Source organism: Ruegeria sp. YTSA226, from assembly GCF_059609905.1.
The window spans coordinates 113,396-170,427 of record NZ_JBXWMQ010000005.1 but is presented as its reverse complement, the minus strand read 5'-3'; the positions used below and the strand labels follow the sequence as shown (position 1 = coordinate 170,427).

The 57,032-nt window shown below is 56.2% G+C and carries 52 protein-coding genes and 1 tRNA gene (2 of these 53 running past the window's edge); 19 read left to right on the top strand and 34 right to left on the bottom strand.

Going from position 1 to position 57,032, the window contains the following annotated elements:
• Window positions 1-1,178, bottom strand: partial view of an ABC transporter substrate-binding protein gene (locus tag AC2FFF_RS09835; RefSeq protein WP_142636319.1) — the 5' portion only. 406 nt of this gene lie to the left of the window's left edge; the window shows 1,178 of its 1,584 coding nt (coding positions 1-1,178); the start codon lies at window positions 1,176-1,178; its stop codon lies off the left edge, out of view.
• 368 nt (window positions 1,179-1,546) lie between these two features.
• Window positions 1,547-2,164 (bottom strand): TetR/AcrR family transcriptional regulator, encoded by a 618-nt coding sequence (locus AC2FFF_RS09830; protein ID WP_142636321.1) that lies wholly within the window; start codon window positions 2,162-2,164, stop codon window positions 1,547-1,549.
• 193 nt (window positions 2,165-2,357) lie between these two features.
• Between AC2FFF_RS09830 and AC2FFF_RS09825 the strand changes: the two genes are divergently transcribed.
• The 5 genes from AC2FFF_RS09825 (at window position 2,358) to AC2FFF_RS09805 (ending at window position 6,891) form a co-directional block, all read left to right on the top strand.
• Window positions 2,358-3,287 (top strand): AEC family transporter, encoded by a 930-nt coding sequence (locus AC2FFF_RS09825; protein ID WP_142636323.1) that lies wholly within the window; start codon window positions 2,358-2,360, stop codon window positions 3,285-3,287.
• Window positions 3,288-3,390: 103 nt separating this feature from the next.
• Entirely contained in the window at window positions 3,391-4,224 is an 834-nt protein-coding gene (fghA, locus tag AC2FFF_RS09820) for an S-formylglutathione hydrolase (protein WP_142636325.1), read from the top strand.
• 3 nt (window positions 4,225-4,227) lie between these two features.
• The gene (gene sthA / locus AC2FFF_RS09815; RefSeq protein WP_142636327.1) at window positions 4,228-5,676 is read left to right on the top strand and encodes a Si-specific NAD(P)(+) transhydrogenase; all 1,449 of its coding nucleotides are present in this window, start codon (window positions 4,228-4,230) and stop codon (window positions 5,674-5,676) included.
• Window positions 5,673-6,128, top strand: a complete 456-nt coding sequence (locus AC2FFF_RS09810; RefSeq protein WP_281972917.1) for a YaiI/YqxD family protein — start codon at window positions 5,673-5,675, stop codon at window positions 6,126-6,128. Before sthA ends, AC2FFF_RS09810 begins: the two co-directional genes overlap by 4 nt.
• A gap of 142 nt (window positions 6,129-6,270) precedes the next feature.
• Window positions 6,271-6,891 carry an HAD family hydrolase gene (locus tag AC2FFF_RS09805; protein WP_281972916.1) on the top strand — a complete coding sequence of 207 codons (621 nt, stop codon included), beginning with the start codon at window positions 6,271-6,273 and terminating at the stop codon, window positions 6,889-6,891.
• Between the two features lies 1 nt (window position 6,892).
• On the opposite strand, the gene AC2FFF_RS09800 is transcribed toward AC2FFF_RS09805, so the two are convergent.
• Window positions 6,893-8,131, bottom strand: a complete 1,239-nt coding sequence (locus AC2FFF_RS09800; protein ID WP_281972915.1) for an MFS transporter — start codon at window positions 8,129-8,131, stop codon at window positions 6,893-6,895.
• A 146-nt stretch (window positions 8,132-8,277) separates the two neighbouring features.
• Here AC2FFF_RS09800 and zapE point away from each other — a divergent pair, with 146 nt between their 5' ends.
• Window positions 8,278-9,336, top strand: a complete 1,059-nt coding sequence (gene zapE, locus AC2FFF_RS09795; protein WP_281972914.1) for a cell division protein ZapE — start codon at window positions 8,278-8,280, stop codon at window positions 9,334-9,336.
• 59 nt (window positions 9,337-9,395) lie between these two features.
• Here the strand turns inward: zapE and AC2FFF_RS09790 are convergent, their stop codons facing one another.
• Genes AC2FFF_RS09790 through AC2FFF_RS09775 form a run of 4 tightly spaced genes read right to left on the bottom strand, consistent with a single transcriptional unit; the run spans window position 9,396 to window position 15,631 of the window.
• The gene (locus AC2FFF_RS09790; protein ID WP_281972913.1) at window positions 9,396-10,670 is read right to left on the bottom strand and encodes a bifunctional folylpolyglutamate synthase/dihydrofolate synthase; all 1,275 of its coding nucleotides are present in this window, start codon (window positions 10,668-10,670) and stop codon (window positions 9,396-9,398) included.
• Window positions 10,667-11,584, bottom strand: a complete 918-nt coding sequence (accD, locus tag AC2FFF_RS09785; protein ID WP_142636339.1) for an acetyl-CoA carboxylase, carboxyltransferase subunit beta — start codon at window positions 11,582-11,584, stop codon at window positions 10,667-10,669. Before accD ends, AC2FFF_RS09790 begins: the two co-directional genes overlap by 4 nt.
• A gap of 59 nt (window positions 11,585-11,643) precedes the next feature.
• Window positions 11,644-12,540 (bottom strand): CPBP family intramembrane glutamic endopeptidase, encoded by an 897-nt coding sequence (locus tag AC2FFF_RS09780; RefSeq protein ID WP_142636342.1) that lies wholly within the window; start codon window positions 12,538-12,540, stop codon window positions 11,644-11,646.
• On the bottom strand, window positions 12,533-15,631 hold the full coding sequence (locus AC2FFF_RS09775; RefSeq protein ID WP_496696985.1) for an ABC transporter transmembrane domain-containing protein: 3,099 nt from the start codon (window positions 15,629-15,631) through the stop codon (window positions 12,533-12,535). The genes AC2FFF_RS09780 and AC2FFF_RS09775 overlap by 8 nt, the downstream gene beginning before the upstream one ends.
• 246 nt (window positions 15,632-15,877) lie before the next feature.
• Here AC2FFF_RS09775 and AC2FFF_RS09770 point away from each other — a divergent pair, with 246 nt between their 5' ends.
• Both AC2FFF_RS09770 and AC2FFF_RS09765 read left to right on the top strand, forming a co-directional pair.
• Window positions 15,878-16,639 carry a DUF6478 family protein gene (locus AC2FFF_RS09770; RefSeq protein WP_271948884.1) on the top strand — a complete coding sequence of 254 codons (762 nt, stop codon included), beginning with the start codon at window positions 15,878-15,880 and terminating at the stop codon, window positions 16,637-16,639.
• A 10-nt stretch (window positions 16,640-16,649) separates the two neighbouring features.
• A complete protein-coding gene (locus AC2FFF_RS09765; protein WP_271948886.1) occupies window positions 16,650-16,997 on the top strand; it encodes a hypothetical protein in 348 nt (115 codons plus the stop codon).
• A gap of 74 nt (window positions 16,998-17,071) precedes the next feature.
• Here the strand turns inward: AC2FFF_RS09765 and AC2FFF_RS09760 are convergent, their stop codons facing one another.
• Window positions 17,072-17,770 carry a helix-turn-helix transcriptional regulator gene (locus AC2FFF_RS09760; protein WP_271948888.1) on the bottom strand — a complete coding sequence of 233 codons (699 nt, stop codon included), beginning with the start codon at window positions 17,768-17,770 and terminating at the stop codon, window positions 17,072-17,074.
• Window positions 17,771-17,903: 133 nt separating this feature from the next.
• Here AC2FFF_RS09760 and AC2FFF_RS09755 point away from each other — a divergent pair, with 133 nt between their 5' ends.
• Window positions 17,904-18,260 (top strand): VOC family protein, encoded by a 357-nt coding sequence (locus AC2FFF_RS09755; RefSeq protein ID WP_142636355.1) that lies wholly within the window; start codon window positions 17,904-17,906, stop codon window positions 18,258-18,260.
• A gap of 125 nt (window positions 18,261-18,385) precedes the next feature.
• Here the strand turns inward: AC2FFF_RS09755 and AC2FFF_RS09750 are convergent, their stop codons facing one another.
• The 6 genes from AC2FFF_RS09750 to AC2FFF_RS09725 form a co-directional block, all read right to left on the bottom strand.
• Window positions 18,386-19,726: a S41 family peptidase gene (locus tag AC2FFF_RS09750; RefSeq protein ID WP_142636359.1), complete on the bottom strand. Its 1,341-nt coding sequence runs from the start codon at window positions 19,724-19,726 to the stop codon at window positions 18,386-18,388.
• 6 nt (window positions 19,727-19,732) lie between these two features.
• Window positions 19,733-20,863: a murein hydrolase activator EnvC family protein gene (locus AC2FFF_RS09745; protein WP_281972910.1), complete on the bottom strand. Its 1,131-nt coding sequence runs from the start codon at window positions 20,861-20,863 to the stop codon at window positions 19,733-19,735.
• Window positions 20,860-22,377 carry a 2,3-bisphosphoglycerate-independent phosphoglycerate mutase gene (gene gpmI, locus AC2FFF_RS09740; protein ID WP_281972909.1) on the bottom strand — a complete coding sequence of 506 codons (1,518 nt, stop codon included), beginning with the start codon at window positions 22,375-22,377 and terminating at the stop codon, window positions 20,860-20,862. Before gpmI ends, AC2FFF_RS09745 begins: the two co-directional genes overlap by 4 nt.
• A 103-nt stretch (window positions 22,378-22,480) precedes the next feature.
• Window positions 22,481-24,154: a sulfatase-like hydrolase/transferase gene (locus tag AC2FFF_RS09735; protein WP_281972908.1), complete on the bottom strand. Its 1,674-nt coding sequence runs from the start codon at window positions 24,152-24,154 to the stop codon at window positions 22,481-22,483.
• A gap of 66 nt (window positions 24,155-24,220) precedes the next feature.
• Window positions 24,221-24,457, bottom strand: coding sequence for a (Na+)-NQR maturation NqrM (nqrM, locus tag AC2FFF_RS09730; RefSeq protein WP_271948901.1), 237 nt, complete (start codon window positions 24,455-24,457; stop codon window positions 24,221-24,223).
• 14 nt (window positions 24,458-24,471) lie between these two features.
• Window positions 24,472-25,497 carry an FAD:protein FMN transferase gene (locus tag AC2FFF_RS09725; protein ID WP_281972907.1) on the bottom strand — a complete coding sequence of 342 codons (1,026 nt, stop codon included), beginning with the start codon at window positions 25,495-25,497 and terminating at the stop codon, window positions 24,472-24,474.
• Between the two features lie 363 nt (window positions 25,498-25,860).
• Here AC2FFF_RS09725 and AC2FFF_RS09720 point away from each other — a divergent pair, with 363 nt between their 5' ends.
• On the top strand, window positions 25,861-26,385 hold the full coding sequence (locus AC2FFF_RS09720) for a CBS domain-containing protein (protein ID WP_142636370.1): 525 nt from the start codon (window positions 25,861-25,863) through the stop codon (window positions 26,383-26,385).
• A gap of 3 nt (window positions 26,386-26,388) precedes the next feature.
• On the opposite strand, the gene AC2FFF_RS09715 is transcribed toward AC2FFF_RS09720, so the two are convergent.
• The gene (locus tag AC2FFF_RS09715; protein WP_281972906.1) at window positions 26,389-27,159 is read right to left on the bottom strand and encodes a metallophosphoesterase family protein; all 771 of its coding nucleotides are present in this window, start codon (window positions 27,157-27,159) and stop codon (window positions 26,389-26,391) included.
• Between the two features lie 159 nt (window positions 27,160-27,318).
• Here AC2FFF_RS09715 and AC2FFF_RS09710 point away from each other — a divergent pair, with 159 nt between their 5' ends.
• On the top strand, window positions 27,319-28,332 hold the full coding sequence (locus AC2FFF_RS09710; RefSeq protein WP_271948911.1) for a GDP-mannose 4,6-dehydratase: 1,014 nt from the start codon (window positions 27,319-27,321) through the stop codon (window positions 28,330-28,332).
• A 5-nt stretch (window positions 28,333-28,337) separates the two neighbouring features.
• Window positions 28,338-29,621: a Vi polysaccharide biosynthesis UDP-N-acetylglucosamine C-6 dehydrogenase TviB gene (gene tviB / locus AC2FFF_RS09705; protein WP_281972905.1), complete on the top strand. Its 1,284-nt coding sequence runs from the start codon at window positions 28,338-28,340 to the stop codon at window positions 29,619-29,621.
• Window positions 29,622-29,674: 53 nt separating this feature from the next.
• On the opposite strand, the gene nqrF is transcribed toward tviB, so the two are convergent.
• From nqrF to AC2FFF_RS09675, 6 genes are read right to left on the bottom strand one after another with little or no spacing between them, the layout of a single operon-like run.
• Entirely contained in the window at window positions 29,675-30,898 is a 1,224-nt protein-coding gene (gene nqrF / locus AC2FFF_RS09700; RefSeq protein WP_281972904.1) for an NADH:ubiquinone reductase (Na(+)-transporting) subunit F, read from the bottom strand.
• A gap of 10 nt (window positions 30,899-30,908) precedes the next feature.
• On the bottom strand, window positions 30,909-31,517 hold the full coding sequence (gene nqrE, locus AC2FFF_RS09695) for an NADH:ubiquinone reductase (Na(+)-transporting) subunit E (RefSeq protein WP_142636377.1): 609 nt from the start codon (window positions 31,515-31,517) through the stop codon (window positions 30,909-30,911).
• Window positions 31,517-32,170: an NADH:ubiquinone reductase (Na(+)-transporting) subunit D gene (locus AC2FFF_RS09690; protein ID WP_142636378.1), complete on the bottom strand. Its 654-nt coding sequence runs from the start codon at window positions 32,168-32,170 to the stop codon at window positions 31,517-31,519. Before AC2FFF_RS09690 ends, nqrE begins: the two co-directional genes overlap by 1 nt.
• Window positions 32,170-32,985, bottom strand: coding sequence for a Na(+)-translocating NADH-quinone reductase subunit C (locus AC2FFF_RS09685; protein ID WP_281972903.1), 816 nt, complete (start codon window positions 32,983-32,985; stop codon window positions 32,170-32,172). Before AC2FFF_RS09685 ends, AC2FFF_RS09690 begins: the two co-directional genes overlap by 1 nt.
• On the bottom strand, window positions 32,978-34,186 hold the full coding sequence (locus AC2FFF_RS09680; protein ID WP_281972902.1) for an NADH:ubiquinone reductase (Na(+)-transporting) subunit B: 1,209 nt from the start codon (window positions 34,184-34,186) through the stop codon (window positions 32,978-32,980). The genes AC2FFF_RS09685 and AC2FFF_RS09680 overlap by 8 nt, the downstream gene beginning before the upstream one ends.
• A gap of 5 nt (window positions 34,187-34,191) precedes the next feature.
• A complete protein-coding gene (locus tag AC2FFF_RS09675) occupies window positions 34,192-35,535 on the bottom strand; it encodes a Na(+)-translocating NADH-quinone reductase subunit A (RefSeq protein ID WP_142636384.1) in 1,344 nt (447 codons plus the stop codon).
• Window positions 35,536-35,811: 276 nt separating this feature from the next.
• Here AC2FFF_RS09675 and AC2FFF_RS09670 point away from each other — a divergent pair, with 276 nt between their 5' ends.
• Both AC2FFF_RS09670 and AC2FFF_RS09665 read left to right on the top strand, forming a co-directional pair.
• Complete coding sequence (locus AC2FFF_RS09670) at window positions 35,812-36,927, top strand: THUMP domain-containing class I SAM-dependent RNA methyltransferase (protein ID WP_281972901.1); 1,116 nt, start codon at window positions 35,812-35,814, stop codon at window positions 36,925-36,927.
• Window positions 36,928-37,042: 115 nt separating this feature from the next.
• Window positions 37,043-37,119 (top strand) — tRNA-Pro (locus tag AC2FFF_RS09665).
• 80 nt (window positions 37,120-37,199) lie between these two features.
• Here the strand turns inward: AC2FFF_RS09665 and AC2FFF_RS09660 are convergent.
• Window positions 37,200-37,460: a hypothetical protein gene (locus AC2FFF_RS09660; RefSeq protein WP_282027197.1), complete on the bottom strand. Its 261-nt coding sequence runs from the start codon at window positions 37,458-37,460 to the stop codon at window positions 37,200-37,202.
• Between the two features lie 634 nt (window positions 37,461-38,094).
• Between AC2FFF_RS09660 and AC2FFF_RS09655 the strand changes: the two genes are divergently transcribed.
• Both AC2FFF_RS09655 and AC2FFF_RS09650 read left to right on the top strand, forming a co-directional pair.
• Complete coding sequence (locus AC2FFF_RS09655; RefSeq protein ID WP_271948936.1) at window positions 38,095-39,174, top strand: extracellular solute-binding protein; 1,080 nt, start codon at window positions 38,095-38,097, stop codon at window positions 39,172-39,174.
• 29 nt (window positions 39,175-39,203) lie between these two features.
• The gene (locus tag AC2FFF_RS09650; protein ID WP_271948938.1) at window positions 39,204-40,805 is read left to right on the top strand and encodes a BCCT family transporter; all 1,602 of its coding nucleotides are present in this window, start codon (window positions 39,204-39,206) and stop codon (window positions 40,803-40,805) included.
• 382 nt (window positions 40,806-41,187) lie between these two features.
• Here AC2FFF_RS09650 and AC2FFF_RS09645 read toward each other — a convergent pair whose 3' ends face one another.
• The gene (locus AC2FFF_RS09645) at window positions 41,188-43,209 is read right to left on the bottom strand and encodes a DEAD/DEAH box helicase (protein ID WP_281972900.1); all 2,022 of its coding nucleotides are present in this window, start codon (window positions 43,207-43,209) and stop codon (window positions 41,188-41,190) included.
• Window positions 43,210-43,619: 410 nt separating this feature from the next.
• Entirely contained in the window at window positions 43,620-44,783 is a 1,164-nt protein-coding gene (locus AC2FFF_RS09640) for an ATP-binding protein (RefSeq protein ID WP_281972899.1), read from the bottom strand.
• A gap of 335 nt (window positions 44,784-45,118) precedes the next feature.
• Here AC2FFF_RS09640 and speD point away from each other — a divergent pair, with 335 nt between their 5' ends.
• Complete coding sequence (gene speD, locus AC2FFF_RS09635; protein WP_281972898.1) at window positions 45,119-45,520, top strand: adenosylmethionine decarboxylase; 402 nt, start codon at window positions 45,119-45,121, stop codon at window positions 45,518-45,520.
• Here speD and AC2FFF_RS09630 read toward each other — a convergent pair.
• From AC2FFF_RS09630 to AC2FFF_RS09610, 5 genes are read right to left on the bottom strand one after another with little or no spacing between them, the layout of a single operon-like run.
• Window positions 45,491-47,032, bottom strand: a complete 1,542-nt coding sequence (locus AC2FFF_RS09630; protein WP_281972897.1) for a polyamine aminopropyltransferase — start codon at window positions 47,030-47,032, stop codon at window positions 45,491-45,493. The two genes, speD and AC2FFF_RS09630, sit on opposite strands and share 30 nt — an antisense overlap.
• Window positions 47,029-47,253, bottom strand: coding sequence for a DUF350 domain-containing protein (locus AC2FFF_RS09625; RefSeq protein ID WP_142636390.1), 225 nt, complete (start codon window positions 47,251-47,253; stop codon window positions 47,029-47,031). The genes AC2FFF_RS09630 and AC2FFF_RS09625 overlap by 4 nt, the downstream gene beginning before the upstream one ends.
• Before the next feature lie 10 nt (window positions 47,254-47,263).
• The gene (locus AC2FFF_RS09620; RefSeq protein ID WP_185956671.1) at window positions 47,264-47,428 is read right to left on the bottom strand and encodes a hypothetical protein; all 165 of its coding nucleotides are present in this window, start codon (window positions 47,426-47,428) and stop codon (window positions 47,264-47,266) included.
• Window position 47,429: 1 nt separating this feature from the next.
• On the bottom strand, window positions 47,430-48,731 hold the full coding sequence (locus AC2FFF_RS09615; protein ID WP_142636391.1) for a DUF4178 domain-containing protein: 1,302 nt from the start codon (window positions 48,729-48,731) through the stop codon (window positions 47,430-47,432).
• Window positions 48,728-49,246, bottom strand: a complete 519-nt coding sequence (locus tag AC2FFF_RS09610; RefSeq protein WP_281972896.1) for a DUF4178 domain-containing protein — start codon at window positions 49,244-49,246, stop codon at window positions 48,728-48,730. The genes AC2FFF_RS09615 and AC2FFF_RS09610 overlap by 4 nt, the downstream gene beginning before the upstream one ends.
• Window positions 49,247-49,271: 25 nt before the next feature.
• On the opposite strand from AC2FFF_RS09610, the gene AC2FFF_RS09605 reads away from it, so the two are divergent.
• A complete protein-coding gene (locus AC2FFF_RS09605) occupies window positions 49,272-49,517 on the top strand; it encodes a hypothetical protein (protein WP_281972894.1) in 246 nt (81 codons plus the stop codon).
• On the opposite strand, the gene arcC is transcribed toward AC2FFF_RS09605, so the two are convergent.
• The 5 genes from arcC to AC2FFF_RS09580 are packed head-to-tail and all read right to left on the bottom strand — an operon-like array spanning window position 49,514 to window position 55,461.
• Window positions 49,514-50,446: a carbamate kinase gene (arcC, locus tag AC2FFF_RS09600; protein WP_281972893.1), complete on the bottom strand. Its 933-nt coding sequence runs from the start codon at window positions 50,444-50,446 to the stop codon at window positions 49,514-49,516. The two genes, AC2FFF_RS09605 and arcC, sit on opposite strands and share 4 nt — an antisense overlap.
• A 3-nt stretch (window positions 50,447-50,449) precedes the next feature.
• A complete protein-coding gene (gene argF, locus AC2FFF_RS09595; RefSeq protein ID WP_142636395.1) occupies window positions 50,450-51,451 on the bottom strand; it encodes an ornithine carbamoyltransferase in 1,002 nt (333 codons plus the stop codon).
• 30 nt (window positions 51,452-51,481) lie between these two features.
• Window positions 51,482-52,711: an arginine deiminase gene (locus AC2FFF_RS09590; protein WP_142636397.1), complete on the bottom strand. Its 1,230-nt coding sequence runs from the start codon at window positions 52,709-52,711 to the stop codon at window positions 51,482-51,484.
• Window positions 52,708-54,045, bottom strand: coding sequence for an amino acid permease (locus tag AC2FFF_RS09585; RefSeq protein ID WP_281972892.1), 1,338 nt, complete (start codon window positions 54,043-54,045; stop codon window positions 52,708-52,710). Before AC2FFF_RS09585 ends, AC2FFF_RS09590 begins: the two co-directional genes overlap by 4 nt.
• A gap of 9 nt (window positions 54,046-54,054) precedes the next feature.
• Window positions 54,055-55,461 carry a YfcC family protein gene (locus AC2FFF_RS09580; protein ID WP_142636401.1) on the bottom strand — a complete coding sequence of 469 codons (1,407 nt, stop codon included), beginning with the start codon at window positions 55,459-55,461 and terminating at the stop codon, window positions 54,055-54,057.
• A gap of 426 nt (window positions 55,462-55,887) precedes the next feature.
• Here AC2FFF_RS09580 and AC2FFF_RS09575 point away from each other — a divergent pair, with 426 nt between their 5' ends.
• Window positions 55,888-57,032 carry the 5' portion of a type I secretion system permease/ATPase gene (locus tag AC2FFF_RS09575; RefSeq protein WP_416383920.1) on the top strand. It continues 595 nt past the right edge of the window, so the window shows 1,145 of its 1,740 coding nt (coding positions 1-1,145); the start codon lies at window positions 55,888-55,890; the stop codon falls past the right edge of the window.

Here is a 57,032-nt window from a genome sequence, read left to right as displayed (position 1 = left end):
GCAAAATCCGCTTGGATCAGCTCGGCCATACGGCGTGCATTCGGGTTATAGGGACGCTGTACCGGCATCGCCCAAACCTTCATCGACAGGTCGGATACGCCTTCGGCTTCCAGCATCGCCTTGGCCGCTTCGGGATCATACGCGTCATCGGTGATGGCGTCGTTATAGCCCCACATGGTTGGCGGGATCGGGTTCTTGGCAACTTGGCCCGAGCCCTGGAACACGACGTCGATGATCGCATTCTTGTCGATCGCCATGTTCAGCGCCTTGCGGACCTTCGGATTGTCGAACGGTGCCATGGTGGTGTTGTAGGCGAGGTAGCCGACGTTCAGGCCTTCCTGCTCCAACATGTTGATATCCGCATCGTCCTGCATCGCCTGAATGTCGGCCGGGTTCGGATAAGGCATGATATGACATTCGCCCGCTTTCAGCTTTTGATAGCGAACCGATGCATCCGGCGTGATCGCGAAGATCAGGTTCTCCACATCCGCAGGGGCCTTCCAGTAGTCGGCATTCTGCGCATAGCGGATCACCGCGTCTTTCTGATAGGCTACAAACGAGAACGGACCAGTCCCGATCGGTGCTGTGTTCAGCTTCTCAGGCGTACCCGCGGCCATCATCGCATCCGCATATTCCGCAGACAGGATCGAGGCAAAGTCCATCGCCATGTTGGCCACAAAAGGCGCTTCAGGCTTGGACAGGGTGAACTTCACTGTGTAGTCGTCGACTTTTTCAATCGACTCGACCAGGTCCGGCATACCCATGCCCTGGAAATATTCCCAGGTACCACCAGATACCTGATTATAGGCATGGCCTTCATCCTTCTGGCGCATGAACGAGAAGATCACGTCATCAGCATTGAAATCACGCGTCGGCGTGAATTCGTCATTCGAATGGAATTTGACGCCCTGACGCAATTTGAAGGTATATTCCAGACCATCATCGCTGGCCTCAACGCTTTCCGCCAGACCGGGGATAACATTGGTAGTACCGGTCTCAAACTCGAGCAGACGGTTGTAAATCGGGTGTGACGAGGCATCAAAGGTTGTCCCTGCAGTAAATAGCGCCGGGTCAAAGCCTTCGGGTGATCCTTCCGAGCAATATACCAAAGTATTTGCTTGGGCCGCAGCACTGGACAACGCAATCGCTGCAGTTGCGGCCATCAATCTAAGTTTCATGAGTTTCTCCCAGAAATGTTTTTTCTTCAGATTTTCGCGTTGTTCTAATTTCTAGTCAGAACAATCTTTGATGACTGTCACCGCCGCGAAATCCCTGCCCAATGTATCCAAAATACAAAATCCATTGTCAACTGAGTTCACCGCCCAGCGATCAGGAAGTAAAAAAGAGGGCAGGTACAGCGTTATGATTTGCCTGGTCGAGCCTGTTTTCTAACTGATTTCGGTTCTTTGGCGATTAGAGCCAAGCAGTGGCGAAGCCACCGGGCAGGAGCGTCCGAACTCTTGAATGCCATCAATCCTAAATGCCGCGGGCTTCAGGGATCGACCTCCACATCCATATCTTGAATCGAGTCGATCCGACCCAAATGTCAGGCGCCGTAACGGGCCATGAACATGTCGACAGCCTGCAGCGCTACCTCTTCAATCTCAGCCTCTGAAAAGCTGCTTTGAATGCCGAATGTGGATCGGGGCCAAAGGCGGACCTTGCACAATTCCGAAAACTGTTCAGCGGCAAATTGAAGGTCCTCGATAACCAATTCGCCTTTGTTCACCGCTTTTTGCAGATATTCTGCAAGTTGCCGGGTGCCATTTTGCGGCCCCGCCTCATAGAAGGCGCGGCCAAGTTCGGGGAACCGATCTTGCTCGGCCACGCAGATGCGGAACACCTGCTGCGCAAAATCCGACACCAGAAATGCGGCCAGCTGGGTCGCAGCGATGGTCAGCACCTCGCGTGCGGGTTTTGTATCGTCAACCATCGAAACGACATTCTCGGCCATACGGCAGCACTCGTTCTGAGCGACCTCCATGAAAAGAAGACGCTTATCCGGGAAATAGCTGTACAAAGTCGCCTTGGAAACACCCGCCGCGCGCGCAATGTCATCTACACTAGCTCCTTCGAAACCATCTGCCATGAACACTGATCGGGCTCCTTGCAGGACCTGATCAAATTTTCGGCCTGTTCGCAAAATGGCAGTTGCTTCGGACATGCGCTCTCCTTCAGGGGTGAATTCGTCGAATCTATAAACTGATCAGTTCAGATACAACGATTCGCATAGGATTTCGGCCATGGGCAGGCGGGATTATGGTAATTTTTCCGTTAGGTCAGTCCGCGAAGGTCGTTCGGCGGGGCCTGATTGGCCAGGGGTTGCCGCCAGAGAAAACCGTGCTAACACTCTGGCCATGGCTGATATTTTTCTGCGTACGCTGCCGTTCTTTGCGATTATCGGCCTGGGGTATTGGGCTGGGCGCAGTCGGTTCTTTTCGGAAGAAGCCACGGCCTATCTGACGAAATTCGTGTTCTATTTCGCGCTTTCGGCAATGTTGTTCCGCTTTGCCGCCACCCTGCCCTTTGCCGAGATATTCGACGGCAGATTGGTCGCGGGCTATCTGCTGGGAACGCTTACGGTTTATGCTCTGGCCAGTCTGATCGCGTGGATGCGCGGCCTTGACATACCAACCTCGGCCGTCGAGGCCCAATGCGCTGCGATCGGCAATGTGGGCTTTCTGGGGCTGCCGATGCTTGCGCTTTTGTTCACCGAAGCAGCAATCGGCCCGGTCATGCTGGTATTGACTGTCGACCTTGTGGTGTTTTCCTCGCTGATCGTGATTTTGATCAATGCCGGACGCGATGGGCGGCTGACGCCGGCAACATTTAGGTTGATTGGCCTCGGTTTGCTCAAAAACCCGATGATCGTATCTATTTCAGCGGGGCTTTTGTGGTCAGCCTTCCAAATTCCCGTGCCCGTTCCACTGAACGATTTTCTGACAATCCTGGGCGGGGCAGCCACTCCGGGAGCCTTGTTTGCGATAGGGGCATCGCTCGCCAGCAAATCCGCCGAGCGTGTTCAGATAGCTGCCTGGCTGAGTTTTTGCAAGCTGATCATTCATCCGCTCTGCGTTGCTGTCTTCGTAATCTGGCTGATCCCGGCGGAAAGCTTCTCGGCTTCGGTTGCCATTGCAGCGGCAGCACTGCCGGTCGCTGGGAATGTCTATATGCTGGCGGCCTATTACGGGGTCGCACCCCATCGGGCTTCGGCCGCAATTCTCTTGTCTACCGTGGTCAGCATCCTGACACTGCCACTGGTGATTGCCATAGCCGGAACATTCTAAGCCACAGATAGGGAAAATACTCGCTGGCCGCAGGAACACAGACTTTACGCACGGACCGAGTAACGATAGCCATGGCGCGAACCTAACGTAAGGACGGAACCAAATGGAAACCCTTTCGGAAAACGCTTGTTTCGGAGGCGTCCAGGGCGTCTATCGCCACGCCTCGGCTGCCTGCCAATGCGACATGACTTTTGGACTGTTCCTGCCCGCCGAGGCAAAGGACGGCCCGGTTCCGGTTCTATGGTATCTGTCAGGTCTTACCTGTACCCATGAAAACGCCATGACCAAGGCCGGGGCGCAGGCCTGGGCCGCGGAACAGGGTATCGCCCTTGTTTTCCCTGACACATCCCCGCGCGGCGAAGGCGTCGCCGATCACGAGGACTACGATCTGGGCCAGGGCGCGGGGTTTTATGTGAATGCCACGCAATCACCCTGGGCACCGCACTTCAACATGTGGGACTATGTGGCCGAGGAATTGCCCGCTCTGCTGGTTGAAACCTTTGCAATCGACGCAGACCGCCAGGCCATTACCGGCCATTCCATGGGCGGCCATGGCGCCCTGACATTGGCAATGAACCTACCGGGTCGGTTCCGATCGGTTTCGGCATTTGCACCAATTTCAAACCCAACAAGCGCCGATTGGGGCCGCAAACAACTGAAGGCATATCTGGGCGATGACGCGGCCCAATGGGCCAAGCACGACGCATCGCTGATGATGAAGAACACCGGTTTCGACGGCCCTGTCCTGATCGACACCGGCGACAATGACCAGTTCATCGACCTGTTGCGCCCCGAGGCGCTGGCCCAGGCGATAGCCGAACGTCGCCAACAGGCAGTTTTCCGTCTGCAGCCCGGCTATGACCATTCTTACTTCTTTGTGTCGACCTTCATGGAAGACCACATCACTTTCCACGCCGAAGCACTGTATGGAGACTGAGGCATGAGCAAATACGACTATGACCTGATCATTGTCGGGTCCGGCCCTTCCGGTCGTTCGGCGGCGATTCAGGCAGGCAAGTTGAAACGCCGGGTGCTGGTTATCGACCGCAAGGATCGGTTGGGTGGGGTCTCGGTCCATACCGGGACCATCCCGTCAAAAACCCTCCGCGAGACAGTGCTGAACCTGTCTGGCTGGCGCGAGCGCAGCTTTTACGGGCGCTCGTACCGGGTAAAGGATCAGATCCGGGCCGAAGACCTCAAGGCTCGGCTGCACATGACGCTGGACCATGAGGTCGATGTGCTGGAACATCAGTTCAACCGGAACCACGTGGAAACCTTAAATGGTCTGGCAAGATTTGTCGGTCCCCACGAGATTGAGGTTGCAACCGACGCAGGCGAAACCACACGTCTGTCCGCCGCAAAGTTCCTGATCGCCACCGGAACCAAGACCTATCGTCCCGATTATGTGCCCTTCAACGGGAAGACCATCGTCGATGGCGATGATTTTCTGGAGATGGCCGAGATACCGCGCTCGCTATGCGTGATCGGGGCCGGTGTAATCGGTGTGGAATATGCCACGATGTTTTCCGCGCTTGATGTACGTGTCACCCTGATTGAACCCCGTGAGACGTTTCTGGATTTCATCGACAGCCGGCTGATCCACGACTTTACCCACCAAATCCGCGAAAACGGCGTGGATTTGCGGCTGGGCTCTGCCGTTGAAAAGATCGAAGATGGAGGTAGCCACGTAGAAGTGACGCTCGAGAATGGACGGCATGTCCGGGCCGAGATGTTGCTGTTTGCCGCCGGGCGGATGGGCGCGACCTCGGCCTTGAATCTGGATGCTGTCGGGCTGACAACCGATCACCGCAACCGGATTGAGGTCGATCGCAAGACCTATCAGACAGCGGTACCGCATATCTATGCGACCGGAGATGTAATCGGACATCCCTCGCTGGCATCAACCTCGCTGCAGCAGGGGCGCGTGGCGGCATGTCACGCGTTGGAGACCCCGACCCTGCCGGAAAGCCCCTGGTACCCTTACGGCATCTATTCGGTGCCCGAGATATCCACCTGCGGCATGTCCGAAGAAGAGTTACAGGAGCGCGATATCCCTTACGAGGTTGGCGTCGCGCGATTCCGCGAAACTTCTCGCGGGCATATCATGGGGTTGGAACATGGCATGTTGAAGATGCTGTTTTCGCTGAAAACCCGCCGGGTTCTTGGTGTGCAGATCGTAGGCGAAGGCGCGACTGAGCTGATCCATATCGCACAGGCTGTATTGAACCTGAAAGGCACAGTGGATTATTTCGTTCAAAACACATTCAACTACCCGACCTTGGCCGAGGCCTATAAGATCGCTGGTCTGGATGCGTTCAATCGGATGCCCATCCCTGAGGAGTTCAAGGTCAAGAAGAAGCCTGCCGAGAAACAGGCAAAGAAAGCGTGACAACCCTGTACATAGACGCAGATGCCTGTCCAGTGAAGGCCGAGGCCGAGCGTGTAGCGACCCGACATAAGATTCCGATGGCTCTGGTATCGAACGGTGGCCTGAGGCCTTCGGCCAATCCTCTGGTACAGGTTGTGATCGTGTCCGCAGGTGCGGATGAGGCCGATAAATGGATCGCAGAGCGTTGTGGTACAGGGGACGTGGTTGTGACCTCAGACATTCCTTTAGCCGCGAAATGTGTTGAAGCAGGTGCGCGTGTATTACGTCACAACGGCGAGGCCTTTACCGCCGCCAATATTGGTCAGCAACTGGCGATGCGCGACCTGATGGCAGACCTGCGTTCGGCAAACCCTCTGGGCGCAGGGGGCGGTGGCAAGCCTTTTGGCAAGGCCGATAGGTCCCGGTTTTTGGATGCGTTGGAACGGGAATTGCGGGCGGCACTAAGGGCGTGACCCTCCCGCCCGTCTCAGACGCATCAGAGATGCGTCCCCTCCGGTTGGGCCGGGCAGCGCTGCGCGCTGCAGTTCCTGTCTTGAAAAGCGCAGCAAGGATTGATTCAGTCAGCCCTAGCAGAGATTCTAAGAAGGATTATTCATGCCAATAGAAGCGGTGGTTTTCGACATCGGGAATGTCCTGATAGAATGGCAGCCAGAACGGTTCTACGATGCGGTTATTGGTGAAGACCGTCGCCGGGCCATGTTTGCCGAGGTTGACCTGCATGGAATGAATGATCTGGTTGATCAGGGGCATCACTTCACGGACACCATCTATGATTGGGCCGAGAAATATCCCGAATGGCGCGATGAAATCCGGATGTGGCACGACAAATGGATCGAATTGGCCACGCCAGAAATTCCCCACTCGGTACGGCTGCAACGTGCGTTGCGCGCCAGAGGCACCCCGGTCTTTGCGCTGACAAATTTCGGTGTGCAGAATTTTGACTATGCCACCACGGTCTATCCGTTCCTCAACGAGTTTGACCGGCTGTATGTTTCGGGTCGCATGCAGACCGTGAAACCGCATGTCCCTATTTACGAGATGGTCGAAGCCGATTGTGGTCTGGCGCCTGAGGCGTTGTTGTTCACCGACGACCGGATCGACAATATCGAAACGGCGCAGGCGCGAGGCTGGCAAACGCATCATTTTGAGGGCCCGCAAGGATGGGCCGACCGGTTGGTGGCTGAGGGGCTTTTGACCCGCGAAGACGCGCGATAGATCAGGCCGCGACGGGTTGTGTGCGGTTCTCGCGGATGGGCAGGTGAACGATGGCGCTGAAGGCGCCGATGGCCACGCCGATCCACCAGACAAAGGTGTAATCTCCGTACTGATCATACATGCGGCCGCCTAGCCAGACGCCAAGAAAACTGCCGACCTGATGGCTGAAGAAGATGATGCCGTAAAGCGTACCCATGTAGCGCAACCCGTACAAATGTGCGACAAGCCCCGAGGTCAGTGGAACCGTTGCCAGCCAGAGCGAACCCATGACCAATGAGAATACAACGACCGTGATTGGCGTGATCGGCAGGATAATGAAAGCCGCCGCTGTAAGCGTGCGGGCGGCATAAATAGAGGCCAGAAGGTATTTCTTGGGAAAGTGCATTCCGGCCCACCCCGCCAGCAATGTCCCTCCGATATTGGCCAACCCGATCAATGAAATCGACACAGCCCCTAAGGCGGAAGTTGTCGTTATACCAATGGAATGCAGTATTCCACCCGGCTGAATCGGGCCGCACATTTCGGTAACGAAAGCGGGAAAATGCGCTGTGATAAAGCCAAGCTGATAACCACAGCTGAAAAATCCCAGGAAAATCAGGGTATAAGACGGGTCCCGAAAGGCCTTGCCCAGAATCTGGCCCATGTTCTCTTCGATTTCGGCTTTGGTTGCGGCTTGGGGCGCGCGCATGAAGGGCAGAGTCAAGACCAGTGCCAGGATGGCAACGGCAAACACGATGAAAACCTGTTGCCAGGGCATAAAAGACAAAAGCCATTCCGCCGTTGGAGCACCCAAAACCTGGCCAAAGCTTCCTGCCGCTGTCACGACGGCCAGAGACATAGAGCGGTTATGATCAGAGGACGCCCGTCCAACTACGGCAAGCACGACACCAAACCCCGTGCCGGCAATCCCAAAGCCCACAAGCCAGGCGTACATCTGATGCTCGAACGGGGTAACGGACCACGCCGACAACACCATGCCCGCTGCATAGGTCAATGCCCCGAGCACAATCGCACGGCGATCCCCCACCTTCTCGGCGATGGCGGCAAAAATGGGTTGCCCAATTCCCCAAGCGAGATTCTGGATCGCAATCGCCATCGAAAAATCGGTGCGCAGCCAGCCGAATTCAGTCGCAATGGGGATCTGGAATACGCCAAAGGATGCCCGCACCGCAAAACTGACTGCGATAATGATGCAGCCGACGATCAAGATCGGGTTTAGCAGGCGCGCGTGTTGGGGCATTGAATCCTCGGGATGGCAGAGCCGCGACGGTACGCAAATTTGTACCGTGGTCAATTCAGGAGTTTTGACGCCGCGGATAAGCAAAATTGATGCATCTTCCAAATGCCTTCTTTTCAACGCCCTGAGGTGAAGGTATCCCTCGGGATATGTCAGATTTGATATCGATTTACGAGGCACGCATCGCCGATGACACTTTGACGCGGGACGATGCGCAAGAGGCTGTCCTTCCGCATTTCGAACGCATTCGCGCGGCCTTGGCTATTCCGGTCAAGCGTGGTTTCTTTCGCAAGGCACCCCCGCCGCCCCAGGGACTTTATCTGTGGGGCGGAGTTGGTCGTGGCAAGTCGATGTTGATGGATATGTTTGTCGACGCGCTTGGCGACATCCCCGCCCGTCGCGTCCATTTTCATGCTTTCATGCAGGAAATCCACGCGGGAATGCACAAAGCTCGTAAGGACGGAGTTGAGGATGCGCTTGCACCGGTCGCGGACTCGGTTGTTAAATCCGTAAAACTGCTGGCATTTGACGAGATGCAGATCACCGATATCACCGATGCGATGATCGTCGGGCGGCTGTTTGATCTTTTGCATGCTGGCGGGGTCGTGGTCATCACCACATCCAACCGGCACCCGGACGAATTGTACAAGAACGGCTTGAACCGCCAGCTCTTTTTGCCATTCATCGCGCATATCAAGGAACAGCTTCAGATATGGGAGCTGGTCTCGCCCACTGATTACCGACAGAACCGTCTTGAAGGTGCGCCAGTCTATTTCACGCCGATCGGCCCCGAGGCTCGACAGAATATCCGATCCGTCTGGAACGATCTCGCGGGCGGTGCGGCGGAACCGCTGGTGTTGCAGGTAAATGGCCGTGCTGTCGAATTGCCGGCCTTTCGGAACGGGATAGCCCGAGCAAGCTTCTATGATCTGTGCGGACGGATGCTGGGCCCTGCAGATTATCTGGCCGTTGCCGAGGCGGTCAAAGTTCTGGTTCTGGAGGACATCCCGCGCCTGTCCCGGAATAATTTCAATGAGGCCAAGCGTTTTGTGACGTTGATTGACGCCTTGTATGAGGCGCGGGTTCGCCTGATCTGTTCGGCGGCCGCAGAGCCCGAGATGTTGTATGTCGAGGGTGAAGGGACGTTCGAGTTCGAACGCACTGCCTCGCGACTGCGCGAGATGCAAGCCGAAGATTGGGGGGCATAGGGGCGCTGCCCAGTCACGTTTTGCGCGCCTTCACCAAGGTATTTCCGCCGGGTGAAGACCTATCCGTTTTCGCGTAGAATGTTGCCTGCCAAATAGAGTGATCCGCAAATCAGGATACGGGCCTGAGGGTCTTGGTCTGTGATTTTCTGCAGGGCCGCGGATACACTCTCTGCTGTGTCGGCTTTCATGCCAACCTGGTCAGCAGCCTGCGCCGTATCTTCAGCGCTAAGCGTCGCGGCCTCACCCGGTATCGACACTGCGGTCAGGCTTTGAGCCTGCGTGGCAAGCGGTGCAAGATAGCCAGTAACATCTTTGGTGTTGAGCATTCCGCAGATCAAATGTGTCGGAGATTGTGGTAATTTTCTCAGCACTTCAGCAAGCGCAATTCCCGCGGCGGCATTGTGCCCACCATCCAGCCACAGCTCGGCCTGTGCGGCCTGTTCAACAAGCGGGCCGGATTTCAGACGTTGCATCCGTGCTGGCCACTCGGCCTTGGTAACGGCGGCCTCATAGGCCTGATCACCAAGTTCAAGATGGCGCAATACCGCTATTGCCGCACCCGCATTCTGAATCTGATGTGCGCCAAGCAGGTTGGGCAGCGGCAGATCCCGCAGCCCGATTTCGTCCTGATACACAAGACGTCCGTTTTCCTCGGTCACATGCCAGTGCTGACCGTGTACCAGCAATGGGGCGCCCAAACGGGCCGCTGTATATTCGATGACCTCAAGCGCTTCGTCCTGCTGTGGGCCGACGATACAAGGGACGCCCGGCTTGATGATCCCGGCTTTTTCGGCTGCGATCTTGCCCAACGTGTCGCCTAGAAACTGTTCATGGTCGATGGAAACCGGCGTGATAACCGTCACGGCGGGTTCGTGCACTACGTTTGTTGCATCCAGGCGCCCGCCAAGGCCGACCTCAAGCAAGGTATAATCAGCCTGTTTGCGGGCAAAGGCCAGCAGGGCCGCACAGGTCGTAATCTCGAAATAGGTGATGTTCTCACCACCATTGGCGGCATAGCACTCATCAAGGACGTTTGTCAGTTCGGCTTCCGAAATCAACTCACCTGCCAGCCGAATACGCTCGTGAAACCGGGCAAGATGCGGAGAGGTATAGGCGTGAACCGTTTTCCCCGCCCCTTCCATACCGGCGCGGATCATAGCCTGCGTAGACCCCTTGCCATTTGTCCCTGCGATATGAACGACCGGAGGCAATTTGGTCTGAGGGTTTTCCAGCGCGGCAAGCAAACGCCACACCCGATCCAGCGTCAGGTCAATGATCTTGGGATGCAGCGCCATCATCCGATCAAGGATGACGTCTGACGATGGCGAAGTCATTCCTGATCCGCGTCTTTCTCTGGGGCTTCGGGGGTGGGCGCGGGCAAATCACCTTTGACCGCAGGAGGCTGATTCATCAGCATGCGGGTAATCGTGATCAATTCGTCACGCATTTCGGTACGCTTCGTTACCCGGTCCAGCATTCCGTGGTCCAGCAGGTATTCTGCGCGCTGAAATCCTTCGGGCAGCTTTTCCCGAATGGTCTGTTCGATCACGCGCGGGCCTGCAAAGCAGATTAGCGCATTGGGTTCCGAGATATGGACGTCGCCCAGCATCGCATAAGAAGCGGTCACGCCTCCGGTGGTAGGATGGGTGAGTACAACGATATAGGGCAGTTTTGCCTCTTTCAGCATCTCAACCGCCACGGTGGTTCGCGGCATCTGCATCAAGCTCAGGATGCCTTCCTGCATTCGCGCGCCACCCGCTGCCGAGAACAGGATCAGCGGGCGTTTCAACTTCACTGCCTCTTGCGCCGCCGCAATGATGGCATTGCCGACATACATACCCATCGAGCCGCCCATGAACGAGAAATCCTGGGCCGCTGCCACGATCGGCGTACGTCCGATATCACCTTTGGCGACCAGCATCGCCTCTTGCTCGCCAGTTTTCTTCTGCGCTGCTTTCATTCGGTCGGGGTATCTCTTCTGGTCCCGGAACTGCAGCGGATCATCTTTGGGAGCGGGAACATCGACCTCGGTAAATATACCACCGTCAAACAGGTGCCCGAACCGGTCGCGCGGAGTGATCGCCATATGATGATCACATTGGGTGCAGACATTCTGGTTTTCCGCCAATTCGCGGTGGAACAGCATCGTGCCGCATTCGTCACACTTGTGCCAAAGGTTTTCCGGGACTTCCCGGCGTGAGAAGATCGAATTAATCCGGGGACGGACGTAGTTTGTGATCCAGTTCATGTCGGAACCTTGCTAGTACGGCGTTGACGTCACATAAGACGCTACGGAAAGAATTGCAATCAGCGCCTGAGCGCAAGGCGCGCGATAAACCAGCTGACAATCATCACGGCAAAATCCACATATAACCATTGCCGCAATGTCAGAGTATCGGTCATATCAAAGGGCAGTACAAATAAGGCAAGACCGCTGAGGGTGTCAGGTAGCGAGACAAACAAGAGCGCTATGACATTGTTGAAAAAATGCAGCGCTATGGCCGGGCCCAGGGTTCCCGCCCGCGCGGTCAAATCCGCAGCCAAAAGTCCAAACAGACCAGTCCACAGCACCAGCAACTCTGCATTGCCGCCCGCCGCATCGGGCGAATAGTGCCCCACCGCGAATAGAAGCGACGGTACCCCCATCCAGATGATCGGAGAACGGAATCGCGCCGCCAGGCTTTGCTGCATATATCCGCGGAAAAGCAGCTCCTCCGCACTGATTTGGACAAACACAGCCAATAGCGACAGAGGCAGGAATACCAGCCAAACCGAAAAGGACAGGTTTTGAACAAGCGGCGCGTCCATAATGACGTGCGGCACGGTTACGATAACCACGCCAAGCACCATCAGGGCGCGCAGCACAAGCCAGAACTGTCTGGCCGCTTTGCCCCGAGTCCCTAAAATAGAACCCAGGGACCGTTTCTGAAACTGTCGCGCTGCGGTCCACACACCAAATGTGACAAACCCAAAGCTTGACAGCAGGATCACCATCGAGATCGGGGTCGAGCCGTTCATCAACCCGCTGGCCCATTCCTGCGGTCCGGCCACGGTTACGACTGCAAACAGGATCAGATTGAAGACGGTTGCAACGACTACGATTGTTGCCAGGCCGGCCAGCAGGCGCCACAGCTGTGGTTTGTCGCGTGCGTCGGCGACCAGTTGCTCATGCGGGGCGTAAGAGGGCGCGCGGATTTCAGACATTCTGGTGGGAACTTTCGGTCTGGTCCTCATCATCGAAGAACAAGGTCGATGCTTTGGTGGCGTTGATCTTTTCCGAAATGGTTGTCAGGTATCCGGCAACTGTTTCAAGCAACTGAACCGCAACGCTTGCATCGCTTTCGATCACCGCGCGCAGTTCCACTGCACCAATCCGCAGGAATGAACAGTTTTCGCCTGCCACAAGATCCAACTGTCTGGTCTCACCGGTGATAACAGACAGGTCACCGATCAGGCGCCCGGGTTCAATGACAGATATGGACCGGGTCGAACCGTCTTCTTCGTGCCACATAAGCTTCGCATGACCCGAAATGCACAGATAGGCCGCATCCGGCGCCTGCCCACGAGAGAAAATGACCTGACCAGCGGCAGCATCATACCACTGCGCCGAAAACGCCAGCAATCTCTGGTTGCGACCGTCGATATTGGCAAAAAGCGGAGTTGACGAGATAATCTTCAGCTTTCGGCTGAGGTCAGCGGTGGTGCCGGATTCTTGTTCGAGCTGCGTTTTCGAGACACCGTCAATGCGGCCATCCTTGATTTCAACAAACAGATCATAGGCCTCGGGATGGGCGAAACTGTCCTCCATGAAAATCATGATGGAATCGGGCAGCAGTTCGCGCAGTTTCAACCGGGTGCGTAAACGGCTCTCAGAGTCATGGCTGGCCAACGCTTTATCCAGGATTAGCAAATCCGGCCGTTTAATCCCGGCGCGCGAGAAGGCAATTCGTTCCTGAAAGACGGTTGTCAGATTGTTCCCACCCAGCCCTGCGGACAGATCATAGACGATGGCCGCTGCCTGTCTACGCAGACCTGCAGCATTGATCACTTCGGCAACCACATCCTCTATCTCGTCAGCATGAGCACCCGCCGTCACAGACACCCGCCCGAAAAGCGCATTTTCCATAACTGTCATACGCGCGATGTATGTGTCCGGTGTGACCGGTACAAATATCTCTTGCAGGCTTCCGCGTAGCCTCTCGCCCTGTTCAGTGCGGATTTTCAGAATCTTCTGTTTGTATTCATCCGGGAAATCAGGGCCAATCTGTTCGGCGGTCAGCAGGAACGGAACGGTCAGAAGAAAGGCGTGTTCGCGCTGCGACAGCTCGTCCACTCCTTTTGCCTTGCGCTTGTCTTCGATTGCCAGCAGCCGGTGGAACATATCCTTGCTCAAGCCCAGGCGCAGGAACAGCGGATGGTCGGTTCCGTCCCGCCCAAAAGCATGGCTAAGCGTTTCCAGAACAGCGCTTGAGATACTCAGCGCGTCGTCATCAAGCTCATGTGTACGCAGCATTTGCATGAACCGATTATCGCCGGCCAGAATGTCCGGCGAGATTTCTTGCGACGGTGCTGCATAAAGAAGGTTGCCACCCAAAGGCACAGTTGGGTTGAACCTGTCCGGATCGAACCGGTAGACAAAGCGGTCCAGATCTTTTTCCACCAACTTGTCATGGATGGGGCCACGGAGGTCGATGATATTTTGCACAAACTCGGGATGCTGATCCGGATTCAACTGGCTGCGCAGGGTGCGGCGGAACATGAATTCATCCGTTCCCATCGCCTCGACCAGCTTGAACCACCAATCCTGGATGTCGTCAGTGTTGTTGAGCCCGGCCAGACCGGGATCAATCCATTCATCTGACAGCGAATCCACCGAGTTCCCCGCTCGCGCGGCCTCGATCTGGCGGCGGCTAGGGGCCCTGGCGGCGTCGGCTTCATGCTGAGGGCGTGTTTTCAGGGGCATCATCAAGTTGTCCCCAATCGACCCATCAAACAGATATGGTCGAGAATAGGCATATCCGATCCGCGCCGCGATGACGGATTGGTGCAAAGATTGGATGTCATGCCCGGCAATCGTGACGTCGCCCTGAACCGGCAGCAATTCGCGGGTCAGCAGCTGAGCCAATGCCCCTCTTTCGGCCGCATTCGAGGATTTGATGGCCACGCGGGCCCCTTTGGGTATGACGAGGTCTATATCCTCGAGAACAGTTTTCCCATCGTTATCCCGAACGGTAATATTCTGCAGCTTGATCTCGCCAGTCAGATGCGGAATGGAATCAGGCTCGCCCTCAAACAGCTCTTCGGGCACCATGTTGTCGGGCGCGAAGCGTTCGGTCACGATTTCCCACCGCAACGACATGTCCTGAACCTGATTGTAATAGGTCAGCAGATCCTTCCAAGGTCCGCTAAGATCCTTATATGCTCCCAGTGCCGCCACCAGCGCGCCCACTGTTACCTCGCCCGTGATCGCCAGGTATCCGCCCACCGAATAAAACAGAAACGGGGTCATCTGAGTGATCAGATTGTTGAGAAACTTCATGAAGAACTTTTTGTTATAGATCTTGAATCGGATCTCGAACAAAGTTCCCAAACGATGGCTGAACTGGGCCAATCTGTGCCGCCAGCCTCCGTTGGTGCGCAGATCACTGATCCCGGCTGCGCTTTCGCCGATTTCTGAGCTCAAGCGCCTAACTTCCTGGATTCGGTCTTTGTTCAACAGGTTGATCTGGCGCTGCAATTTTGGAATCAACCAAGCCTGCAGCGGAATCAGCGCAATACTTGCAAGACCAAACCACACGCTTTGCATGAACAGAAACGTCACAATGGTCATCATCTGACCAAACTGGAATACAGGTTGTGCGATCGCATCTCCCATCAGGCCGCCCATCGGTTCAGCCTCGGACGTGATCATCGACACCAACTCGCCCTGACTGGTGGTGGCAAAATAGGATTTCGGGAACCGCAGAGTTCGGTGGATCAGCGTGTACCTCAGTCGGCGTAACATGCGTTCGGCCAACACACCTTTCATCGTGTTGATCCGCATTTTCATCAGACCGCTGGCGATGACCGTCGCCAGAAAGGCCAGACACAGAATCAACAAATACTGCACCTGCGTCACCGTAACTCCTAAGAAAGTTACCGAGCTGCCTGGTGCACCAATCGCATCGTTAATGATCTGCTTGGGCAGCTCCAATGATGCATAGAGGAAGGGAAAAGAAAACAATGTCAGCAGCAACAATACCAGTTGCTGTTTCTTGGAATGCTTCCAGATGAATGCGAATAGAGTGGGTTCCATGCCCCGTCTTTGCCTCGGAAATATTGCTATAGGGTTGTAACGGATGGTCCACTGCAATCAGGTGTCAGACGGTACGCACTGACCGGGTCGATTGCAAGAACGGCGCCCTCCGTAACAGGTCACAACTTTGCTGCCTAGCCAAAAGCGTGTTCACATTTTCGGTAATTTACCGACGCTATGATGCAAATCGGCTTTATCCTCGGGTGGATATCCGACAAAAGATGTGTGGAGCAATAGATTGGGATCATGGGCAAGCTACTGGATCGCTATATTCACCGCAAAGCACTTACGCGCTGGCAGCGGGACGCCCGGGCAGCGCCCGAAGCTGTGCTTTCTGAATTGCGGCTGCAGCGTGATGATGCACGTCGCTTGCGATCCGAGCTGGATGCGCTGATCCTTCAGGCCAACAGCCGCCTTACACGGCCTGTGGCGGGATCAACCCATTTCCCGAAACCGTTGGGCACCGACTGGAGCTGGAGGCCCGAGCTGTGGCGCTATCCTCAGCCCCGCCCCGGTGTCGCCTCGGCCCCGCGTAAGGCACGTATCAACGATGAGGCAACGCTGTTTCACGACTGTCCGCGCCAGGAAATCAGCACGCGCCAGATCCGGAACACGCGCAAGCATGATCTGTCACCGTTCAGCTTGGCGGTCGAGGTTTTCGGGTTCGAGGGATCATTTCTCTCTCTCTCTATCGAGCTTCCACAAGAGGCTGTGCAAGGGCTGACGCAGCAGCATCTGATCCGAGTCGATTGCCATATTGAGGCCGAACGCCCACAGGAATTGTTCGCGCGGCTCAATATTCGACACGGCCCAAACGCCGAACAGGTTCTGCGCAAACTTGATCCCACTGGTCCTTCAAACAGCGTGGATTTTGATCTTGCACATTTACCACTGAATGAACGCCGCATGGACAAAGTCTGGCTGGATATCATTCTGGATAATCCTCGGATGAACCGGATAGTGTTGCAGGACCTGACCGTCTGTCGTCACCATCGCGCCGATTTATGAGAACCCAGCCATGACTAATCTGATACTCACATCACTGGGCCTGGAAAATGGCACCTGGATGGGCCACCTGCAGGCCGATACGCAGCCCGAGATCAGCGTGTCCTACCGTGGTGACGCGCTGGATGAGGTTCACCTGTCACCAGCCGACACCGGATGGGAGCTTCGTGTACAGGTGCCTGATGTGGCCCTGTCTGACGGGGTCCACAGTTTTGTAATCTCAGATTCCGTTTCAGGGCTTAAACTGGGCGGGTTCTCGATCATTGCAGGAAACGCCGCCGCCGATGACCTGCGCGCCGAACTGGACCTGATGCGAGCAGAGCTTGATATGCTAAAACGAGTCTTTCGCCGGTCTCAGTAGGCGGTAGAAGGTCGGACGAAGTGCGTGCCTATAATTCAGGCGTCATTGTCCGCTTACTGTTGGCCATGACCCGATCACATCGAAGAATCATCAATTACCAATGAGGGTTGAAATTTTTCTTTCGGCAGGAGCTTGAAGCGCGTTTCGCCCATTGAGGCCCCAAGCATCCGGTCGCACCGAAATGTCCTTGGTTCGTTTCTCAGACGGTCGATCGCAACGACGTACCAAATGGGATACTTCAACAAGAGATACTGAGGCTCAATTTGCCGGTTGGAAATAACACCGTCTTCTCTTTGATATCGCAGCTCCAAGACCTTCTGATCGACGAAAGCCTGATGAACCGCTTGCACAATCCTTTTTGGTGGGGCGCTCGCGCTGGCTTGAACATAAGTCGAAGCCGTGACGCCTATGAGAATACGGGACTTGAGCTGGTTCACCTTTTTGCGTTTCTCGGGTGAAAACGAGGCCACAAGCTGCCGCCTTACCGATGCCAAGTTCGCAAGCAACATTGGTGATTTCATCTGCTCTGCGACAGCGATACTGATTAGCAGATCGACCGCCTCAGCGTATGTCAGGTTCATGCGACCAACGCCCCAGTTGCGGTCGAGGCGCACACCTCCTCCACGACCGCGATCAGCGTCTATCTGCATGCCTTGGTCCCGCATAAGCACAAGGTCGCGGGCTATCGTGCGCATACTGACACCATGCTGTTGCGCCAAGTCTCTAACCGTACAATGGGCATCTTGCTTGAGTTGAACCGCAAGCAATTCCAATCGCCTCAGTCTGTTGTGTGTATTAGCCCGTGCCATGAATCAAATAAGACATAAAATGGCACATTAGTCGATATAGCTTGGGTCACTGAAACCAATGCCTGACGCAGGCCACTCACTTGCAGGAGCTAAATCGATGAAAATGAATTACTTTGTTGTCGGAACGAATGACATGGCAGCTGCAAGAACCTTCTACGACACACTGTTTTCGCAATCGGGTCTCCAAAGCATGTCGCCTTCAGAAAGAATGACTTACTGGCTTGGAAAGGATTTTGCCTTCGCCGTGGCCAAACCCTTCGACACGTTGCCGGCCACCAACGGTAATGGAACGATGGTTGGATTTTGCGTTGGTGGCGAAGCAGAAGTCAGAAGGCTGCACGCTTTAGCCACAGATCTCGGGGGTGATTGTGAGGGGGCCCCCAACCAACGCGGGCCAAAGTTCTCTGCATACGTTCGAGACCTGGATGGAAACAAGATGTGTTTTTCTGACTAGCTTTTCACAGAGCGGACGTTGGTTGGGAGACAACATAGGTGGCATCGGGCTCTAATCAGCCACCTTACCTCGATCGGCAGCGGCCCCATCAGGAAAAGGGCCGCCTGTCAGGCGGCCCGGTTTCTTTATTGCGATGGCCCGTCCGGGTTGAAGGCTGACAGCCCCTTGAGGATGTCGATGGCATAGGCCAGCTGGTAATCCTCTTCCCGCAATTCGGCGGTGGCTTCGGCCTTGGCCCTATCTTCTTCGATCTGGCGGATTTCATCCTCGCTCAGGCTGTCATTGTTCAGACTGCCACGCAGATCGGCCTCAGAACGGGTGTTCCCATTGGCCTCTTCTTCCTCGGTCTCCGGGGCTGGGCGGGGCTGTTCAACGATGATGTCGGGGCTGACACCAAGCGCCTGAATAGACCGGCCCGACGGCGTGTAGTAGCGCGACGTGGTCAAACGCATCGCGCCATCGCTCCGCAGTGGCATGACAGTCTGGACCGAGCCTTTGCCGAAACTTTTGGTTCCCACAACGATTGCTCGGCGATGATCCTGCAGCGCGCCGGCTACAATCTCGGATGCCGAGGCGGACCCGCCATTGATCAGCACGACAATCGGCTTTCCTTCTGCCAGATCACCCACTGTTGCGTTGAAACGCTCACCATCGCTTGGATCGCGGCCACGGGTTGATACGATCTCACCCTCGTTTAGGAATGCGTCCGAAACCTTGATTGCCTGTGTCAGCAGACCACCGGGATTGTTGCGCAGGTCCAGAACGACACCATTCACCTTGTCGATCCCTCCGGCCTCTTCGATCTGCTCGGCCAGACCTTCCTGCAAGTTGGGATAGGTTTGGTCGTTAAAGGTGGTCACACGCAGAACCACACTGGTCCCTTCGGTGCGCGCGCGTACTGCCGTCAGTTTGATTGTGTCGCGGATGATAGGCACGTCAAAAGGTTCCTGTTCACCCTCGCGGACAACGGTGATCACGATTTCCGAGCCCACCGGCCCGCGCATCAGATCGACCGCTTTGTCCAGGGTCAGGCCCAGTATGCTTTCGCCATCGACATGGGTGATGAAATCTCCGGCTTCGATCCCGGCCTCATCCGCAGGCGTATCGTCGATCGGCGAGACAACTTTGACAAAGCCCTCTTCCTGCGTGACTTCGATACCCAGACCGCCAAACTCGCCACGGGTCTGGACCCGCATTTGTTCGGCATCATCCGGCGACAGATAGCTGGAATGCGGATCCAGCGAGGTCAGCATACCGTCAATGGCCGCCTCAATCAGGTCTTCGGGCTCAACCTCTTCGACATATTGCGCGCGGATGCGTTCGAAAATATCGCCAAACAGATCCAGCTGTTCATAGACACTGGCCTTGTTTTCGGCTTCTTGGGCAAGCAACGGACCGGCGATCTGCGTCGTTACAATCAGGCCTGCAATAGTTCCAGCCAAACCGGCCATCACAAATTTCTTCATACTCGTTTATCCATCCTTGTCGGTCCGAAACCACGATTCCGGGTCCACGGGGCTGTTATCCTGTCTTACCTCTATATAGAGCGTTTCTGACCGGTCAGTTCCAGTGCCATCACTGCTTGTTGACAAAATTGCGCCGATTTCCTTCGATTCTGCAGGCATCAATCCGACTGGCGTCCCCCGGGGAATCACCTGACCGGCTTCTCCGTAGACCTCTTGTAGCCCGGAAAAGACAAATAGAAGCCCCGGTTGCGGCTCGAGGATCACCAGATTCCCCAACTCCAGTAGTGGCCCGCGATACCGTATCGTGGCCGCCGTTGGCGAGGTGACTATTGCGCGCGGTCGGGTGCCCAATACGATACCAGGGCGTTTGACACCGGCCGCATCGGTTTCATTTGCCCGGTGCAGGATGATGCCCTGCGTCGGCAGCGCAATTTGACCCTTGATACTTGATATATCCGCATCCGTTTCGGCGATTTGCCCTTCGGAGATCTGGGAAAGCCCGCTGGCAAAACCGTCAAGCGTTTCAGTCGATGAGATCAGGATCGCTGTGCGGATCGGGTCCTCGACAAAGCGGCGCGGCAAATCCGTTCGGTCTGCGATGGCGGTGCTGAGCTGGGTGCGGGCATTCTGAACGCCGGTCAAGCCCTCGACCAAGGTTTCCGAGGCGCTTTGCTGCAACAATCGCAGCGTGCGCACTTCTTGAAGATCACGCGCAAGAGACTGCGCTTTTGCGTTCAGACCCGGCGTAACCTCGGACAGCATCATACCGGCCCGGGCCGAGCCCAACGGCCCTGACGGGTGTAGCATCAGAACCGGAGGCGCCGTAGTTTCGATCGTTTGCAATACGCCCAACAGCTGTGCCACGTCCTTTTCTCGACTGCGCAATTCGGCTGTTAGCTGGGCTTCGCGTGTTGCCGCCCGTCGTAGGCCATCGCGCATGGCCGACAGACCCGCCTCATACGCCTGTATGGTTTCGGTCAGGGCACGGACCCGGTCGCGGGCGCTTTCGGCCTCGGTCAACGATACTGATGCCTGCTCAAGCATCTGCGCTGCATTCAATGCAGCGGTCGCGGGGTCGGTCTGGGCAACCGCCCTGGATGCAAAGAAAATCGCCAGAAGCAGCGCACGAAGCGTCATGAAAGCAGGCTCTTTCCAGTCATTTCAGGGGGCTGATCCAACACCATCAGTTTCAGCAGTGTGGGCGCCAGATCGGACAGGCGACCATCCCGCAAGGATACCCCTGCTGGTCCCCCGACTAACGCCACGGGCACGGGGTTCAGCGTATGGGCTGTATGCGGCCCGCCGGTTTCGGGATCGACCATCATCTCGCAATTTCCATGATCGGCCGTTACAATCATTGCGCCCCCCACTTTTTCCAACGCGGCGACCACTTGCGCCAGCCCTTGATCCACAGCCTCACAGGCGCGGATTGCCGCTTGCAGGTCGCCGGTATGCCCAACCATATCCGGATTGGCATAGTTGGTTATGATCAGATCATAGCCCGCCCCGATGGCTTCGACGAATTTTGCGGTTACTTCGGCCGATGACATCTCGGGTTGCAGGTCGTAGGTCGCCACTTTGGGCGATTTAGGCATAAAGCGGTCTTCGTTCGCCTCAGGCACTTCCTTGCCGCCATTGAGGAAGAAGGTCACATGCGGGTACTTCTCAGTCTCGGCCAGTCGGAACTGGCTGAGCCCATTTATTGCCACCCATTCGCCCAGTGTATTGATGATGTCACGTTTGGGGAAAACAGTGGTCATATAAGCGCTGTGCCCGTCGGAATATTCGACCATGCCCAGCAGGGCTGAAAGCTGTGGGCGCGGGCCGGTGTCGAAATCATCAAAGCCGGGTTCGCCAATCGCCCGCAGAATCTCGCGGGCCCGGTCGGCGCGGAAGTTGAGGCAGAAGAACCCGTCTCCGTCTTTGATGCCGTGATAGCCGTCGAGGACGGTCGGAACGATGAACTCGTCCGTTTCCGACTGCTGATAGGCCTGATCCACGGCATTGCGCGCCGAAACAGCGCTGCGCCCTTTCCCCTTGATCATTGCACCATAGGCTTCGCTAACACGTTCCCATCGGTTGTCGCGGTCCATGGCAAAATAGCGCCCGCAGACCGAGGCAACACGGGCGCCGTCGGGCAAGCGCTCCTCAAGCTCTGTGATATAGGTCAGCGCTGATTTCGGGGCCACATCCCGGCCATCCGTAACCGCGTGCAAGGCAACGGGCACACCAGAATCCGTTACCGCCTTTGCCGCAGCAATGATATGGTTCAGGTGGCCATGCACTCCCCCGTCCGAGACCACCCCCAACAGATGTGCGGTGCCACCTGCAGCCTTTACCTTACCGATAAAGTTCTGCAGCGCGGAGTTGGCAAAGAAAGAACCGTCCTCAATCGCCAGATCAATCTGGCCCAAATCCATCGCAACAACGCGGCCAGCCCCAATATTTGTGTGACCGACTTCGGAATTGCCCATCTGACCACTTGGTAGACCAACATCCGGACCATGGGTGATCAGCTTGGCGTGTGGGCCCTTGGCCATGATCGCATCAAATGTTGGCGTGTCGGCAAGGTAAGGCGCATTGGCCTCGGTGTCCTCGGACAGGCCCCAGCCATCAAGAATACACAGGACGACGGGTTTCGGGGCGGTCATTTCGGCTCTCCGGGTTTGCTGCTCTTGGTTGGTCTTGTATCGCCTGCCCCGCGCAGGGTGAACCGCCTTTTGCCCTGATCAGTCAGAATTCATGTTACAAAGGCTATTCCTTGCCGGTATGGTCCTGATAGGGGCGCGCTTTGCGGCCTCTGTATTTCACGGTCAAATCCAGTGGTGCGTCGTTTTCGTCATAGATTCCAATAACCACCCCTCTGCCCCGACTATTGGTGCGCATATCGATCAGTTGCTGTTCGGAACGTGTTGTGCGCTGCGACGGGCGACGCGCCCAAGTGAACAGATGGTCATACATCTTGGCGATGATATCCGCGTGTTCAGCACTGTTGCCAAGGTCGGTTAGTTCATTCGGGTCGTTTTCAAGATCGAACAGCAGTGGCCGATGCCCGCCTTCGCAATGGATCAGCTTCCATTTCTTGTTGGCCACCATGAACATCACTGCATCCCGAACCGAGGCATTCAGCTTTTCCGCCATGGGCGAGGCGGAATAGTCATACTCACTGATTGCCACTTCCCGAGGTGTCTCGACCTGATGGCCACGCAAGATCGGCAACAAGGAGTGACCTTCCAGAATGTGACCCGACGCTTCGCCTCCGGCTATGTCCAAAAATGTTGGGGCGAGGTCGATGGACTCGACCAGCGCGTCGCTGACAGTGCCACGGGTTGCCTCAGCCTCGGGGGATGGGTCATAGATGATCAACGGCACCTTGACCGATGCGTCCTGGAAAAAGGTCTTCTCACCCATCCAGTGATCGCCCAGAAAATCCCCGTGGTCCGAGGTTAACACGATCATCGTGTCCTCCATCCGACCCGTCTTTTCCAGCCATGCGAACAGCCGGCCCATTTGGTCGTCGGCCTGCTTGATCAGACCCATATAAGCGGGGATCACGGCGTCGCGCACATCCTGCCGCGAGAACGCCTCGCCAACCTTGGTGTCCATGAATGCCCGGAGCACCGGATGGGCATTCCGGCGTTCCGCCTCAGACCGGACCACGGGCAGGATATGTTCCGGTCCGTACATTGAGGCATAGGGTTCCGGCACGACATAGGGCCAATGCGGTTTGATAAAGCTCAGGTGGCAGCACCAGGGGCCGTCATGGGTTTCCATGAATTCGATCCCGCGCCCGGTCAGATAGGGCGTTTCGCTGTCTTCCTCGGCAATATTCGCCGGCTGGGTAGAGTTCTTGAGAAACCAGCCCGACAGAACGTTGCCCTCAGCATCGAGACCAGAATTGGCGAAGTCATGCCAGGGGTTGTCGCTGTCATATCCTTTGGCCGATAGATATTTGTTGTATTCCTTGGCTCCGTCCGGGTCATAATACCCATCCGGCCCTTCGGGCAGCATTCCGTCATCACGCTCGAACACGTCGAACCCGCATTCGGCCACGCGCGCACCAATCAGACTGTCCGGTTCCAGCCCCAGCCGCGCCATGCCTTCAGCATCCGCGCGCATATGGGTTTTGCCCACCAGCCAACAGTCCATCCCGGCCTTGCGCAGATGATCACCCATGGTCATCTCACCCACTTTCAGCGGGATACCGTTCCAAGAAGCCCCATGCGAATGCACATAGCGCCCGGTATAGGTCGACATACGGGAGGAACCGCAAATAGGAGACTGAATATAGGCCCTGTCGAACCGCACACCACGCGCAGCCAAGCGGTCTATGTTGGGGGTGTGCAGATGCGGATGCCCGTAACAGCTCAGATAGTCCCAGCGCAGCTGGTCGAACATGATGAACAGGATGTTTCTTGCTTTGGCCAAATCTGCGCCCCCGTTATTCAGGGACCTGCTTAGCCAATTCCAACCGCCAAACGAAGCGCTAAGTTATTAGGCTTGCCGTTCCATCTGCTCAAGCATCTTTTGGGCGCGTTTGCACTGAAGCTTGTCGCGCAAGGGGCTGTTAGGGTCCACGTCCTTTTGGCAGACCACACATTTATCCGCACCCGAGATCGCATTCAGGCCACCGCAGCTGCCCTTGATGGTCTTACCCATCAACATTACACCCAGCGACATGCCAACCATGATGATCAGCAGCAGAATGAAGGCCAGAATAAAAGTGCTCATCTCAGCTCAACCCGTCAGTTGGTGCCCAACGCCTCTTTGAACGCTGTGCTGTGTACCGTGATATAGGCATCCTCACCGCCTGTCACATCCCGCGAGATGAAATACACGGCAAGTTTATGCGTCTCGGCAAGTTTCAAACCCTTTTCCTGACCCAAGGCCAACATCGCTGTCGCCCAAGCATCTGCCATCATAGCATTTTCGGCCAGTACCGTGACTGAAGTGGTCCGATGCGTGATCGGGCGGCCAGTAGTTGGGTCAATGATATGCGAATACCGCACACCATCTTGTTCAAAGAAATTCTTGTAGTCGCCCGAGGTCGCCATGCCCAAATCATCAAGCTGTACGATCAACTGCAGATTCTGCGCATCGGCCTGGGGTTTTTCGATCCCGATCCGCCAAGTCTCACCCTTGTCGTTATCGCCTCTTGTGACCAGATCGCCACCGATCTCGACCATATAGTCTTCAATCCCAGCCGTGCGCAGCGTTTCGGCCACGGCGTCGATGCCATACCCCTTGGCAATGGCGGACAGGTTAATGCCGACTCCGGCATCGGCCTTCGCCAAAGTTCCGGCATCGCGATCCAGTTGCAGCAATCTGGCCTGTCCGACCTTGCCCAAAGCCGCCTGGATGTCAGCATCTGCGGGCACCGGATCTTCCGGTTTGCGCGGACCAAAGCCCCACAGCTCGATCAGCGGGCCGAGAGTCACGTCGAATGTACCCCCGGATTTCTCGTGCACATCATTCGCGGCATCAAGCACCAGCGCAAATTCATCCGAAACGGCTACAGGTTCAGTGCTGCCCGAGTCCGAGAAGGTCGAAACCTCGGAATTCGGGTCCCAGTTCGACATCTTTGCGTTAACTTCGGCCAGCGTCTGTTCGACCGCACCCGCCAGCGCTTCTTCATCAACATCGACACCGATGGCCGTGATGTTGAAGGTCGTCCCCATCGTTTCGCCTGACAGGCGTACCACCTCGGGCTCTTTGTCGAACAAGCAGCCGGAAATAAGTGTGGCGACAGCCAGGACTGGCAAGAAACGCATATGGGTCCCTCCTGAGGAAAAGCGTGCCCGGCATATGACAGCGGCCCCAATCAGAGTCAAACCTGCATCAGGCTTTCAGCGGCAGGAAGCCTAGCGCCAACAAACCGATTCCGGCGGGCACCCCGAACAGCCATGCTTTCTTCTGCCATCCTGGAGCCTGCTGTTTCCAGGTCATGCGAAAATTATGGCCACAAACGACAACCGCAAAAAATATCAGCACGGCAACAGGGGGGGTCAGATAAAAGTTGGACAACGGGCCGGATTTCCTTGGTTTTTGGCAGATTTCCCCGGATTGGGCATTTGTACCCTATACAGGTCATATGGCTGCGGTAAGGTGAAAAGCAAAGCAAGAGGAGATTGCCCATGGCCCCAAGCTCTTACCAGCCACCGACACGCGGCGACAAGGCCGCGGCTGCCTCGCATAGCCAGTCGGTTGAATCGAACCTTTCTCATACACAGACAACAGTCGAAAAGCTGCTTGTTGGCAAAGGGGACGCGGTTTTTTCCGTGCGCCCGAAAGACACAATTCATTCGGTGGTGAATATCCTCAAGGAAAAGCGGATCGGCGCTGTGGTGGTGACAGATCAGAATGGTACGCTTCAGGGTATCCTGTCCGAGCGTGATATTGTGCGCCGTATGGCCGATACTCCGGGCCAGACCCTGCCCCAATCTGTCGAAGATCTGATGACCCGCAGCGTACAGACCTGCGCGCCCGAGGATCTGTTGAACGATGTGCTGAAAACCATGACGGAGGGGCGCTTTCGCCACATGCCCGTCCTCAGCGATGGCCATCTTCGTGGCGTGATCACGATCGGTGATGTCGTGCATTTCCGCCTCAAAGAGCTGGAGTATGAAGCCCTTCGCATGAAGCAGATGATCGTCGGTTGACAGCTATTCCGGCTGCTCGTCGGTTGCGATGAACCGGACCTCGCCGGCGCGAACATTAGTGGCGGTCAGCCTGCCACTGAAGAAGGCGCCGGTGTCGATCGAAACAACACCATTCTCAGCGCGGGGCTCTGACGTGATCGTATGACCATGGACAACCCACTGACCATCTTCGCGCATTTGCCGTGAAAAATTTGGGTGGCCCCACAGGCAAACCTGGCGTGTTTGGTCGTCCAAAGCCTTGCCCGGGTCCAGACCTGCGTGCACCACGGTAACGTTTCCGCTGGTCCAGGTCAGGGGACGGTCGTGCAGCCAAGACAGCAAATCATCGCCCATTGCGCGTCGCAATCTGTCAGCCACCGAGACAGCATCCGCACCAACCGTGTCTTCATCCACACCGGTAATTCCAAATGAGGCGAGCGTTTGTAGGCCACCGTTTTGCAGCCAAAGCCTGCCGACCCGTTTTGGGTCATCGGTGAACCGCAACAGCATCTCCTCGTGATTACCCAGCAGGCAAATGAAATCATTGCCTCGGACCCGGCTAAGGTGCCGTAACTGGTGCAGCACCTGGGCGCTGTAATTGCCACGATCAATGTAGTCCCCGACAAAGATTGTGGGGCAATCTGGATCCAGCCTTGCCAGCAAAGTCTGCAACAGATCCAATCGCCCGTGGATATCCCCAACGGCATAAAACCTCTGGTCAGGCGCGATGTCAGAAACTGAATTCTGTGCCGCCTGAGGTTTTTTCCACCTGGTTTTGATCCAATCCCACACCATCGCAATTTCCTACCCTGACTGGCGGGCAACAACAATCCGCAAGTGAATTCGGGTTCCGGATTGCCCCAATGGCGCGGTTTGTGGGAAAATCCCCTTGACCTTGAGGGGCTGAAAGTATCCCTGATGTTTCAAACGGTTTTGGTTTGGGTTGAGGGTTAAATGAAGCGCGTATTAGTCACAGGCACAGCAGGGTTCATCGGTTTTCACCTGGCAAAACTACTACTGGCCGAGGGGTTTCAGGTTCACGGCTACGATGGGATGACGGATTATTACGACGTCTCGCTCAAGCAGCGCCGCCATCAGATGCTCTTGCAATCCCCTGGGTTTTCCGCAACCGAGGATCTTTTGGAAAACTACGACCAGCTTGCAAAGGTCGCTGAGGAGTTCCAGCCCGAAGTGATCGTGCATCTCGCGGCGCAGGCTGGTGTCCGCTATAGCCTTGAGGACCCGCGCAGCTATATCAATTCCAACGTGGTCGGCACGTTCAACGTCATGGAAATCGCGCGCGAGCATAAGGTAGACCACCTTCTGATGGCTTCGACATCCTCGGTTTATGGCGCCAACGAGGTCATGCCCTTTACTGAGGTCGAAAAGGCCGACACACCGCTGACGATTTACGCCGCAACCAAAAAGGCAAACGAGGCGATGGGCCATTCCTATGCTCATTTGTGGAACCTGCCCACGACCATGTTTCGGTTCTTCACCGTGTATGGAACCTGGGGGCGACCCGATCTTGCGCTCTACAAATTTGTGGACGCCATCCTGGATGACCGCCCGATCGATATCTATAACCACGGCGACATGTATCGGGATTTCACCAATGTCGAAGACCTTGTCCGCGGTATCCGACTGCTGATCGACGTCCCTCCGGTGCGGCCGGACAGCGCAGATGAGATTGAAGAAGGTGACAGCCTGTCGCCGGCGGCGCCCTGGCGCGTGGTGAATATCGGCAATGGCGACAAAGTGCGGCTGATGGATTTTATCGAAGCCATTGAGGAAGCTATCGGCAAGAAAGCCATCCGCAATTACATGCCTATGCAGATGGGTGATGTTCCTGCCACTTGGGCGAATAGTGATCTGCTGCAAAAGCTGACCGGCTATCGTCCGCAGACAAATTTCAAAGATGGAATCGCCCAGTTTGTCGAATGGTTCCGCGACTATCATGGTAAGTGACGCATATGCTTGAAACCGACCCCAATTCCCGAAAGATTGCTGTGATCGGGCTGGGTTATGTCGGCCTGCCCCTGGCCGTGGCCTTCGGCAAAATTGGCAAGGTGATCGGATTTGACATCAATGCGGCGCGGGTCGAGGCACTACGCGCTGGCGTAGATGCAACGCATGAGGTTGAGCCACATGACCTGAGCGCGGCGGGCGGCCTGAAATTCACAACCAACCCCTCGGAGATTGCCGATTGCGATACCTATGTCGTAACCGTCCCCACGCCGATCACCGCAGGTAAGCAGCCTGATTTAGCCCCCCTTCTGGCTGCGTCGGAAACAGTTGGCCACGTATTGAAATCCGGTGATTTGGTGATCTACGAATCCACCGTCTATCCCGGCGCAACCGAAGAAGATTGCGTTCCGGTGCTGGAACGCGCCTCGGGCCTGACTTTCAACACGGATTTCTTTGCAGGCTACAGCCCCGAGCGGATCAACCCCGGTGACAAGACCCACCGTATCGCGGACATCTGCAAAGTCACCGCTGGTTCAACCCCGCAGGTCGCTGATCTAGTTGACGCGCTCTATGCCCGGATCATCACCGCTGGAACCTACAAGGCCGAAAGCATCCGCGTGGCTGAGGCCGCGAAGGTGATCGAAAACACCCAGCGCGACCTGAATATCGCTCTGGTGAACGAGTTGGCGATGATCTTCGGTCGCATGGGCATCGATACCGAGGCTGTGCTGCGCGCAGCCGAAACCAAATGGAACTTCCTGCCCTTCCGCCCCGGTCTGGTCGGCGGGCATTGCATCGGCGTGGATCCTTACTACCTGACGCACAAGGCCGAGGCCGTGGGCCATCACCCGCAGATCATCCTTGCAGGGCGGCGCCTGAATGACAGGATGGGCAGCTATGTGGTGTCGCAACTGGTCAAACGTATGACCCGTTGCGGTATCAATGTTGGCGCCGCCCGTGTTCTGGTGATGGGCCTGACGTTCAAGGAAAACTGCCCCGACCTGCGCAACACCCGTGTCGTCGACATTATCGAAGAATTGCAAAGCTATGGCATCAGCGTCGATGTCCACGACCCTCATGCCGACCCCAAAGCCGCGCAAGAAGAATACGACCTGGCCCTGATCGACCAACCTGAGCCAGGGCTCTATGACGGGGTCGTCCTGGCCGTCGCGCATGCGGAATATCGGGCACTCGATCCTTTGCAGTTTCGAGCCTATGGCAAAGAAAACAGCGTAGTCTTCGACATCAAATCCTGCCTGCCACGCGAGGCAAGCGACCTGCGCCTGTAATCGAACCAAAAGACCTAAAATGAAACCGGCGCCACAGGGCGCCGGATAACTGATTACCCGCCGAAATCGTCGAGCATGATATCTTCGCGGTCCACACCCAGATCCAGCAGCATGTTGATGACCGACTGGTTCATGATCGGCGGTCCGCACATGTAGAACTCGCAATCCTCGGGTGCCGGGTGGTTCTTGAGGTATTCGTCGAACAGCACGTTATGGATAAAGCCGGTATAGCCTTTCCAGTCATCCTCGGGCTGGGCATCCGACAGGGCGACATGCCATTCGAAATTGTCGAACTCTTCCGCGAGACTGTCGAAATCCTCGACAAAGAACATCTCTTTCTTGGACCGGGCACCGTACCAGAAGGTGATCTTACGGTCGCGATTCTCAAGCCGTTTGAGCTGGTCGAAAATATGGCTGCGCATGGGCGCCATACCAGCACCACCACCGATGAACACCATCTCTCTTCCGGTCTCGCGGGCGAAGAATTCACCGAATGGACCCGAGATCGTGACCTTGTCACCCGGTTTCAGGTTGAAGATATACGACGACATCTGGCCCGCCGGTATCCCTTCGGAACCCGGAGGCGGTGAGGCAACCCGGACGTTCAGCATGATCATGCCCTTTTCGTCCGGATAGTTGGCCATGGAATAGGCGCGTTCGATGGGTTCGGCAACGACCGAGTCGTATTGCCACAGATTGAAGCGATCCCAATCTTCGCGATATTCCTCCTCGACATCGAAATCAGTGTATTTCAGCGCATGGGCGGGGGCTTCGATCTGGATATAGCCACCAGCGCGGAAATTCACATCCTCACCTTCGGGCAGGTCCAGCGTCAGCGCTTTGATAAAGGTGGCAACGTTTTCGTTCGACCTAACCGTGCATTCCCATTTCTTGACGCCAAAGACCTCTTCGGGGACCTCGATATCCATGTCTTGTTTAACTGCAACCTGACAAGACAGACGGTCGCCACAAGCGGCCTCGCGCTTGGTGATATGGCTTTCTTCGGTCGGCAGGATCGAGCCACCGCCGGAATGGACGCGTACGCGGCATTGTGCGCAGGTCCCGCCGCCGCCACAGGCCGATGGCACGAACAGTTTCTCAGCTGCCAGGGTTTGCAACAGCTTGCCGCCGGCGGGCACGGACACGGTTTTCTCACCATTGATGGTGATGTTGACATTGCCCGTCGACACCAACCGCGACCGGGCGGCCATGATAAGGGCGACAAGCGCCAGAACGATCAGCGTGAAAAGAACGACGCCTAGGCTAAAGGTTTCCATTGCCGCCCCCTTACAATTTCACGCCCGAGAAGGACATGAAGGCCATCGCCATCAGACCCGCGGTGATAAAGGTGATCCCCAGACCCTGCAGGCCATCAGGAATGTCCGAATATTTCAGCTTTTCGCGCACCCCCGCCATAGCGGTAATCGCCAGCGCCCAGCCAAAGCCGGAGGACAGACCATAGGTCGTGGCCTCGGCAAAGTTATAATCCCGCTCGACCATGAACAGCGAGCCACCCAGGATGGCGCAGTTCACCGTGATCAGCGGCAGAAAAATACCCAGCGCGTTGTAGAGCGGGGGGAAATACTTGTCCAAGACCATCTCGAGGATCTGAACCATCGCGGCTATCACGCCGATATACGAGATCAGGCCAAGGAAGGTCAGGTCCACATCCGGGAACCCGGCCCAGGCCAGCGCGCCCGGCTTCAGCAGATAGGTCAGCAACAGGTTGTTGGCGGGAACGGTGATCGCCTGCACGACCATGACCGAGATCCCAAGACCCAGCGCGGTCGAGATCTTCTTGGACACGGCGATGAAGGTACACATGCCAAGAAAGAAGCTGAGCGCAAGGTTTTCGACAAAGATGGCCTTTACGGCCAGTGAGATAAGCCCTTCCATCAGTGCGCCTCTACCTGCTGGATTTTGTATTCACGTTCTTCGACCTGGTTCGGCTTCCATGTACGGAAGGCCCAGATGATCAGGCCGATGATGAAGAACGCCGAAGGTGGCAACAGCAGCATACCGTTGGGTACGTACCAGCCGCCATTGTTCACAGTCTGCAAGATGGTGACACCGAACAGCGACCCGGCCCCCAACAGCTCGCGGATAAAGCCGACTAGCAGCAGGATCAGCCCATAGCCCATGCCGTTGCCAACACCGTCGATAAAAGATGCTATCGGGGGGTTCTTCATCGCAAATGCCTCGGCACGGCCCATCACGATACAGTTTGTGATAATCAGCCCAACGAAAACCGACAGGGTTTTCGAAATCTGGAAGGCATAGGCCTTGAGAACCTGATCCACCAGGATCACCAGCGACGCGATGATCACCATCTGAACGATGATCCGGATTGAGCCGGGTATCTGGTTGCGCAACATCGAAATGAACATCGACGAGAAGGCGGTCACGAAGGTCACAGCCAGCGCCATTACAAAGGCCACCTGCAACGAAGAAGTCACGGCCAGCGCGGAACAGATGCCCAGGACCTGCAGCGTGATCGGGTTATTGTCGACAAGCGGGTCGACCAGCATCTCTTTCTTGGTCTGAGACATCAAAACTCTCCTGCTTGCAGTTTGGCCAGGAACCGGGCGTAGCCCGCGTCACCCATCCAGAATTTCACCAGGTTATCGACACCAACCGAGGTCAGAGTGGCCCCAGCAAGCGCGTCGACATAGAAATCGGGACCGGCGGCGGGCTGCGACTTGGCGACGGTAATCTGCAGCTCGCCTGCATCGTCGCGCAATTTCTTGCCATTCCACAGACCTTTCCATCGCGGGTTGTCCACCTCGGCGCCAAGGCCGGGGGTCTCACCATGCTGATAGAACTGCAGGCCGTAGATGTCGTTGCCGTTACTTTCTAGAGCGATAAAACCATAGAGCGTCGACCACAGGCCATAACCATGCAGCGGCAGGATCACTTTGTCTAAATCGCCCGCATCATCGCGCAACAGATAGATCACTCGGTACTTGGCCTGACGACCAATACCCGCCGGGTCAGTGTCCAATGCTACGCTGAGTTCAGGATCACTTGCAGCAGCCTGGTCATCAAAGGTTGCCGGTTCGAACTGATCGTCGACAAATTCGCCGGTGGCAAGCTCGAGCACATGCGGCTCGAACGCAGCGAAGGCTTCGGTCACATCTATGCCCGGCTCGAAGACACCAGCCACCTGCAAAACGTTAACCTGTTTGTCCTTCAGCGCGTTGGCTTCTTGCACCGGGCGCAGGCTGACCGCAGCGGCGGAGACCACCATCGAGGCAACAAGACAGACAGCAACGGCGACGAAGATCGTCTTGCCAACCGAATCCGGCGAGGCGGCCAGAAAGCGAGCCAATGCGCCCTTGGGTTCTTGAGGTTGCGGATCAGACATGGCGACGCGCCCTCCGTTTGATATTGGCCTGCACGACGAAATAGTCGATCAGCGGTGCAAAGACATTGCCGAACAGGATGGCCAGCATCATGCCTTCGGGGAAGGCCGGATTGATCACGCGTATCATCACAACCATCACTCCGATCAAGGCGCCATAGATATAGCGGCCCAGGTTGGTGTGGCTGGCGGAAACCGGTTCGGTCACCATGAAGGCCAGGCCAAATGCATACCCACCCAGAACCACATGCCAATACCACGGCATCGCGAACATCGGGTTGGTATCCGACCCGATCAGGTTCAGCAGCAGAGTAAATCCGATGGTCCCGGCCAGACAGCCAACGATCAGGCGGTAATTGGCAATCTTGGTCATCAGCAGGAAGGCCATACCAATCAAGCAGGCCAAGGTCGAGGTCTCGCCAAAGCTGCCCTGAATGGTGCCGTAAAAAGCGCTGGACCATGTGATCCCTTCGGCAGCAAGAGCCTGTACGCCCTCGGCCGCTGACACCGCCAGCGCGGTTGCACCCGAGAACCCGTCAACCGGGGTCCAGACCGAGTCCCCCGACATCTGCGCAGGATAAGCGAAGTACAAAAACGCACGACCAACCAGCGCGGGGTTAAGGAAGTTCTTGCCGGTGCCGCCAAATACCTCTTTGCCGATCACCACACCGAAGATAATGCCCAAAGCCACCTGCCACAAGGGTGTAGTGGCCGGCATAATCAGAGTGTAAAGCATTGATGTTACGAGGAAACCTTCGTTCACCTCATGACCGCGCACGGTGGCAAAGATGACCTCGAATATGCCGCCTGCGACCAGTGTGACGATGTAGATAGGCAGAAAATACATCAACCCGTGCATCACATTTGCAAAGACACTGCTGGGGTCCAGCGAGATACCAAACATCTGCAGCAGAGCGATGCGCCAACCGGCGGCAGAGTCCGGCCCGAGGCTGGCGATGGACGAGTTGGCCTGATAGCCGGTGTTCCACATCCCCCAAAGGATACAGGGAATGGTCGCGATCACGACATAGGTCATGATCCGCTTCATATCCACGTAAGACCGCGCATGCGGGGCCACAGAGGTCACGGTTTTCGGAGTGTAGATAAAGCTTTCGACCATCTCGTAGATGGGGAAATACTTTTCGTACTTGCCGCCCTTGGTAAAGTTCGGCTCGATCCGATCGAAGAAGCTGCGCAAACCCATTTGGATCAGCCCTCCTTTTCAATCTTGTTCAGGCAGTCGCGCAACGCCAGCCCGTATTCATATTTTGCCGGACAGGCAAAGCCGACAAGGCCCAGATCCTCTTCGTCCAACTCTAGCGCGCCCAGAGCTTGCGCAGTATCGGTGTCCATCACCAGTAGTGCCCGCAGCAGTTGCGTCGGCAGATAGTCCTGCGGCATCAGCTCTTCGAACGTACCCGTGGGCACCATGGCGCGGCGCCCCCCATTCAGATTCGAGCTGAGCGCGTACAGCTTTTTGGCGAAAGCAGAACCCAGCACCGGCTGAACCGCAAATTTCGAAGGCATCGGGCGGATCCAACCCATCGGAATCTGGTCGTGGTCCTCACGGATGATGGTCATCTGCCTTGCAAAACGCCCCAGATAAGCCGTTGGGCCATCCGCATGCTGACCAGATAGGATCGAGCCCGAAATGATCCGTGCCGTGCCCTCCACATCAATCTCATCCCTGGTCAGGTCTTCGGTCGACGCTCCCATCACCGTACGGATCAGGCGCGGCTGACGGGCACCCGGGCCAGTCAGGGCGATCACCAGATTAGGGTCCAGATGGCCCGTCTGCATCAGGCGGCCAATGGCGATGACATCCTGATACCCGATGGTCCAGACCTGCTTTTCGCCCGCAAGCGGTTCGAGGAAATGGATGTGGGTTCCGGCCAAACCCGCAGGATGCGGACCAGAGAATGCCGCCGCCTCTACGTCTGGCAGATCGCTACCCGGAACTGAAGCACCGTCCTGCTGGCACAAATAGGTTTTGCCCTCGGTCAGCTTGGATACGGCTACCAGACCATCCGCAAATGCTTTGCCCGCGTCATTGATGATGAGTTCTGCATCTCCGGCCAGTGGCTCGCTATCCATGGCGGTGACGAAAATCGCTGCTGGCTTGGTGCCCGGAACTGGTATCTTGGAATAGGGACGCGTACGGAAAGCGGTCCACAGCCCCGCGGCGCATAGCTTGGCGGTAACACCCTCGGCGCTGTCCGCATCACCAACACCCGAGAAATCGATACCCGTGTCGTTGGCATCCGCAACCTCGATCACAACGCTTTGCAAAACCCGGCGCGCACCACGGTTGATGGCAACGATCTTACCACTTAGCGGGGCGACCATCATCGCCTCGGGTGCGTCCTTGTGACAGAAAAGCGGAGTGCCACGTTGAACGTCATCCCCCTCCTGAACCAGCATTCGCGGTTTCAAGCCAAGGTAATCGCCCCCCAAAACCCCAACAGTCTTGAATTCTGGACCCGGATGGATGGTTTGTTCCGGTGCGCCTTGCACCGGCAGCTCCAACCCTTTTTTCAGTTTGAAAGTTTGCATGTCGCTACGGTCTTCCAAGCCTCTTTACCTGTGCCGGCTGAGCCAACACCTATCTAGTGTCAGACAATAACGCGAGAATTCCAAGCAGTCGTCGCAAAAGCGTCGAATTGCGACTGAAATCCGCGGCCGTCCCTCTGATTGTGGCCCCTTTACGCGGGGATGATACCAAAAGCAAACCTGTAACCGTCAAAATTCCCTCACGGTATTCACTTTCTTGTATCACTTTCGCTGAAATTGCCTGTCGCGCCCCGATCATGTCCAGTGTAAGCACCCTTGATGGAACAAACGAACGATCTGGAAATTTTTCTGGTAGCAACGCCCGGACTAGAGGCGCCGCTGCATGCCGAGGCCACCGAACAGGGATTCGCCGATGCTAAGGTCATTGCTGGTGGCGTGGTTTGTCGGGGCGGGTGGCCCGAAGTATGGCGTGCCAACCTTTTCCTTCGGGGCGCAAATAAAGTTCTGGTTCGGATTGGCAGCTTTCCCGCTGTCCATCTGGCACAACTGGACAAACGCGCCAGAAAATTTCCGTGGTCAGATTTCCTGCGCCCGGAAGTGCCGGCAAAAGTCGAGGCGACAAGCCGCAAATCGCGCATTTATCATGCGGGTGCCGCGCGCCAAAGGATCGAACGAGCGCTGGCCGAGACACTGGGGACTCCAATCTCGACAGATGCAGCCCTGCGCGTGCTTTTGCGGATTGAGAAAGATATCTGCACATTCTCGATCGACACCTCCGGAGAGCCCCTGCACAAGCGAGGTCACAAGACTTCCGTCGCCAAGGCCCCCATGCGCGAGACAATGGCGGCCATGTTCCTGCGCGAATGTGGCTATCACGGGACCGAACCGGTGCTGGATCCCATGTGCGGGTCGGGCACTTTCGTCATCGAGGCTGCCGAGATCTCATTGGGCCTGCTTCCCGGTCGCACGCGTAATTTTGCATTCGAAAGCCTAAGGAGTTTTGATCCCGACATCTGGTCCGACATGCGCGCTGGGTCAGAACCCCCTGCCCCCGAGGTTCAGTTCTTCGGCTCCGACAGGAATGCAGGCGCGATCGAGGCCGCAAAAGCCAACGCGGAACAAGCCGGTGTTTCGACCAATACAACATTTCATTGCCACTCCGTCAGCGATCTGAAGCCCCCGCAAGGTGCTGAGGGGTTAGTGATCGTAAACCCCCCTTATGGCGCCCGGATAGGCGATGAAAAACGGCTGCGATCCTTGTATGGGAGTTTCGGCAAGGTTCTGATGTCACGCTTCAAAGGCTGGCGCGTTGGCATCGTAACAAGCACCCCATCCCTGGCCCATGCCACGCGCCTTCCTTTGCTTCCGGCAGGGCCGGTAGTGGATCACGGCGGCACAAAAATCCGACTTTATCGCACTGACCGCCTGGTCTGACATGGGTCTAATCGCGGGGATTTTGAGCCTGTCCAAAGCCTGTTATTAATCACAAACCAGACCCAGAATCCCTCTTGCACATCCAAACCCTCAGGTATAAATCACCCGCCACGGTCGGAGTGTAGCTCAGCCTGGTAGAGCACTGTCTTCGGGAGGCAGGGGTCGGAGGTTCGAATCCTCTCACTCCGACCAATAAAGCAAGGTTTCAACTGCAAAGATTTTTTGCTGTTTGACCAATAAACCTACTTTTCCGCACAATTTGGTTCGAGGATTCACTGCATGAATCCAAGGTGATAGCTGTGTGGTATGAACTGCTTTACTCCCACGAAGTCAAAATGACGAACTGGTTGGCCTACAATGAAGCGTTGAAACGGCTCGGCGCAAGGAATGAGGCCCTGCGCGCCTCTAGAAACCTCTGTCGCGCCATCAGGTAAAATTGAGACAACGAGCATCGCTGGAGGCGCGTCGAGGGCAAGATAAATTGTATCAAATTGCTCGGCCGGTGCTTGGTGGTTTGCGACTTCAACCAGCAAGTCACAGAGTTACTGGCCCCTATCGACATCCTGAACGGTTACACAGCGAACGACATACAAATCACAAAGCGCGCAGGATATATTTGCCTACGCCCGTGGGCGGCGGCGATCATGCAGCTGTCATGAGAATGTTGATCAAGACTTCAAAGCTCCGCGATGTTGATATCCGTCGCGTGTGCGAAGTGGCACACCATGTCCTGGGCGTCGTCATTCCAGCGCCCGCGCACGCCCCTGAGGCTCTTTCGCCGAAGGTGAGATAGGCCCCAAGATCAGGTCCGTAATTAACTGTGGTCGATGAACAGGAACCGGTTTCTCTGTATCGCTGGCTTCTGGAAAACAACCTGTAACCGCAAGCCTTGTTTCTTGGTGGCTCTGCCAAATCTGTCGCTCTGTCTGGCGTAATAGTCGTATTTAGCTTTCGCAATTTTTGATTATTGCTGATCATCAGGGTGAATTTGATGTATTCTTGCTGAATGTGCTGGGAATTGACCAGGAGAACGACCCAAACAAAGCGCTTATACAAAATTAGAAGCGACTAGGGAGGAATTTGATGATGTACTATAGGCTAAAGGCGGTCAGGGGCTGTCGGATAATGATAGCTGCGCTGTTTTCTACTCTCTCTTTGAGTAATGCGATGGCGCAAAGTAACTCTGAGAGCGAAACCACAATCCCAGAGCCCGGGCCGTCCATCACCTTCACATCCTGGACCGGCCCTTACATGCGAAGTCAGATGCTTGGGTTTGTGCGCCCTTATGAGCAAGCCAAAAACGCTGATGTGCATGTTGCACATTACAATGGTGGCATCTCGGAAATCCGCGATCAGGTCGAAAGCGCAAATGTGATTTGGGATGTGGTCGACCTTACGCAAGCAGATTCACTTCGCGCCTGCGAAGAGGGCTTGCTGGAGAACATATCTGACATAGAACTGCCTGATGGCGTCGATGGCACACCATTTCGAGAGGATTTTGTCGAAGGTGCCCTGAATGATTGTGGCGTAGGAGTCATCGTATGGGGCACCGCATATGCGTATAACAATTCTCAATTCGCAGAAACGCCTCCATCAACCATTTCGGATTTCTTCGACACAGAAACCTATCCTGGGCCACGTGCCATCCGAAATGATCCGACAGTGATCATGGAATGGGCCCTTATGGCCGACGGCGTAGCCCGCGATGATGTGTATCCAACGCTCGAAACCGAAGAAGGTGTTGAGCGCGCGCTGAAAAAGATGGACGACATAAAAACCGGCCTGCAAATCTGGGAAACCGGGCGTGAACCCGTACGTCTGCTGAACTCTGGCGACATTGCGATGTCATCGATCTGGGCCACTACCGGTGCAACGGCCGCCCAGGAAGACGGTTCCGATTTTACGGTCAACATGGACGGCCGTGTGATTGAGCTGGATCTGTTCGGAATACCAAAAGGAAGCCAGAATAAAGAAGAAGCCATTGATTTTATTCGCTTTGCTAGCAGCTCAAATTCGCTGGCCGATATGGTCGGGTACCTGCCAAATGGTCCAACCCGAAAATCTTCGATGACACTCCTGTCAGACGACGTTTTGGAGCGCATCCCGAACGGTCCGGCGTATGAAGACAATCTTTACATTCTGTCGGACGCCGAGTGGTGGGCCACCAACCACGGGCGCCTGGAAGAGGCGTTCCAGTCCTGGCTCGCAACCTCCGCCCGTCAGGGCGCTGCGGGTTCAACACGGTAAGCCGAAACAACAGGTCTAAGAGGTGCAAAATGAGTGATCAATCAACACAGAAACCTGACAATCTTGTAGCAAAGAGCGGCTTGTTCAAAGGTATGAATCCGACGATGGGTATCGCTTCGATGGTGATGATATTGGGGTTTGTGTTTTTCACGATCCGTGATGTTGAAGCTTCAAGTGCGATCTTTGCGACAGGTAAAGACTTCATCATCGGTAGCCTGGACTGGTTCTATGTACTGGTCGTTAACGCGGCACTGTTTTTCGTAATTTGGCTTATGATCAGCCGGTTCGGACACGTGAAGCTGGGCAAGGATGATGACGAGCCAGATTTTTCAACGTTTTCATGGATTTGCATGCTGTTTAGTGCGGGCTTGGGATCTGGTCTGATCTATTGGGGTGTTGCAGAGCCAATGTTCCATATCCAAGGCAGCCCATTCCTTGAGCGGGCGGGAATTGAACCAGGTTCGGTTGACGCCGCGGTTTCTGCGGTAACGATCACGAATTTCCACTGGGGTTTCCACGGTTGGGCCCTTTATGTGCTGGTTGGCCTCTGCCTTGCATATTTCTCGTACCGCCATGGGCTTCCTCTGACTTTGCGCACCGCTCTTTATCCTGTGCTGAAGGAACGAATCTACGGTCCCTGGGGTCATCTCGTCGATCTGATTGGCGTATTTGGTACAATCTTTGGCCTCGCAACCTCATTGGGGTTGGGCGTCACACCAATAGCCGCCGGTCTTGAGGATCTTGGCTGGATGGCAAACACCCAGACAAATCAGTTGATCCTCGTCGCAATCATCACCTGTCTTGGCACGGCTTCTGCTGCATCAGGTGTTGGCAAAGGCGTTCGTATCTTGTCTGAAGCCAACGTTATGGCAAGTGTTGGCCTGCTGCTCCTGTTCATCATTCTGGGACCAACGGCATTCCTGTTGGGCATAACCATATCCGGATTTGGAGATTACCTCTGGACGGTGATACCCATGGGTTTCTGGATCAACGGTGAGCCCGAAAACCAATGGCAGAGCTGGTGGACGATCTTTTACTGGGGCTGGTGGATCGCATGGTGCCCGTTTGTTGGACTGTTCATTGCGCGGGTATCAAAGGGGCGGACGATCAAGCAATTCTGCTATTGCGTTCTTCTTATTCCAACCTCAGTCGTGATGCTCTGGATGGGTGTCTTTGGTGGCGCAGCAGCCGGGGTCGATCTGTTCTACGACGCAGGTGTCGTCGAGGCGGTCAACAATGACTACGCCGCTGGCGTATTCCAAACGGTCAAAGGATTTGGCTACACATGGTTGGTGTACCCGATCACAGTGTTGATTACGGTTCTGCTGATTTCGTGGTTTGTCACGTCTTCTGACTCGGGGACACTCGTGATGTGCACAATGCTGTCGATGGGTGACGAGCATCCGCCAATCAAGTTCCGTGTATTTTGGGGTATTACCGCAGGCGTTGTTGCCGGTGTCCTAATGCTGGCCGGTGGGTTGAGCGCGCTACAGACAGCGTCCATCGTCGCAGGGCTACCAATCGCTGTGATCTTGTTGTTCATGATCTATGGTATTGTCTCGTCGCTTCACGCTGAGCATCCAGTGCCCGATGTTGAGGATAAGTACGAAATGGAGTTCCTCAACAGATAGGCAGCCATTGTGGTTCAATTTGTCGAGAGGCAGTTACATCTGCCTCTCGACAATTACAGACATGGGTTTCGACCTGTCCGCGAAGCTTTTCTCGTTCTGATGTGAAGTTTGCCAAACTTTCTGGGAGCAAACGAATACGAAAGAACCTCTGCCTAATGGTTTCCACCAGCATCTCTGCTACCCGCGTGGTACAGCAACTGGATAGGCTTGTCGGCTCTCCATGGTGAGCCTCTCACACAATCTCGACCCGTGAACCAAAGGTACATTGTGGGGGATAGTCCGATCCTGGTCGTGATGGAGCGGTTTCTTTCGCCCATGCCTTCCATTGTCCCTTAAAGGTAATGCCCAAAGCCAAAAAACCAGGTTCGGAATGGAATGCAGGCTAAGTCTTCCGCCGTTTCGGGACAGAATCGCCACCTTTTGTAGATTTGGCCGCTGCGACTCGCGCTCGGTTCTTCTTGCTGCTTGACTTACCTTTGGGTGGAGGTGGACCCTTTGATGCTGTTCGGGCAGATTTGATATCGCCGCCTTTGGCTTCAGATTTACCGCCCTTACGTGCCTTTGGCTTTGCACCAACCGGTTTGAACAAGGCATCTGCCTCGTCTTTCGAAGCACGCTGGCGTTCTACTTTGGCTGATTTGACGGCCCTTGTGGAACGTTCTGCAGGGCTGGAAGGTGCCCGGCCCTCGGGTTCAGGCTTGCGACGTCCATAGGTTGCAGTGCCGCTCCGTTCGGTCGGAGTCGTATCTCGTTTGCTCGTAATCGGTTTGCCTTTTTGCTTTCCGATGGGCTTGGTCCGGCCAGTTGCAGCAAAGTCCGGTGCCGTGTCCAGACGCACGAGATTCTTGACCTTTTCGATCTTCATCTCGGGCCCAACGGCTGTCAGAAACCCTTCGACGCTGGGCTCACGGATCTCGAAATAGGTCACATCATCGGCAATCCGGATGGCCCCAATGTCATCCTTCGTCAGATTGCCTGACTTGCAGATCATCGGCAGCATATAACGCGGCGACGCATTTTGATTGCGCCCCTCGGACAGCGAAAACCAGACGCTGGGGCCAAAGGCCGCGCGCGGTTTCTGGCTTTGCTGATCGACCGTCGACAACTCTTCTGGCGCGGAATGACGCAGCTTGTACTGCCGCAGGTAAGCTGCTGCAATCTGCTCAGGGGTAAAGCTTTCTACCATTTTCTGAACTGCTGCGCGTTCACTTTCCGTGATCTCTGCTTGCCAGTCATCTGATGCGAACATTCTCACCTGATCGCGTTCGGTCACCTCTTCGGCTGACGGGGCTGTCCCCCAATCGGCGGTCAGCTTGGCGAATTTCAGAATACGTTCCGCCTTTTTCCGCGACGCGGGTGCAACCACTAGTGCGCTGACACCCTTGCGCCCGGCCCGGCCTGTTCGACCCGAGCGGTGCAGCAGTGTTTCATGGCTGTTTGGCAGTTCCGCATGGACCACCAAATCAAGGTTAGGCAAATCAATACCGCGGGCGGCAACATCCGTTGCCACACAGACCCTGGCACGCCCATCGCGCATGGCCTGCAAGGCGTTCGAGCGTTCGCTCTGGGTCAATTCTCCGGATAGGGCGACGACCGAAAAGCCCCGGTTTGACAGGCGCGCTGTCAGACGTGACACCATCGCGCGGGTATTGCAGAACACGATGGCGTTCGGCGCCTCATAATAGCGCAACACATTGATAATTGCATTCTCGCCGTCGCGCGGGCCGACCAACATAGCACGATAATCGATATCGGCGTGCTGCGTCTTTTCGCTGACGGTGCTCACACGTTCTGCATCGCGCTGATACCGTGTCGCCAAATTGGCAATCGCACGTGGGACAGTGGCAGAAAACAGCAAAGTCTGACGGTCTGATGGTGTTTCATCCAGAATGAATTCCAGGTCCTCTCGGAACCCGAGATCCAACATCTCATCGGCCTCATCAAGAACCACGGCGCGAATGGCCGTCAGGTCGATCGAGCCCCGCATGATATGATCCCGCAGCCGTCCCGGAGTGGCGACAACAATATGCGCGCCACGTGCCAAGGCACGACGTTCGTCCCGGATGTCCATGCCCCCAACGCAAGACGCCAAAAACGCGCCCGCATCGGCAAACAACCAACTCAGTTCACGCTTTACCTGCAGCGCCAGTTCCCTTGTAGGTGCAACAACCAGTGCCAGCGGCGCGCCTGCGGTCTCGAATGTCTCAGCGTCACCCAAAAGTCGCGGCGCAATCGCCAGGCCAAACCCGATGGTTTTTCCCGATCCGGTTTGGGCCGAAACCAGCATGTCCTTCCCCTCCAGTTCGGGCCGGGTTACAGCCTGCTGAACTTGGGTTAAGGTGTCATAGCCCTTGCGAGCCAGCGCATTTGCAATGGTTTGTTTCACAGCGGTGGTTCTTTTCATCGGTCAGGAGATGGGATTGTGCGGTATTGCAATCAATGCATCATCCATGGGTAAAGACAGCCCCTTAACGAGTGTCTTGACTATTGTATAGCCACGAACCGGGACAGATGCGCTGAAAATCCCGTATCCTGTCCGTACTGCTCCCTTTCAGTAGCGGCTTGAGACCCTCGCCGCTTTCGGTTCAATTTGTTGAGACGCGGCAGAAGCGCAGGCTTGGGATAGTCAAAACAGGCGTTTTTCTGTAGAGCTTTCAACCGTCTGTAAACCCGCTGTCCCTGTCGGGCTGGCGGTCAACGTGACTACTCCTTCGGGAAATCTACTACAAGCAGTCGGATTCGATGGCTTCTACGACCACGTTATCTTCGAATTTAGGGCATGACGTTGAGCCAATGGCGCGGTCCCTCTTGCGTCTATGCAGACGCCAGCCGTTTCATTGCGCTCATGAGAGGCATAGCCCGCACACCTCCCTGCCCCTGCACTTCCTTGTCGTTGGCATAGACAAGGATGCGCTCTGAGGCGTCCAATTCTTCTGTCGCGATGTGAAACCCACGCGTGACCTTCGCTGATGTCGTCCGCTTGATCTCTATGGCCCAGAGGCCGCCGCGGGGAAGTTTCAACATCAAATCCACCTCAGCCCCTGCTGAAGAGCGATAGAAGCTTGCTTCTGTTCCGCGCGGTGCCGCGGCGATCAGGTTTTCGATGCAGAACCCTTCCCAACTACCGCCGACAACCGGATGCCCAAGCAGGTCTTCCGGTGTTTCGATCCCAAGAAGCGCATGGGCCAACCCGGAATCGCGAATATAAACCTTGGGAGATTTGACCAAACGTTTTCCGGCATTGGAATGCCATGGCTGCAAACGGCGCACCAGCATCAGGTCGACCAGCAAATCAAGATAGCGGGCAACGCTCTGGCCCGATACGCCAAGGTTTCCCGCGAGTTTCGCCGCATTGAGTAACCCGCCTTGCTCATGGGCAAGCATTGTCCAGAACCGGCGCAATGTTTCCGCCGGGATGCGCAACCCAAAAGCCGGAACATCGCGTTCCAGATAGGTGCGGATGAAATCCTCGCGCCATGCCAGGCTGGTTTTGTCGTTCTTGGCAAGGAAGCTATCTGGAAACCCACCCCGCAACCACAGCGCAGAGATCGAGTCCGCTCCGGTTTCCGACAAAATGAAAGGCGTCAGCTCGTGATAGCTGACCCGGCCAGCCAAAGATTCTGCGCTTTGGTGCAAAAGCGTGTTCGAGGCCGACCCCAGCAGCAGGAATTGCCCAGTCCGATACCCTTGTCTTCGTCGTCGGTCAATCTGACCGCGTAATGCCTTAAACAGGCCGGGCATAAGCTGAACTTCATCGATCACCACCAGGCGCCCAACCTGCTCGTCGAGATAGAGGTCTGGTTCTTCGAGCACCTGGCGATCAGCAGATCTCTCCATATCAAGATAGACAGCGTCACGGCTTTCAGCGATATCCTGCGCGAGGGTTGTCTTCCCAACTTGCCGCGGCCCAAGCAGGACTACACCCGCCTGGTTCTCGAGAGAGTCTTCAACTGACTTCCTATCACCGCGCTTGATCATACCTTGCATTTATCCCATTTGATGGAAGATTTACAAGGATAAAATTCCAAATTACTGTCCAGTGAAACCCTATCGTCTCGGCCCTTCACCCCAGAACCATGACACGCAAGTCTGGACCTTAGGTCGAGCATAATCGTGGAAAGCTGCGTCCCATTTGATCAAGAGAAAATAGAACCTGAGTACGTTCTTCTTTCTTAACTATTAAATTTGAAGAGTCCTCTTTGCATCCCTCAATTTCATTTCCATTGCCCTGAAGGGCGAAGCCAACTAGGTACTTGCCGCGCACAAACCCCTAAGAATCTGCGAAAAATCAAATCGCAGAAAGGACCAGGATCATGACCATACCAGCAATCAAAAACGCTGACACAGGCACGCTGGCTGGCTCGGGAATGCATATTCTGGTCGATCATTACGGCAGCCTATACCTAACCGACGTAATGCACATCGAAGAGGCACTGACCCGCGCGGCGCGGGAGGCTGGCGCAACGATACTGTCGGGCAAGTTCCACAAATTTGGCGGGCATGGCGGTGTGACCGGAGTGTTGTTGCTGGCAGAATCCCATATCTCGATCCACACTTGGCCGGAAAATGATTATGCCGCCATCGACATCTTCATGTGTGGCACAACGCAACCGGACAAAGCGGTCGCATATCTTGAGAAGTACATGCGCCCTGCCCGAGTTGAAATTACGCGCGTCAACCGCGGTTTACCGGAACCAGTAGTCCCAACCGTCTAAGTAATATCCCATCAGTGCATGCGATTGCAGTGTATTAGGTTCGGCATCGACCCGGTCGGTATCACCGCCAAAAATCTGTGCCGCGCGCCAAACATCATCGTCGAGATAGCTCAACCCATCCGGCAGTTCGATTCTACGGTCGGTCAATGGTTCAAATGTAGCCAGAACAAACCCCCATTCGCCGAAGCTCGGCACGTAGCTGTGATAGGGAACCGCCTGCAGTCCCCGCCCGGGTCTTTGCGGATTGCGGCTGCTCTCAATCGTTTCGGCCACCGACCAAAAGGCCTGCCGAGCAAAGAACGTTGATCCGGCCTGAGTGACAAAGACCCCCTGCCCGCTTAGCCGTTCGGCCAGCAAGCCGTAGAATTGCTTGGTGTATAACCGGGACAAGGCGATGGATTTGGGGTCTGGCAGATCAATGATCACCACGTCGTAAATCTGGGTTTCCCGCTCCAGAAACCTCCAGGCGTCTTCATTGACAACCGTCACGCGCGAGTCGCTGAGAGCATTGTCGTTCAGCTTGGACAGATCTGGATGGTCGCGAAACAACTGCGTCACACGCGGATCAAGATCCACCAGCGTCACGGACTGCACCTCGGGATAGCGCAGCACCTCGCGCGCGGCCATGCCGTCTCCACCCCCTAGGATCAGAATGTCACGCGCGCGCGGCGCAAGGGCCATGGCCGGATGCACCAGTGGCTCGTGATAGCGGTGTTCGTCAAGGGAATCGAACTGGATCGAATGATCCAGAAACAGGCGCACCCGGTCGCGGTACCGGGTGACGGTGATCTGCTGATACGACGTGGCCTCGGACAGGATGACATCATCTTCGAACAGTTCGGCCTCGGCGACCGAGACCAGCCGTTCGGACTGCCACAGTGCGCCCAGTGTTGCCACAAAGGCCACCGCCCAAACCGCAACCTGGACTCGCGTGGCCCATTCCCGAAACACCAACAGAGACAGGCCTGCGACGGCAAGGTTCAACCCTCCAAAGGCCAGGCTGGCCGACATCAGTCCCAGATATGGGATTACCAGCAGTGGAAAAGCCAGCGAGGCAACCAGCGCACCGATGTAGTCGACGCTCAGCACGTTTTCAAAGCGGAACTTCAACGCCCCAATCTGTTCCAGAACACGGGCGATCAAAGGGATCTCCATCCCCGACAGGATACCAATGGCAATCAAGGCGCCGTACAGCGGCAGGGCCACCTGCCCCATCCACGCGTAGTTCAGAAACAACACCGGCGCCAAAAATCCGCCGACAATGCCCAATAGGATCTGAGCCCAGACAAATCCGGAAAACGCATCCGAGACAAAGCGCGATAGCCAGGCCCCGACCCCCATTGCTGACAGAAAGATACCAATCACCAGCGAGAACTGGCGGACGGAGTCCCCCAGCAGATAACTGGAGAGTGTGGCTGCAATCAGCTCATAGATCAGACCGGCGACGGCCACCAGAAAGGTGGCCAGCAACAACCACGCGGCGCGCGCCTCAACCGCGCGGGGCGGGGTCATGACAAGATGACAGCCGCAATGATGATGGAAACTGCTACAAACAGCAGCCCGATCAGGATCGCCAACGCGATGTTCTGATCTTTTTCGATCTCGTGCACGACCGAGAAGGGTGTCATCCAGTCGATCACCTTCCACACGACCCACATCAGCGTCACGCCCAGAAGGGTGTAGAAGATTGTGCTGATGATTTCTGCAATCTGAATTGCTGCTATATAATCCATTGATTCCTCACTATTTTATCCGATTTGACCGATAGTACCCGCCGCCACCGCTGCCGACCCGAACCGAGGTGTCCAAGTCACGGCTTTCGGCCCAATACCCATGCCACGAGACATAACCTGTGGCAGCCACGGCCAGAGTTGAAATGACGACGAAAATGATCCTGAAAGCTGTCACTTTAATCCTCATTTACCCAATCAGTTCCCGACCACCGGGCGCGTTGATGCAACCATTTGCGCCCGAACTGAAACAGGAACAGCGCTCCAAAAACCCCGGCCAGCGCGAATGTCCAAAGACCACTGGACAGTCCGGTTTTGACACTGACCTGCAACTGGCTGAACGGCTGCCCCGGTACATGGCCTACGCCCGACCCGGTCCAAAGCCCCTGCTCAGGCACGTCTAATACCAGTGTGTAATCGCCTGTGCGATCTGGTCGAAACGTCAGGCTCGCAAATTTGCTGCCTTCGCTCCACGATCCTTCCGAGTCGCGCCCGGTGTAATATTCGATCGTTCGGCCCGCCTCGAATACTGGCTCTCCTTCGGGATCAAGCAGCTCGATGTCCAGATAGATCCAACTGTTTTTGACATTGCCCGAGAAGGAAACGCGCGTCAGTTGGCTGTCGGCTTCAAGCGGGATTGTGATTTCGGCCGGGAAGTCGCCACGTTTTAGCGCCTGACGCTCTATCGCCCTCTCCCCTGATCGTTGAGAGAAAGAGACCGCCATCACAAGACAGAGGATCGTAAACACGAATGATACGACCAGCAAAAATCTATAGTTTGGGCCCTCGATGAAAGGTTGCAGCGGATGCACCCGATGTGGGTTCAGGTTCAATGAAACCCCAAAAGCTGCTTCGGCCTGCTGTTTCGAAACATAGAACGAGCGATAGGTCTCACGCTCGGACCCGGTGGTCGAAAACCCCAGCATCGCCGTATCAGACATCGCCGAAATTGTGGTTGTCTTTTCCCCCAGTGACGGCGGCCAGGTGAATTCACCCTCAACATAGGTGACCGCGCTTGTGGTGGTCTCGTAATACACAAAGCGCCCATCCTCGATCGTCACAGAGGGAGGGGATTCCGCCGTCTCAACCCACCGCTCCGACATCCAGGCCGATCCGCGATAGCGTCTGGAAAACACCAGATGCCCCGCCTCAAGCGTCAGCCAGGCATAGCCGTGAGTTGGCGAATAGAGCTGATGGTCTATCCATTGGTAGACCCGTCCGCCCCAGCGCTCGGCATGTTCGATCAGACCAATTATGGTGAACTCGGCACCATACAACGACCCACTCATCCCAATCGAAAGCGGGGTTTCCGGGCGTTTCTGATCCTTGAACTGCCGCAATGTCCGATAGTTGTTCTGTGCATCCAGCTCGGCCCCGCAATACGAACAGATCTGCACGATCACCCGGCCACCGCCCAGTACATCCAGACCGGCGCCGCAGCAGGTGCAGTTGATCGAAAGAAGACTTGGATCTCGGGTCATGGCTGCCGCTGAACCTTCACGTCAAATGCGTCATACCACCGACCGTAGAACCAGATCGCATGACCGGGCCAGAATTCGCCGGACAACAAAGCCTCGTCCCCGGCGGAAGCGTTCACGAATTCATGGCTTTCCCCGACCTGAAGCACCTCATCGAACTGTCCACGCAGCGCGATACATTCGGCATGTTCAACTTCGGTAACCGTGAATGTGGCCGCGTCGAAATCCAGCGTTTCGCCCAGCTTGAACGGAGGCATGAATTTCGGCGTGTCCTTTTCGGTCAAGCGTTTCTGCCGAACGACATCTCCCTCATCGAGCGATATCCAGCAGGTGCGGCCATCACCATCGACACCGCAGAACTCATCCCAGAACCCCCGCCCGTAGGAATAGCGCGCATGACCAAGAATCAATGTCGACGTTCGACCCAGTTGCACTTGATCGCCTATCCCGAACAAAAGCGGTGCATCGTGCATCTCACCCTGCTGGCCCGCCGATTGAACCTGGACATCATTGATCATCAACGTCGTACCGCAGGACGCACAGGTGGCAACCTTTATCCCTTTCAGCGCAATCGGGGTTTGCGCACCGCAGTTTGGACAGTTCAAAGTCTTCATGCTTTCAAGTCGCGCAAAGAAAATGAAAGTTCAAGCCGTTATTGGTTCTGGAGAATACACGTCCGGTGCCGCCTCGCCCTTGTTGCCAGAATTCAAACAGAACCACTTAGGTGGAACTGAACATGCTGGCGGTTCTGTTAGAAGTGCCGTCAGCCCCAGCAATCATCTGAGTTAGTCGTGAAATAGGATTTCAGCTGCGTCTTTGCTTATGGTTGTGCCCTTCCTGCCCGCAACGATATCCGCCAGATCGGCCAGTGCGCCGATGGCTGCGGATTTGCCGGTAAGCCGCGCAAACTGGGCGGCGGCCTCGACCTTTGGGCCCATCGAACCGGCGGCGAAATTGAACTTGGCCATGGCCTTTGGTGAGGCGGCTTTTATGCCACGCTGAGTATCGGTACCCCAGTCCAGATAGGCACAATCAGCATCCGTTGCCGAAATGAACAAATCGGCCCCGACCTCTCGGGCCAGCAGCTCCGAGGCCAGATCCTTGTCGATCACCGCTTCTATCCCCTCCAGATAACCCGGAGAAGTATAGGCCGTGGGAATGCCACCGCCACCGGCACAGATCACCACGGTTTGCCGTTCCAGCAGCCATTTGATCGGCCTGATTTGAAAAATCCGTTTCGGCAGCGGAGAGGCAACAACCCGTCGCCATTTGTCACCATCCGCACGAATTTGCCAGCCCTTGTCGGTGGCCAATCGTTCAGCCTCGGGTTTGTCATATACCGGACCGATGAATTTTGTGGGGTCGTCAAAGGCGGGATCCTTGGCATCGACCTCAATCATGGTCAGCAGCGTGGCCAGAGGCGTCTCGGGCGGCAGACGGTTGCCCAGCTCTTGCTCGATCATATAGCCGATCATGCCCTCGGTTTCCGCCCCAAGCACGTCCAGCGGATAGGCCTCATCCGGTTTATAGGCGTTGCCCTGTAGGGCCAGTAATCCCACCTGAGGGCCATTCCCGTGGGTCACAATCAACTCGTTCCCCTCGGCAATGGTGGCCAGCGCCTGCGCGGCGATGGCCGTGTTTTCACGCTGGTTCTCGGCGGTCAGGGCCTGACCCCGCCGCAGCAGCGCATTGCCCCCAAGGGCGACGACGATGCGCATGACTCAGGCCCCCAGAGTGGCGACCAGAACGGCCTTGATTGTGTGCATTCGGTTTTCGGCCTGTTCAAACTGAATACCGGCGGGGCTTTCGAATACCTCTTCGGTGACCTCCATTTCGGTGATGCCGAATTTCTCGTGGATGTCTTCGCCCACTTTTGTCTCGGTATTGTGGAAGGCGGGCAGGCAATGCATGAATTTGACGTTTGGATTGTTTGCCGCTGCCATTAACGCGCTGTTGACCTGATAGGGGGTCAGCTGCTTGATCCGGCTGTCCCAGACCTCTGGTGCTTCGCCCATCGAGACCCAGACATCGGTGTGGATGAAATCCACGCCATCCACGGCGGCCGCAGGATCATCGGTGATGGTCAGCGTCGCGCCGTAACGCGCGGCGGCTTCTTCCGCCGGACCGCGGAATTCGTCGGACGGCCACAGATCACGTGGGGCGGCGATGCGGACGTCCATCCCCATCATGCAGCCCGCGATCATCAGCGAATGGCCCATATTGGACCGCCCGTCGCCCACATAGGCGTATTTGATGTCATGCAGGGGCTTTTCTCCATATTCCTGCATGGTCAGCAGATCGGCCAGCATCTGGGTCGGGTGGAACTCATCGGTCAGCCCGTTATAGACCGGCACGCCCGCATTGGCGGCCAGTGTTTCCGCCAGTTCCTGCCCAAAACCGCGATATTCAATGCCGTCGAACATGCGGCCCAGCACGCGGGCAGTGTCCTTCATGCTTTCCTTATGCCCGATCTGTGATCCCGAGGGGCCGAGATAGGTGACGCCAGCCCCCTGATCCATCGCGGCCACTTCAAAGGCGCACATGGTCCGGGTCGAGGATTTTTCAAAGATTAGGCAGATGTTCTTGCCTTTCAGATGCTGGATTTCAGACCCCGCATATTTTGCGCGTTTCAGATCGCGCGACAGGTCCAGCAAATAACGCAGCTCGCGCTGGTCGAAATCGAGCAGTTTCAGGAAGCTGCGGCCTTTGATGTTAAATGCCATTGGTCAATCTCCTTTTTTCAGTAATCGGGTTCAATAATCCACGGGGTCACGCCAGATCGGGCAGGTCATGCAATGCCCGCCGCCGCGTCCGCGCCCCAATTCCGAGCCCGAGATCGTGATCACTTCGACCCCCGCCTTCCGCAGCAGCGTGTTGGTATAGGTGTTGCGGTCATAGGCAACGACCACGCCGGGCTCTAACGCCACCACGTTGTTGCCGTCGTCCCACTGCTCGCGTTCCTGATTGAATGCGTCTCCGCCTGTCTGAACGATGTTCAGAGATTTGATCCCCAAGCATTCGGCGGCCACATCGAACAGATGTTTGTCATCGCGCCGGAAGTCGATCGTGTCCTCTTTGTTTCCGGGGCGCAGGCTGATGCACTGGATGTCGTTACAGACATCAACATAGGCAGTCGCGGTCTCACGGTCGCAATGGCTGAACACTGTATCCAGATGCATAGCCGCGCGGCTGCGGGGCATCTGACAGGCAACAACCCTCTCCGCCGCGCCTTTGGCAAACAGAGCGCGGGCGACTTGACCAACCGCCTGCGGACTGGTGCGTTCGCCCATGCCGATCAACACACTGCCATTGCCCCAGGGCATGACATCACCGCCTTCGACCGTGGCCGCACCGTGATCCTTGTCTGGGTCACCCCACCAGATCTCGAAATCTGCGTCGCGGAACTCGGGGTGGAACTTGTAGATCGCGGTCACCAACAGGGTTTCGGGGCGTCGCGCCGGCCAGTACATCGGGTTGACCGTAACGCCGCCATAGATCCAGCAACTGTTGTCACGAGTGAACTGCGTATTTGGAATCGGTGGGATCACAAAGCCCAATGGCCCCAGATAGCTGCCGAACATACCTGAGGGTTTGAACGGCATATCTTCGACCGCGATGCCGCCGATCAGATATCTGGCCAGATCCTTGGCCGCCATCTCATCCAACCAGCCGCGCAGCTCATTCAGCATACCGACGCCCACCTGATTTTCGGTAATGCGGCGGTCCAGAACCCAATTACGGGCTCCCTTGTCCTTCAGCGTTTCTGCAAGCAGCGTCTGGAATTCTAAAACCTGAACCCCGCGATCCTCCATCTTCATGCGGAAATCGGCATGGTCAGAGCGTGCTTTGTGCACCCAAAGAACATCGTCATAAAGCAATTCTGCCGCATTGCCGGGGGTCAGGCGGGAATGGGCCAGACCCGGTTCGCAGACCATCACCTTTCGAAGTTTCCCAATCTCGGAATGTGCGCCAAATCCAGTCATGATATCTCCTTTGATGTAATCGCGCCGGACTGCCAACGCAGCCAGACATGGATGGGCAACCCAGCCAACAGCAACAGGACGCCCCAGAAAACGACGTCTTTTCCAGCGCCGAAAATCGCCCAGAATGAATAGACAAAACCGAGACCCGCCAGCACAAAGGCCTGCGGTGGCAGGCGGGTGCGTTCTTTGCGTTTTGCGCGGATCATAATTTCGGCACCTGCGCACAACAGGTAGGGAACCAGCGTGGATAGGGTGGCCAACAGAATAATGAATTCAAACTGTTCAGCCAGGGATCGGGTGTAGTTCATAGCGATCAAAGCGCTGGCTAGCAGGCTTGAGGAGATCAGGCCAAATGCCGGCGTACCAGTCCGTGACACCCGGGCAAAACCGGCCGGGAACAACCCGTCACGCGCCGCGCCCAGTGGCACTTGCCCGGTCAGCAGCACAAATCCGTTGAGCGTGCCGAAGGTCGAAACGCAGGCCCCGACCGCGATGAATACCGCACCGCCAAACCCCCACATCACATGCGCAACATCCGCCAGCGGTGCGTTGCTTCCGGCCAGCGTGCCGGATGGCACCACCCCAAGCGCCACATAGGTCGTGGCAATATAGACCAATGCGGCAACACAGGTTCCGACAATCGTCGCAAGAGGGATCGTTTTGGTAGGGTTCCTGACATCGCCCGCCGGAACCGTTGCGGATTCGAGCCCCACAAAGGCCCAAAGCGTCAACGCCGCGCAGGCCGAGATCGCCGATATGTTCGACATTCCACTAAGGTTGGCCGGCCGGAAGTTGGCCGGTTGGACATGGGACAGTCCCAGCAGGATCAGCACCAGCAGCGGGGCCAGCTTCATCACCGTGGTCACCACTTGCACAATCCCGGCCTGCCGAACGCCGCGCAGATTGACCCAGGTGAGCAGCCAGATCGCACCAAGTGAGACCGCCAATCCCGCGAGCGCAGTTTCCCCAATGGCGGGCACCATAAAGCTGAGATAGCCAGCAAAGGCGACGGCAACGGCGGCATTCCCAGACCACAGCGCGATCCAATAGCCCCAAGCAATCAGGAAACCGGCAAAATCACCAAAGCCCTCGCGCGCATAAGCGTATGGCCCGCCGGTATTGGAAGACAATCGCGCCAGCCGACCAAAGATCAGGGCCAGCACAATCGCGCCACCTGCGGTCAGAACCCATCCCGCCATCGAGATTGGCCCGAACACGGCCAGAGAAGACGGCAGCAGGAAAATACCGGACCCGATCATATTGCCCACCACCAGCGCGGTGCACATCCAGAACCCAAGGGTTCCTTTGGGTTTAGATCGGGTGTCGGTGGGCATAATGCGACCTCATGCCAACGCGGAAAGGCTGAGCCCGGCCATGATGATGACGATCAGGATCAGTAAAAGCGGCCACATGAAACTGAGCCAGCGTTCATAGGGCACACGCCCTAGGGCAAGCCCGCCCATGACCACCGCAAAGGTGGGGTTAATCAGGTTCACCAAACCGCTGGCTGACTGATAGGCCGTCACGACCAAAGACCGTTCTACGCCGGAAAAGTCTGCTAGCGGCGCCATGATCGGCATCGTCAGAACCGCCAGGCCCGAAGATGACGGGACGAGGAAGGACAACAGCCCCTGCAAGGCGAACATCGCATTGATAAAGGCCACTTTGCCCAAACCATCCACGGCACTTTCTGCCCAATACAAAATGGTATCGGTGATGTTTCCTGCGTCCATGACCACTACGATCCCGCGCGCGATCCCGATCACCAGCGCAACGCCCAGCAAATCCCGGGCACCGTCAACGAAGGTCGAGGTGAATTCCTCTTCCCCGATCCGTGCGATCAATCCCACGACTATCGAGGACACAATGAACAGGCCGGACATCTCGGCCATCCACCAGCCTCCTGCCGCGACACCCCAGATCATCACGCCAAAGCTGGCCGCAAAGATCAAAAGGATCAGCCCATGCATACTCGTAAAGGTCGGAGCTTCACCGCCCGTGCGGCCACCTTTGAGGAAATGCGCCTCATTGCTTTCGCGCTTGTCGGCAACGATGGACAGATCCGGATCGGCTTTGACCTTGGCTGCATATCGCATGACAAAAACCACACAGGCCAACCAGCATGCCAGCAACAGCGCAAAGCGCAGCATTATGCCATTGGTGAAGGGCACCCCCGCCGCATCCGAGGCGATGACTGTGGCAAACGGGTTAATCGTCGATCCCAGCGTGCCAACCCCCGCCCCCAGCATGATGATGGCCACACCCACTACCGCGTCATAGCGCGCGGCAATCATCACTGGGATGATCAGCGCGTAAAAAGCCAGTGACTCTTCGGCCATGCCATAGATTGTGCCCCCCGCAGCAAAGAAGGCCATCAAGATGGGGATCATCCATTTTTCGCGCCCCTTCAGACGCACCATTGCGCGCGCAATCCCGGCGTCAATCGCCCCGGTTCGCGTTACAACTCCCAAAAAACCGCCAATCACCAGCACAAAAAGTGCAACATCAATCGCCCGCGCTTCATAACTGACAGGGTCATAGAACCCCCCGATAGGGGCCAGTACGACATCATAGAACCCCTGCGGATTGGGCTCGACAACCTGATAGCTGCCCGGTACCGGAACATCGCGTCCCAGGGCTTCGTTAGCGACGCGGTCATATTGGCCAGCGGGAACAAACCAGGTTGCAATGGCGACCAGTGCTATCAACGCAAACAGAATTGTATATGCAGTTGGAAACTTGAGCTTCATGTCATCAAACTCCTAAAAGAGCTGAGATTGGGTTTCGAAACTTCCGGTCTCTTCATACAGTCTCAATATGAGATTACAAAGGATGAATGACCCCGAGGCGACCTGAACGGTTCTACATGAACGCCATTCGCTGGCGCTGCGCATTGACCTGCATCAATAGAATTCAGGCTGACGCCGGATTCAGGTTGGTCAGTTTTTGCTTTCCTACAGATCGTAAGTTGCTCATTTGAGTGCAACGTTTAGCACCTTGCGATCCATCGCCCCAGTCTGGCAGAAACCCGCTTGAGACTGTGGTGATCATGTTGACATATCAGCCCATTTCCCTGAACCGGTAAGTCGCACATTTGCATTAGGCTTACCAAAGGCTAATGTGCAAGAAATTAAGGCGCAAATGCCCGTATCGAACAGTAACCCAAGGCTAACAACGTGAGCTCTGAAATTCCCAGGTCCCTGCCTGCCAGACATGAGTTGCGCAAGGTGCGCAACAAGGGGCTGTCATTTCTGGCACTAGCCTTCCTGTTCAGCATCTTTGTCAACCTGCTGATGCTGACGGGGCCTTTATTCATGCTGCAGGTTTATGACCGGGTCCTTGCCTCTCGGGCGGTTGAAACCCTCACGGCGCTGTTTCTGATTGTCGCTCTATTATATAGCCTTATGGCCATGCTGGATTTTGCGCGAGGACGTATCGTTGCGCGGTTCGGAGCGAGGTTCCAGTCGCAACTGGACGAGCGGGTGTTCGAGGCAACGCTGCGAAAATCTCTTGTTCCGCAGGCCCGTGCAGCCCCAGCCACTGCCTTGCGCGACCTTGAGGCAATCCAGAACCTGTGTTCCTCACCTGTTTTGCTGGCCGTAATGGATATCCCCTGGACACCGGTTTTTCTGGCAGCAATCTTCCTATTCCACCCGATGCTTGGATGGCTTGCGGTTGCGGGTGGCGCGATCCTGATTGTCATCGCTCTGCTTAATCAGGCGCTCACTCATAGAAAGGTTGCCGCTGCACAGCAGGCCTCGGCGCGGGCAGGCTCATTCTCGGAACATGCCAGACAAGCCGCAGAAGTTGTCCGCTCGCAAGGAATGCAGCACGACATCTCGCAACGCTGGCTGACCCAGAGGACCGATGCGCTGAGACAGACCATCTCGGCCAGCGATTGGACCGGAAGCTTTACCTCATTAACCAAGTCGATGCGGCTGTTCTTGCAATCTGCCATGCTGGCATTGGGAGCTTTGCTGGTTTTAAGAAACGAACTGTCCCCTGGGGCAATGATTGCAGGGTCCATCCTGCTTGGGCGCGCATTGGCCCCGGTCGAGCAGGCGGTGGGCCAATGGGCATTGGTGGAGCGTGCGCGATCTGCGTGGATTTCACTGAACCGATTCCTGGACACCACCCCGCCCGAGCCGGACCGGACCAAATTGCCTGTACCAGATGCGCGCCTGATCGCCAAAGGACTGACCGTTGTACCACCCGGCGCCGATTTACCGACACTCAGGAACGTTTCACTGAAACTAGAACCGGGCAAAGCTTTGGGCGTGATCGGCAAAAGCGGGTCAGGAAAATCCACACTTGCCAAGGC

What these genes read in the sequence shown, in the direction of transcription:
- AC2FFF_RS09680 (WP_281972902.1), bottom strand. Translation starts at nt 34,186, where the DNA reads ATGGGTTTGCGCAGCTTCTTCGATCGGATCGAGCCGAACTTTACCAAG.
- AC2FFF_RS09750 (WP_142636359.1), bottom strand. Translation starts at nt 19,726, where the DNA reads ATGAAGAAATTTGTGATGGCCGGTTTGGCTGGAACTATTGCAGGCCTG.
- AC2FFF_RS09825 (WP_142636323.1), top strand. Translation starts at nt 2,358, where the DNA reads ATGGCTGATATTTTTCTGCGTACGCTGCCGTTCTTTGCGATTATCGGC.
- AC2FFF_RS09645 (WP_281972900.1), bottom strand. Translation starts at nt 43,209, where the DNA reads ATGAAAAGAACCACCGCTGTGAAACAAACCATTGCAAATGCGCTGGCT.
- arcC (WP_281972893.1), bottom strand. Translation starts at nt 50,446, where the DNA reads ATGCGCATCGTCGTCGCCCTTGGGGGCAATGCGCTGCTGCGGCGGGGT.
- AC2FFF_RS09830 (WP_142636321.1), bottom strand. Translation starts at nt 2,164, where the DNA reads ATGTCCGAAGCAACTGCCATTTTGCGAACAGGCCGAAAATTTGATCAG.
- AC2FFF_RS09625 (WP_142636390.1), bottom strand. Translation starts at nt 47,253, where the DNA reads ATGGATTATATAGCAGCAATTCAGATTGCAGAAATCATCAGCACAATC.
- AC2FFF_RS09805 (WP_281972916.1), top strand. Translation starts at nt 6,271, where the DNA reads ATGCCAATAGAAGCGGTGGTTTTCGACATCGGGAATGTCCTGATAGAA.
- speD (WP_281972898.1), top strand. Translation starts at nt 45,119, where the DNA reads ATGACCATACCAGCAATCAAAAACGCTGACACAGGCACGCTGGCTGGC.
- nqrM (WP_271948901.1), bottom strand. Translation starts at nt 24,457, where the DNA reads ATGAGCACTTTTATTCTGGCCTTCATTCTGCTGCTGATCATCATGGTT.
- AC2FFF_RS09725 (WP_281972907.1), bottom strand. Translation starts at nt 25,497, where the DNA reads ATGCGTTTCTTGCCAGTCCTGGCTGTCGCCACACTTATTTCCGGCTGC.
- AC2FFF_RS09770 (WP_271948884.1), top strand. Translation starts at nt 15,878, where the DNA reads ATGGGCAAGCTACTGGATCGCTATATTCACCGCAAAGCACTTACGCGC.
- AC2FFF_RS09800 (WP_281972915.1), bottom strand. Translation starts at nt 8,131, where the DNA reads ATGCCCCAACACGCGCGCCTGCTAAACCCGATCTTGATCGTCGGCTGC.
- nqrE (WP_142636377.1), bottom strand. Translation starts at nt 31,517, where the DNA reads ATGGAAGGGCTTATCTCACTGGCCGTAAAGGCCATCTTTGTCGAAAAC.
- accD (WP_142636339.1), bottom strand. Translation starts at nt 11,584, where the DNA reads ATGAACTGGATCACAAACTACGTCCGTCCCCGGATTAATTCGATCTTC.
- zapE (WP_281972914.1), top strand. Translation starts at nt 8,278, where the DNA reads ATGTCAGATTTGATATCGATTTACGAGGCACGCATCGCCGATGACACT.
- AC2FFF_RS09765 (WP_271948886.1), top strand. Translation starts at nt 16,650, where the DNA reads ATGACTAATCTGATACTCACATCACTGGGCCTGGAAAATGGCACCTGG.
- AC2FFF_RS09715 (WP_281972906.1), bottom strand. Translation starts at nt 27,159, where the DNA reads ATGGTGTGGGATTGGATCAAAACCAGGTGGAAAAAACCTCAGGCGGCA.
- AC2FFF_RS09650 (WP_271948938.1), top strand. Translation starts at nt 39,204, where the DNA reads ATGAGTGATCAATCAACACAGAAACCTGACAATCTTGTAGCAAAGAGC.
- AC2FFF_RS09755 (WP_142636355.1), top strand. Translation starts at nt 17,904, where the DNA reads ATGAAAATGAATTACTTTGTTGTCGGAACGAATGACATGGCAGCTGCA.
- nqrF (WP_281972904.1), bottom strand. Translation starts at nt 30,898, where the DNA reads ATGGAAACCTTTAGCCTAGGCGTCGTTCTTTTCACGCTGATCGTTCTG.
- tviB (WP_281972905.1), top strand. Translation starts at nt 28,338, where the DNA reads ATGCTTGAAACCGACCCCAATTCCCGAAAGATTGCTGTGATCGGGCTG.
- gpmI (WP_281972909.1), bottom strand. Translation starts at nt 22,377, where the DNA reads ATGACCGCCCCGAAACCCGTCGTCCTGTGTATTCTTGATGGCTGGGGC.
- AC2FFF_RS09780 (WP_142636342.1), bottom strand. Translation starts at nt 12,540, where the DNA reads ATGTCTGAAATCCGCGCGCCCTCTTACGCCCCGCATGAGCAACTGGTC.
- AC2FFF_RS09685 (WP_281972903.1), bottom strand. Translation starts at nt 32,985, where the DNA reads ATGTCTGATCCGCAACCTCAAGAACCCAAGGGCGCATTGGCTCGCTTT.
- AC2FFF_RS09720 (WP_142636370.1), top strand. Translation starts at nt 25,861, where the DNA reads ATGGCCCCAAGCTCTTACCAGCCACCGACACGCGGCGACAAGGCCGCG.
- sthA (WP_142636327.1), top strand. Translation starts at nt 4,228, where the DNA reads ATGAGCAAATACGACTATGACCTGATCATTGTCGGGTCCGGCCCTTCC.
- AC2FFF_RS09615 (WP_142636391.1), bottom strand. Translation starts at nt 48,731, where the DNA reads ATGACCCGAGATCCAAGTCTTCTTTCGATCAACTGCACCTGCTGCGGC.
- AC2FFF_RS09775 (WP_496696985.1), bottom strand. Translation starts at nt 15,631, where the DNA reads ATGGAACCCACTCTATTCGCATTCATCTGGAAGCATTCCAAGAAACAG.
- AC2FFF_RS09710 (WP_271948911.1), top strand. Translation starts at nt 27,319, where the DNA reads ATGAAGCGCGTATTAGTCACAGGCACAGCAGGGTTCATCGGTTTTCAC.
- AC2FFF_RS09675 (WP_142636384.1), bottom strand. Translation starts at nt 35,535, where the DNA reads ATGCAAACTTTCAAACTGAAAAAAGGGTTGGAGCTGCCGGTGCAAGGC.
- AC2FFF_RS09745 (WP_281972910.1), bottom strand. Translation starts at nt 20,863, where the DNA reads ATGACGCTTCGTGCGCTGCTTCTGGCGATTTTCTTTGCATCCAGGGCG.
- AC2FFF_RS09580 (WP_142636401.1), bottom strand. Translation starts at nt 55,461, where the DNA reads ATGAAGCTCAAGTTTCCAACTGCATATACAATTCTGTTTGCGTTGATA.
- AC2FFF_RS09585 (WP_281972892.1), bottom strand. Translation starts at nt 54,045, where the DNA reads ATGCCCACCGACACCCGATCTAAACCCAAAGGAACCCTTGGGTTCTGG.
- argF (WP_142636395.1), bottom strand. Translation starts at nt 51,451, where the DNA reads ATGGCATTTAACATCAAAGGCCGCAGCTTCCTGAAACTGCTCGATTTC.
- AC2FFF_RS09630 (WP_281972897.1), bottom strand. Translation starts at nt 47,032, where the DNA reads ATGACCCCGCCCCGCGCGGTTGAGGCGCGCGCCGCGTGGTTGTTGCTG.
- AC2FFF_RS09690 (WP_142636378.1), bottom strand. Translation starts at nt 32,170, where the DNA reads ATGTCTCAGACCAAGAAAGAGATGCTGGTCGACCCGCTTGTCGACAAT.
- AC2FFF_RS09590 (WP_142636397.1), bottom strand. Translation starts at nt 52,711, where the DNA reads ATGACTGGATTTGGCGCACATTCCGAGATTGGGAAACTTCGAAAGGTG.
- AC2FFF_RS09655 (WP_271948936.1), top strand. Translation starts at nt 38,095, where the DNA reads ATGGCGCAAAGTAACTCTGAGAGCGAAACCACAATCCCAGAGCCCGGG.
- AC2FFF_RS09670 (WP_281972901.1), top strand. Translation starts at nt 35,812, where the DNA reads ATGGAACAAACGAACGATCTGGAAATTTTTCTGGTAGCAACGCCCGGA.
- AC2FFF_RS09790 (WP_281972913.1), bottom strand. Translation starts at nt 10,670, where the DNA reads ATGACTTCGCCATCGTCAGACGTCATCCTTGATCGGATGATGGCGCTG.
- AC2FFF_RS09640 (WP_281972899.1), bottom strand. Translation starts at nt 44,783, where the DNA reads ATGATCAAGCGCGGTGATAGGAAGTCAGTTGAAGACTCTCTCGAGAAC.
- AC2FFF_RS09610 (WP_281972896.1), bottom strand. Translation starts at nt 49,246, where the DNA reads ATGATCAATGATGTCCAGGTTCAATCGGCGGGCCAGCAGGGTGAGATG.
- fghA (WP_142636325.1), top strand. Translation starts at nt 3,391, where the DNA reads ATGGAAACCCTTTCGGAAAACGCTTGTTTCGGAGGCGTCCAGGGCGTC.